Annotated in this window: 35 protein-coding genes (2 of these 35 running past the window's edge); 15 read left to right on the top strand and 20 right to left on the bottom strand. The window is 40.7% G+C overall.

Annotated elements, in window-relative coordinates:
• The 3 genes from ACRD64_RS08980 to ACRD64_RS08970 form a co-directional block, all read left to right on the top strand.
• Positions 1 to 2,057: the 3' portion of an inorganic phosphate transporter gene (locus tag ACRD64_RS08980; RefSeq protein ID WP_430932978.1), read on the top strand. It extends 220 nt beyond the left edge of the window; 2,057 of the gene's 2,277 nt are visible here — the last part of the coding sequence; its start codon lies beyond the left edge, outside the window; it ends in the stop codon at positions 2,055 to 2,057.
• Positions 2,058 to 2,589: 532 nt separating this feature from the next.
• Entirely contained in the window at positions 2,590 to 3,777 is a 1,188-nt protein-coding gene (locus ACRD64_RS08975) for a hypothetical protein (RefSeq protein ID WP_430932977.1), read from the top strand.
• Between the two features lie 97 nt (positions 3,778 to 3,874).
• The gene (locus tag ACRD64_RS08970) at positions 3,875 to 6,769 is read left to right on the top strand and encodes a TonB-dependent receptor domain-containing protein (RefSeq protein WP_430932975.1); all 2,895 of its coding nucleotides are present in this window, start codon (positions 3,875 to 3,877) and stop codon (positions 6,767 to 6,769) included.
• 596 nt (positions 6,770 to 7,365) lie between these two features.
• Here ACRD64_RS08970 and ACRD64_RS08965 read toward each other — a convergent pair.
• The 3 genes from ACRD64_RS08965 to ACRD64_RS08955 form a co-directional block, all read right to left on the bottom strand.
• Positions 7,366 to 8,310, bottom strand: a complete 945-nt coding sequence (locus ACRD64_RS08965; RefSeq protein ID WP_430932974.1) for a pyridoxal-phosphate dependent enzyme — start codon at positions 8,308 to 8,310, stop codon at positions 7,366 to 7,368.
• A 194-nt stretch (positions 8,311 to 8,504) separates the two neighbouring features.
• Complete coding sequence (locus ACRD64_RS08960) at positions 8,505 to 10,184, bottom strand: hypothetical protein (protein WP_430932973.1); 1,680 nt, start codon at positions 10,182 to 10,184, stop codon at positions 8,505 to 8,507.
• Between the two features lie 220 nt (positions 10,185 to 10,404).
• Positions 10,405 to 12,690 (bottom strand): sodium-translocating pyrophosphatase, encoded by a 2,286-nt coding sequence (locus tag ACRD64_RS08955; protein WP_430932972.1) that lies wholly within the window; start codon positions 12,688 to 12,690, stop codon positions 10,405 to 10,407.
• A gap of 332 nt (positions 12,691 to 13,022) precedes the next feature.
• Here ACRD64_RS08955 and ACRD64_RS08950 point away from each other — a divergent pair, with 332 nt between their 5' ends.
• The 5 genes from ACRD64_RS08950 (at position 13,023) to ACRD64_RS08930 (ending at position 19,583) form a co-directional block, all read left to right on the top strand.
• On the top strand, positions 13,023 to 14,216 hold the full coding sequence (locus ACRD64_RS08950; RefSeq protein WP_430932971.1) for a sodium:calcium antiporter: 1,194 nt from the start codon (positions 13,023 to 13,025) through the stop codon (positions 14,214 to 14,216).
• Between the two features lie 310 nt (positions 14,217 to 14,526).
• Positions 14,527 to 16,485, top strand: a complete 1,959-nt coding sequence (dnaG, locus tag ACRD64_RS08945) for a DNA primase (RefSeq protein ID WP_430932970.1) — start codon at positions 14,527 to 14,529, stop codon at positions 16,483 to 16,485.
• An 85-nt stretch (positions 16,486 to 16,570) separates the two neighbouring features.
• Positions 16,571 to 17,074: a pyridoxamine 5'-phosphate oxidase family protein gene (locus ACRD64_RS08940; RefSeq protein WP_430932969.1), complete on the top strand. Its 504-nt coding sequence runs from the start codon at positions 16,571 to 16,573 to the stop codon at positions 17,072 to 17,074.
• 196 nt (positions 17,075 to 17,270) lie between these two features.
• The gene (locus ACRD64_RS08935) at positions 17,271 to 18,503 is read left to right on the top strand and encodes a nucleoside recognition domain-containing protein (RefSeq protein ID WP_430932968.1); all 1,233 of its coding nucleotides are present in this window, start codon (positions 17,271 to 17,273) and stop codon (positions 18,501 to 18,503) included.
• 69 nt (positions 18,504 to 18,572) lie between these two features.
• Positions 18,573 to 19,583, top strand: coding sequence for a hypothetical protein (locus tag ACRD64_RS08930; RefSeq protein WP_430932967.1), 1,011 nt, complete (start codon positions 18,573 to 18,575; stop codon positions 19,581 to 19,583).
• Positions 19,584 to 19,914: 331 nt separating this feature from the next.
• Here the strand turns inward: ACRD64_RS08930 and cls are convergent, their stop codons facing one another.
• A complete protein-coding gene (cls, locus tag ACRD64_RS08925; RefSeq protein WP_430932966.1) occupies positions 19,915 to 21,378 on the bottom strand; it encodes a cardiolipin synthase in 1,464 nt (487 codons plus the stop codon).
• A 65-nt stretch (positions 21,379 to 21,443) separates the two neighbouring features.
• Positions 21,444 to 22,496, bottom strand: a complete 1,053-nt coding sequence (gene ribD / locus ACRD64_RS08920) for a bifunctional diaminohydroxyphosphoribosylaminopyrimidine deaminase/5-amino-6-(5-phosphoribosylamino)uracil reductase RibD (RefSeq protein WP_430932965.1) — start codon at positions 22,494 to 22,496, stop codon at positions 21,444 to 21,446.
• Positions 22,497 to 22,589: 93 nt separating this feature from the next.
• Here ribD and prmC point away from each other — a divergent pair, with 93 nt between their 5' ends.
• Entirely contained in the window at positions 22,590 to 23,444 is an 855-nt protein-coding gene (prmC, locus tag ACRD64_RS08915) for a peptide chain release factor N(5)-glutamine methyltransferase (protein WP_430932964.1), read from the top strand.
• On the opposite strand, the gene ACRD64_RS08910 is transcribed toward prmC, so the two are convergent.
• Positions 23,441 to 24,022, bottom strand: coding sequence for an ACP phosphodiesterase (locus ACRD64_RS08910; protein ID WP_430932963.1), 582 nt, complete (start codon positions 24,020 to 24,022; stop codon positions 23,441 to 23,443). The genes prmC and ACRD64_RS08910 overlap by 4 nt on opposite strands.
• Before the next feature lie 263 nt (positions 24,023 to 24,285).
• Between ACRD64_RS08910 and ACRD64_RS08905 the strand changes: the two genes are divergently transcribed.
• Positions 24,286 to 25,611 (top strand): cyclic 2,3-diphosphoglycerate synthase, encoded by a 1,326-nt coding sequence (locus ACRD64_RS08905; protein ID WP_430932962.1) that lies wholly within the window; start codon positions 24,286 to 24,288, stop codon positions 25,609 to 25,611.
• 1,689 nt (positions 25,612 to 27,300) lie between these two features.
• On the opposite strand, the gene ACRD64_RS08900 is transcribed toward ACRD64_RS08905, so the two are convergent.
• The 3 genes from ACRD64_RS08900 to lpcA all read right to left on the bottom strand — a co-directional run bounded on the left by ACRD64_RS08900 (position 27,301) and on the right by lpcA (position 30,041).
• On the bottom strand, positions 27,301 to 28,740 hold the full coding sequence (locus ACRD64_RS08900; protein WP_430932961.1) for a DUF5723 family protein: 1,440 nt from the start codon (positions 28,738 to 28,740) through the stop codon (positions 27,301 to 27,303).
• 4 nt (positions 28,741 to 28,744) lie between these two features.
• Entirely contained in the window at positions 28,745 to 29,353 is a 609-nt protein-coding gene (locus ACRD64_RS08895; protein ID WP_430932960.1) for a hypothetical protein, read from the bottom strand.
• Between the two features lie 109 nt (positions 29,354 to 29,462).
• Positions 29,463 to 30,041 carry a D-sedoheptulose 7-phosphate isomerase gene (gene lpcA, locus ACRD64_RS08890; protein ID WP_430932959.1) on the bottom strand — a complete coding sequence of 193 codons (579 nt, stop codon included), beginning with the start codon at positions 30,039 to 30,041 and terminating at the stop codon, positions 29,463 to 29,465.
• Positions 30,042 to 30,129: 88 nt separating this feature from the next.
• Here lpcA and ACRD64_RS08885 point away from each other — a divergent pair, with 88 nt between their 5' ends.
• Positions 30,130 to 30,924: an ion transporter gene (locus ACRD64_RS08885; protein ID WP_430932958.1), complete on the top strand. Its 795-nt coding sequence runs from the start codon at positions 30,130 to 30,132 to the stop codon at positions 30,922 to 30,924.
• Between the two features lie 183 nt (positions 30,925 to 31,107).
• Here the strand turns inward: ACRD64_RS08885 and ACRD64_RS08880 are convergent, their stop codons facing one another.
• The 3 genes from ACRD64_RS08880 to dnaE form a co-directional block, all read right to left on the bottom strand.
• Positions 31,108 to 31,602: a dihydrofolate reductase gene (locus tag ACRD64_RS08880; protein ID WP_430932956.1), complete on the bottom strand. Its 495-nt coding sequence runs from the start codon at positions 31,600 to 31,602 to the stop codon at positions 31,108 to 31,110.
• A 16-nt stretch (positions 31,603 to 31,618) separates the two neighbouring features.
• The gene (locus ACRD64_RS08875) at positions 31,619 to 32,413 is read right to left on the bottom strand and encodes a thymidylate synthase (RefSeq protein WP_430932955.1); all 795 of its coding nucleotides are present in this window, start codon (positions 32,411 to 32,413) and stop codon (positions 31,619 to 31,621) included.
• 201 nt (positions 32,414 to 32,614) lie between these two features.
• Positions 32,615 to 37,009 (bottom strand): DNA polymerase III subunit alpha, encoded by a 4,395-nt coding sequence (gene dnaE / locus ACRD64_RS08870; protein WP_430932954.1) that lies wholly within the window; start codon positions 37,007 to 37,009, stop codon positions 32,615 to 32,617.
• 397 nt (positions 37,010 to 37,406) lie between these two features.
• On the opposite strand from dnaE, the gene ACRD64_RS08865 reads away from it, so the two are divergent.
• Positions 37,407 to 40,400 carry a basic secretory protein-like protein gene (locus ACRD64_RS08865; protein WP_430932953.1) on the top strand — a complete coding sequence of 998 codons (2,994 nt, stop codon included), beginning with the start codon at positions 37,407 to 37,409 and terminating at the stop codon, positions 40,398 to 40,400.
• Between the two features lie 220 nt (positions 40,401 to 40,620).
• Positions 40,621 to 42,663 (top strand): transketolase family protein, encoded by a 2,043-nt coding sequence (locus tag ACRD64_RS08860; protein ID WP_430932952.1) that lies wholly within the window; start codon positions 40,621 to 40,623, stop codon positions 42,661 to 42,663.
• Between the two features lie 379 nt (positions 42,664 to 43,042).
• Here ACRD64_RS08860 and larB read toward each other — a convergent pair whose 3' ends face one another.
• On the bottom strand, positions 43,043 to 43,783 hold the full coding sequence (gene larB, locus ACRD64_RS08855) for a nickel pincer cofactor biosynthesis protein LarB (RefSeq protein WP_430932951.1): 741 nt from the start codon (positions 43,781 to 43,783) through the stop codon (positions 43,043 to 43,045).
• 401 nt (positions 43,784 to 44,184) lie between these two features.
• Positions 44,185 to 44,985: an exoenzyme S synthesis protein B gene (locus ACRD64_RS08850; protein WP_430932950.1), complete on the bottom strand. Its 801-nt coding sequence runs from the start codon at positions 44,983 to 44,985 to the stop codon at positions 44,185 to 44,187.
• A 356-nt stretch (positions 44,986 to 45,341) separates the two neighbouring features.
• On the opposite strand from ACRD64_RS08850, the gene ACRD64_RS08845 reads away from it, so the two are divergent.
• Complete coding sequence (locus tag ACRD64_RS08845; protein WP_430932949.1) at positions 45,342 to 46,979, top strand: AMP-binding protein; 1,638 nt, start codon at positions 45,342 to 45,344, stop codon at positions 46,977 to 46,979.
• A 189-nt stretch (positions 46,980 to 47,168) separates the two neighbouring features.
• Entirely contained in the window at positions 47,169 to 47,417 is a 249-nt protein-coding gene (locus tag ACRD64_RS08840; RefSeq protein WP_430932948.1) for a putative signal transducing protein, read from the top strand.
• Between the two features lie 136 nt (positions 47,418 to 47,553).
• On the opposite strand, the gene ACRD64_RS08835 is transcribed toward ACRD64_RS08840, so the two are convergent.
• From ACRD64_RS08835 to ACRD64_RS08810, 6 genes are all read right to left on the bottom strand, one after another.
• Positions 47,554 to 49,008, bottom strand: a complete 1,455-nt coding sequence (locus ACRD64_RS08835; protein ID WP_430932947.1) for a DUF6029 family protein — start codon at positions 49,006 to 49,008, stop codon at positions 47,554 to 47,556.
• Positions 49,005 to 49,490 carry a TlpA family protein disulfide reductase gene (locus ACRD64_RS08830; RefSeq protein ID WP_430932946.1) on the bottom strand — a complete coding sequence of 162 codons (486 nt, stop codon included), beginning with the start codon at positions 49,488 to 49,490 and terminating at the stop codon, positions 49,005 to 49,007. The genes ACRD64_RS08835 and ACRD64_RS08830 overlap by 4 nt, the downstream gene beginning before the upstream one ends.
• 3 nt (positions 49,491 to 49,493) lie before the next feature.
• Positions 49,494 to 50,075, bottom strand: coding sequence for a peroxiredoxin family protein (locus ACRD64_RS08825; RefSeq protein WP_430932945.1), 582 nt, complete (start codon positions 50,073 to 50,075; stop codon positions 49,494 to 49,496).
• Between the two features lie 367 nt (positions 50,076 to 50,442).
• The gene (locus ACRD64_RS08820; protein ID WP_430932944.1) at positions 50,443 to 52,389 is read right to left on the bottom strand and encodes a DUF3857 domain-containing protein; all 1,947 of its coding nucleotides are present in this window, start codon (positions 52,387 to 52,389) and stop codon (positions 50,443 to 50,445) included.
• A 156-nt stretch (positions 52,390 to 52,545) separates the two neighbouring features.
• Positions 52,546 to 54,504 carry a DUF3857 domain-containing protein gene (locus ACRD64_RS08815; protein ID WP_430932943.1) on the bottom strand — a complete coding sequence of 653 codons (1,959 nt, stop codon included), beginning with the start codon at positions 54,502 to 54,504 and terminating at the stop codon, positions 52,546 to 52,548.
• Between the two features lie 45 nt (positions 54,505 to 54,549).
• Positions 54,550 to 57,671, bottom strand: the 3' portion of a protein-coding gene (locus ACRD64_RS08810; RefSeq protein ID WP_430932942.1) for a tetratricopeptide repeat protein. Its footprint extends 139 nt past the window's final position; the window shows 3,122 of its 3,261 coding nt (coding positions 140-3,261); the start codon falls outside the window, past its right edge — the gene reads right to left on this strand; the stop codon is at positions 54,550 to 54,552.

Genomic DNA, 57,671 nt, shown 5'->3' with positions numbered 1-57,671 from the left:
CGGAGAATTTTTATTTAAATCAGTTGCTCATCGTATTTGTGGCTGTAATGATAACCGATATTTTGTTGGTGGATTTGTTTAATACCTTTGGTTTTCCTACTTCTACCACAATAGCCATAGTATTTGAAATGCTTGGTGCCGCCTTAGCTATGGGGCTTATTATTATAGGAGGGGATAATCCGGATCATCTTATTGTAGACGATCTTATCAATACCCAAAGAGTCTTTATTATTCTGGCCGGGATAGTTATATCCATATTCTTTGCATTTGTCATTGGAGCGATTGTCCAGTTTATTGTCCGTGTAATTTTTACCTTTAATTATAAAAAACGCTTTAAATTCTTGTTTTCTATTGGGGGTGCTGTCTCGTTAACGGCCATTGCATTTTTGTTGATTAAAAACGACATAGCCTTAACAAATATACGCACAGGAATTATTGTTGATCTCGCTCATCGAAATTTGGCAATAGTGTTGGGCGGTTTTTTCATGCTATCCCTATCTGTGTTTGTTTTTCTTACTTTCGTTTTTCATGTGGAGATTCCCAGGTTTGTTGTTTTTTGCGGGACCTTTGCCCTGGCTTTTTCTTTTGCAACTAACGACCTGGTTAATTTTATAGGTGTTCCGTTGTCGGCCCTTCAGGGATTTAATGTTTTTTCCGGTTCGCAAGAAACAGATTCCAGCCGGTTTTTAATGGATATATGGGGCGATGGTATGCAGGCAAACACTGTGTGGGAAAGCGGTACGTATCGGTTAATATATGTAGTCTCGGGACTCATCATGGCCATAACACTTTTTTATTCAAAGAAAGCCCGAACCGTAACAAATACCGAGTTATATCTGGGTAAACAAGAGTCGGGACAAGAATCTTTTGAACCATCTCAGCTTTCAAAACATTTAGTAAGAAACTTTTTAAGGGTATACAATTATCTGCGGAATATGATGCCCGGAAAAATTACAAATTTCTTCTCGGAAAGATATAAGCGGGAAGAAACATCCAAGGCTACAGATAATTTAGAAACACCCGTTTTTTTCGATACGGTGAGGGCATGTGTGAATTTAGTGGTGGCGAGTGTTCTGATTATTATGGGTACTTATTTTAGGTTTCCTTTGTCCACAACCTTTGTTGTTTTTATGGTTGCCATGGGAACATCATTGGCCGATCAGGCGTGGGGAAGAGAAAGTGCGGTATACCGGATATCCGGGGTGCTATCGGTCTTGGGCGGTTGGTTTATTACGGCCAGCGTAGGCTTTGTTGGAGCATTTATCATAACTCTGTTTGTTTGGTGGGGCAACATATATGCCATCGGTTTACTTTTGCTCGCAGTACCTTACGTAATTTATATAACCAATACTTACCACAAAAAAACGAGATTGCAGCAAAAAGAATTAAAACATGAAAGGAACCAGCAAATTGAGAATGACAAAGAAAACATGGTGGGGTTGGGAAGTGAACGGATCAGGAAACATATTCTCGAGACTTCCAAGATTTATATCCTCATTATACAAGGATTTGTAGATGAAAATGTTAAACAGCTCCGCGAAACCTGTGAAAAAACAAAATACCTGCAGAAAGTTTCGAAATCCATTAAGGAAGATTTGTTCGAAAATTTTTCGAATTTGGATGCGGATGATTTTGATTCAGGCCATTATTTTGTTCAGGCTATCGACTACTTGGGGGAGCTTTCCAGCACTTTAAAACAGATTGCAGTGCCCATCTACAACCATATCGACAACCAGCACAAAGGACTTTCTAATAGTCAAAAGGAGGATGCCTTACTTTTGTTAGAAGAGGTAACCGGTTTTTTCAATTACCTGGCGCATATCGAAAAGGAACAAAAGTTTGATTCGGTGCCGGAAATGGTCGAAAAACAAAAGTATATTGTTGATTTGATTGAGGAACTGCGTATAAAGCAGATCAAACGAATTATGGAAGGTGTGGGCAAAACCAGGTCAAGTATGCTGTTGCTGGAGTGTTATGCCGAATCAAAAAATTTGATTTTATATACCATAAACTTATTAAAGTCGCACCGCGACTTCCATGCAAATTATTCCAAGTAAGCGTAGTCATTCTACTAAATTAAAACGCGATAGCAGCAATCCCTGCCTTCTTTTTTACACTTAAGTTTTATTGAAGTTTCTGAATACGGATTATGGGAAAGTGGTTATGTTCTGGTAGCATGAAAAATCCCAAGATGGTATTCATTTGGCGCAGTATGTAAGCTTGTTATGCGCATTGGGATATTATGCTAAGTATAGGTATACCCTGCTTTTAATTCTTATTGAACGTGTAAAAAATGCCTTGAAATTACCTGTTTAGTCACCCATGGGCAAACAACATTATCGCAAGGTTAACAAAATGTTATGTGGTAAAATCGTGAATAATAAAAAACAAAATAAAAACCTACCTAAGTCTCACATATATTGTTGTTTAATGCTGTCTTAACATTAACCTATACTTCATATACCCTTAATATTTACTTATCGGATTGCCCAACATAGCAACATATTTTTGCTGTCGAAATTAAAACTCACACAGACTAGAGCGCGTGATGGGTAAATATGAAAAACTAATATTTAAATATCTTTTAAAATGAAAAAGACGGTTTTATTATTCGGATTGGCAGTTGCGGCTTTGTTAACTGCTTGTAGTGATGATGATGACAGCAATATGATTGAAGTACAAACTGATAATATCGTAATTGTTGACAATATTACAGAAAATACGACTTGGTCAGCTGATAAAGTTTATCAGTTAGGTGGTAGGATTGCTGTTGAAGCCGGCGCTACGTTAACCATTGAGCCCGGCACAGTGATTAAAGGTGAAGCAGGAACCGGTTCTAATGCAACAGCGTTGGTAGTTGCTCGCGGAGGTATGATTGATGCGGTTGGTACTGCGGTTTTGCCAATTATTTTTACTTCAGTTGCCGATGAAATTTCGCCTGAACAAGTTGCCACGGGAAATTTTGTATCGCCTAACCTGGAACCAACAGTTAACGGTCTATGGGGTGGTGTTATCATTTTGGGTAATGCTCCTATCTCTGCTTCTAACGATAGTGACGCAGATATCTCTGAAGTTCAGATTGAAGGAATTCCAACTTCAGATACAAACGGTTTATATGGTGGTTCTGACGCGGCTGACAACTCAGGTAAGTTCCAATATGTGTCTATCCGTCACGGAGGTACTAACATTGGTTCGGGGAACGAAATCAACGGGCTTTCTTTAGGCGGTGTTGGCACTGGAACAACGATCTCAAACATCGAAATCGTTTCTAACCAGGACGATGGTATCGAGTGGTTCGGTGGATCTGTAAACGTGTCTAACGTGGTGGTATGGAATGTGGGTGACGACGGTATCGATACAGATCAGGCTTGGACTGGCACTTTGGACAACTTCGTGGTTATTACTCCTGCCGGACATGCTTTCGAATTAGACGGGCCAGAAGGAACTGCCGAAGGAACACACAATATCACTAACGGTACTATCATTGCTTCAGTAGATGCCGATACAAAATGTAAAGATTTAATCAACACCGACGCTAACTCAATGGTTAACTTAAGCAACCTGTTCTTTACAGAAGTCATTGATCAGAAGATTAACAGTAACTCTGTTAGTGCTGCTGCAGTAACTTTGGCCAACATCTATATTGATGTTGATGCTGCTAACCTGGCCGATCACGTTGATGGAACTGTACCTGCGTCGGTAATGGCTGGTACTACTGAAACAACGAATGAAGCGGTTCTTTCATGGACCTGGGCTTCTCAAGCTGGTAAATTTTAATATGGGTTCTTTTATGAAGAACATCAAATACTAATCATTAAACAGGCCCGTAATTTCAGGTTCGGGTCTGTTATTATTTAATTTTTAGGAGGTCAAAGTGAAGAATTTATGGATTGTTTTTTTCGTATTTGTATCCATGTTATCCCAGGCTCAAAACGGAAAGATAAGAGGTACGGTTATTGAGGATGCTACCGGGGAAACGTTGGTAGGTGTTACCGTTTTTATTAAGGGAACAACTACAGGAAACATTACAGATCTTGATGGGAGGTTCTCGATAGATATTCCGGAAGGGACATATGATGTTCAGGTATCATATATTTCATATGAAACCACAGTAATAGAGGAGGTTCAGGTAAAAGAAAATGATGTTACCGTAATCGGAGATGTGCGATTAGGCCAAAACATACAGGATATTGAAGAGGTTGTTGTTAAAGCGAAGGTGATTCGGACAACAGAAACGGCATTGCAGACTATGAAAAAGAAATCAACCGTTATGCTGGACGGGATTTCTGCTGGTAAAATTCAATTGATTGGCGACGCAACCGCTGTTGAAGCAGCAAAACGTATTACGGGTGTATCCATTCAGGACGGGAAGTATGTTTACGTTAGGGGTTTGGGAGACCGTTATTCAAAAACTACATTAAATGGGATGGAAATTCCCGGGTTGGATCCGGATCGGAATTCAATACAAATGGATATCTTTCCTACCCACTTGATCAACAATATGGTGGTCAGCAAAAACTTTACGGCGGACCTGCCTGCGGACTTTACCGGGGGTATTATGAACGTGGAAACCAAGGATTTTCCTGAAAGAAAGATCTTTAGTGTCTCCGTTGGTTCTTCTTATAATCCCGATATGCATTTCAATTCGAATAACCTGAGTTATGAGGGTGGTGATCTGGACTTTTTAGGATTGGATGATGGAACGAGGTCCATGCCAACAGGAGCCAGGGTTGAAAATATACCTTCACCAATTTCAGGACACGGTTCGCAAGAGGTAACACGTTTTATCAACAGTTTCGATCCGGAACTAGGTGCGACAAAGGAAACGAGCTTAATGGATTTTAGTTTAGGGCTGACCCTTGGTAATCAAGTTGATCTTGCGCCAAGTAATGAAAAGCGTCAAGAAAAATCACCCAAACTGGGTTATGTGTTCTCTGCTTCCTATAAAAGTAAAAATAGGTTTTACGAGGATAGAGAATATGGAGAATATCAACTTAATAAAGAGCCAAATGTGAACGAACTTGTATACTCAACAGTTCGAACCGGCGATTTGGGGGAGCAAGAGGTATTAATTGGATTGCTTGGTGGTGTAGCCTATAAAACTAATGTATCAAAATTTCGATTTACGGCCATGCATCTTCAAAGTGGAGAAAGCAAAGCAGGTTTTTTTCACGTAGATAATAATCCAGAAGCAATTGGTCAATCAGGTTATTTGGCTAAAACGCATAACCTTGAGTATAATCAACGCTCTTTATCCAATGCCATATTAAACGGCACACATGTATTGAATGAAAAAGGTTGGGAATTGGATTGGAGAGTATCCCCCACGTTATCTAGATCTGAAGATCCGGACATCCGTAAAACGCCATTCTCGATAGTTGGGGATGGATTTGAGTTTAGTGCAGGTGAAGGCGGTAACCCATCCAGAATTTGGAGGGCACTTAACGAAATTAACCTCAGTAATAAAGTTGATGTTACTAAAAAGTATACGTTTAAAGGCTTAGACGCAAAAGTTAAGTTTGGTGCCAGTTATACCTATAAAAACAGGAGCTACGAGATAGTCAAGTTTGATATAGTTACTTTTGGAGGAAATACGAGTTGGCCAACCTCAGATGCAAATCAGGTGTTGTTGCCGGAAAACATGTATCCTAATGGGCACTTGTTATATTATCAAACGGATTATAGCAACCCCAATGCCAATGAGTACGAGTCCAATGCAAGCAATATGGCGTTTTATGCGTCTAACGAGTTTAAAGTGTTACCAAAGCTTACAACAACCATAGGCTTGCGTGTTGAGAGCTTTACGTTACATCATACTGGTCGGGATCAGGCAGGAGCAAGGGGATCTTCCAATGGTAACGTATTGGCTAATGAAAAGGTATTGGATTCGTTTGATTTATTTCCTTCGTTAAACTTTATTTATTCGATAACTGATGAGCAGAACTTGAGAATGGCTTATTCCAGGACAACTGCTCGACCATCTTTTAAGGAACTTTCATATGCACAAATCATTGATCCTATCTCTAATAGTATATTTAATGGTGGTTTGCATGCGTATGGCGATTGGGACGGAAACCTGGTTTCAACGTATATCAATAATGCTGATCTTAGATGGGAGTTGTTTATGCGTAAAGGTCAGATGGTCTCTCTTAGTGGATTTTATAAGTCTTTTACAGACCCAATTGAACTGGTACGTATACCTGAACAACAAACAAGTACAGAATATCAGCCCAGAAATGTTGGAGACGGTCAGCTATTCGGTATTGAATTCGAATTCAGGAAAAATTTAGATTTTCTGACATTGAATAATATAAACGTAAATGGTAACGTTACCATGGTTGATTCAAAAATTGAAATGACCGATACGGAACTCGATTCAAGAAAAGGACAGGCAAGGGATGGTCAATCAATAGATAATAACCGTGTTATGGCAGGGCAGGCATCCTATGTGGTTAATGCAGGTATTGTTTACGGTAAGCAAGAATCAGGACTGGATGTTGGGTTGTTCTACAATGTTAAGGGAGAAACGCTTACACTTGTAGGTGGTGGCGTATTTCCGGACGTTTATACGAAACCTTTCCATAGTCTGAATTTCAGTTTAAATAAAAAAATTGGCGCACAAAAAAGAATGCTGGTAGAGTTTAAAGCTTCCAATATTCTTGGAAATGAGGTGGAAGAAATATTTAAATCTTATAAGGCAAAAGATCAGACGTTTAAGCGGTATAACCCAGGAAGATCATTTAGTATTGGTTTTAAATATAAAATATAAATGATCACTATTGTCCGGTGAAACAATTCATTTTAATTTAGCGCTCTAGCCGCACAGGCTCTTACTTTATGGCTACAGCCCCAAAAAGTAAGAAAAAAAGACCGCCGCTGCAGATAATTTACTAAAAATCAGACTAGTTGGCTAAAATCCGGAAACTCGCTGCGCTCAAACAACCCAGATTTTTTAACGCCAGCTAACCTGATTTTATTCACAGAAATTCTTTGAAGCGGATGTAAGCCCTACACTAATTAAAAATCTCTCAACACCCTGTAAACATTGGGTTAGAGAGTTAATCAAAAAAGGTTTACCAGACACCTATGATAAATGATTTATTTTTATTTAACATTGAGAAATAGCCCATAACTGAAGGTTATTTCGTTCTATACGTCTTTTAAAGTATTTTGTAGCAAACCCGGATAGGCACAATCATTTATGATTTTTATACGAAAAGGGATTTGTATAAAGCACTTAAAAGCAACCCATGACTTTTTCGCGCAGAGTTCGGCAAATAAGATCGCGGAGTCTCGCAGAAAAAAAATCAGTGGAACTCAGCGTTCAACCATGCGTTCATCTGTGGGAAACCATTTACGGGAAACCTAAAATGGCAATTTTGCCAGATCCACATTCCCGCCCGTTAAGATAACGCCCACTTTTTTCCCTTTAAAAGCCTCTTTGTTGTCCATGATAACGGCCAAGGCTACTGCGCTGGAAGGTTCAACAATTATTTTCATGCGTTCCCATATTAATCGCATCGCCTTAATCGTAGAACTATCGGGAGTGGTGATGATATCATCGACATTTTTAATAATGATTTCAAAGGTAAGCTCACCGAGTGCTGTTAACAGCCCGTCGGCAATGGTGTTGGGCTTGATAGACGGCATGCGTTGCTTGTTCAGAAAGGACTGGGAAGCATCGTCGGCGCCTTCGGGTTCTGCCCCGATAACCTCAATATCAGGATTAATATATTTGGCCGCAATAGAAGTGCCACTTAAGAGACCTCCACCGCCCACTGGCGCAACGATGGCGTCTAAATCGTTTTGTTGTTGCATGAATTCCAAGGCACATGTACCTTGTCCTGCAATTATTTCTTTCTGGTTGTAGGGATGAACCATTATGGCACCTGACTCTTCCAATATTTTTTCCAATGTTTGCTCGCGCGATTGTAGTGTAGGTTCGCAAAACGTGATTACCCCGCCATAGCTGCCTACCGCCTTCTTTTTTATTTCGGGAGAGTTTTTGGGCATCACAATATAGGCATGTGCCTCGCGAAGTTTGGAGGCCAATGCCAAAGCCGCAGCATGATTGCCTGAGGAATGCGTTCCAACTCCGTTGGCAATCTGTTCTTTGCTTAAGGAAAAAACAGCATTGCAAGCTCCCCTAAACTTAAAAGCACCGGCTTTCTGAAAATTCTCGCATTTAAAAAAAATCTCTGCTCCTGTTATTTTGTTAATAGAGGCACTCGTTAAAACAGGGGTGAAATGGATATAAGGCTGGATACGGACATAGGCGTCCTCAATGTCTGTAAAAGTAGGTTTTTTCATATTATTTATATTATGGGCATTTAATAAGGCAACAGGTGTTATTGATCCAATTGGACATTACAAGATACAATTCTTATCCTCTTTTTACGTGATAATCTCCATCATTATTGCTTTAAGCTACCTGAAGAATAGCAGGCAGTATATCTATTGCATCATCCAGTCCCTGGCTGCGCCTGGCCATCGGCCGTTTGGGCTTATTCTGATTCTTCGATGATCTCCTGAAAAGCCAACATACAATTTTTAGCCATTTCAATATCATCAAAGTAAATTTTTATTTTACTGGTGTAATTGCTCACTACACCATTTTTGTAGGTTTTTATCACTTTTGAATTATAGTTAGCGTTAACTTCAACCGACAATGATTTTCCTGTGATGTTATAATTTATGTTTTTACTGTCGATATCATTCATGTTAAACTCGTAAAGCATTTCAGTGGCATTGGAACCAGCGGAAATTAATTGTTTGAACTCAATTTTTTTAGGATCGTTTTCCGATTTTATCAATACTTGCACATACGTTTTTTTGTCTACGTTTACCTCAACTATATGATCCATTAGCCATTTAAGTTTTTCCTTTGCGTTTGTTTGAGGGATCAAACGGTTTGGACGTTCTTTACAAACTTCAACCAATTTTTTCAGTAAATGTCTAATTATTTTTGCGTCATAACTGCTGCTGCAAATCAGCACTAACTTATTGCTGTATCCTTCAATTTCTCCATCTTTTTCTTTTCGGATAAGCTTTTGATTCGCTAGGGTTGAAAACCCTATTTGCATTTTTGTTCCGCTGATAATGTAGTCAATAGATTGTTCGCGAATATCGGAGAAATTGAATTGATAACTTGATGTAGTTGTCCCCTTAGGCGTATTTTCTGTTACTTCAAAATTGGATAAGCAACTGTTGGTAAAGGCTTGCAGATATGTATTCTCATCTATCGATAACTCTGCTATACGGGAGTTGATCATATCTAGTATCTGCCCTGGTTCACTTACACTTGGTAAGCTCTCGTGTACTTTCGTGCGCGCCTGCGGTATACATCTTTTTAGTACGATGCTAAGATCGCGTGCTGCATCAACTTGGTTGGCCAGCATACTGACTTTGGCAACAAATGGCACCTGATTTCCATTTTTTACCTTGTGAACCAGTTTCTTCCTGTACTTCATTTCAAACACCAGTTGCACCTTGTTTCCCTTAACGTCAATCATCACCGAATTTTCTTCGATGTCGGCCAGATTAAAAACATATTGCTCATCATCTGTTTTCTTGCCTGTGGTGGTCGTTACATCCAGCGACATATTTCCGGCAACACCTTCCAGTGTTCGTAGTTTTTGATCGAAACTGGCACCCGGGAGGTTAACTTCGGTGACACCTTCCTGCAAAAATGAAACTTTATCCTCATAACTTGGAATGTCGATTTTAGTGGATAGAATTTCTTTGCCGAGAGGAATCATTTTTTTTATAATGGCGCTGATCTCGCGTGCATTATCTTTGTCCTTAGCCATAATTTTTGCCGTGCTGACATAAGGCAGTAACTCTCCGTCTGAAGTTACCCGGATAAACTTTTGCCCGTCATTAACTTTAAGTTGAACATGGATGGCATCCTTCACAGTAATTTCTTTGACCATATAAATATCAATGTCGGCCAAATTAATGGTGAACTCGGTCGTTTTGCTTTCTCCTTTGTTATTGATAAAATTGCTTTTGACCTGAATGATACCGGGAATGGTTTCTTGAATTCCCTGGTCAAACTCCCCCGATTTAACCTGTACTGTTTGAACCTTGGTTTTGAGTTCATTCACGAGCTCCGTAAAACCAGAGTTTGCAGAAACAAAAACAGTTACCAATCCTAAAATGATGGTTAAAATAACTTTAGCCATGATGATTTTGTTTTTTTAATAGATTATCTAATGTATTTTGGGGGTTTAGCTCATATAATATAGTGAATTAGAAGTTTGAAATCCAGTATATTTTGTGTAATCCCCTTTAAATTATATAGGGATTCAAAAAGAAAAAACCCCAAACGAGTCTGTTTTTAAAGACTTATTTGGGGTTCGATAAATATTTTTTAATAGCAGAAAAGCTATTGTATCTTAAGGTTTAGAAGATGGCATACGCTACGGTCAATCCGCTCATCACTACACTTACCATGGTCATTAATTTGATCAGGATATTTAATGAAGGGCCCGATGTATCTTTAAAGGGGTCACCCACGGTATCGCCAACCACACCGGCTTTGTGGGCTTCGCTACCTTTACCGCCATAGTTTCCTTTTTCGATGTATTTTTTAGCGTTATCCCATGCTCCACCAGCGTTATTCAGGAAGATAGCCAAAGTAAACCCCGTGGTTAATCCACCCATTAATAAACCAATAACACCAGCTACTCCAAATACGATTCCTACAACGATCGGAACAATAATGGCCAATAGCGATGGCAACAACATTTCGCGCTGGGCACCTTTAGTAGAGATAGCCACACATTTGGCATATTCGGGAGTTCCTGTTCCTTCCAGAATTCCTGGTATTTCCTTAAACTGGCGACGCACTTCGTCTACCATAGAGCCGGCTGCACGACCAACAGCTTTCATGGTCATGGCACAGAATACAAAGGCCATCATGGCACCAAGAAACAAACCGGCCAGTAACATTGGGTTGAATAATGATAAATCGTAGAATGTAGAAAAGTCTTTTAGGGTAGCTTCCGAGATAACAACGGCTTTAACGCCTTCCGCTACTTGAGTTGAAGCGTTCTCTACAAACTGAATCGAATTCTGAATCACTACTTCGCCTTCCTTTAAATCACGCTTCAGCCAAATTTTAATTTCTTCCATATAAGCGGCCATCAAGGCCATAGCTGTTAAGGCAGCAGAACCGATTGCAAATCCTTTACCAGTGGCAGCCGTTGTGTTTCCCAACATATCCAGGGCATCTGTTCTTTCGCGTACTTCTTTAGGAAGATTTGACATTTCAGCGTTGCCACCTGCATTATCGGCAATAGGACCAAAAGCATCCGTGGCCAGGGTAATTCCTAAAGTTGAAAGCATACCTACAGCAGCAAACCCGATTCCGTATACACCTTCGGCAAAATTACTGAAGCCACCCGCAAAACCGAAGGAAGCAATAATACCACCCACAATAGTTACCACGGGAATCCACGTTGAATACATACCTACAGCAACACCATCAATAATAGTGGTAGCAGGTCCCTGCTGTGCCTGCTTGGCTATACCTTGTGTTGGTTTGTACCCGTCGGATGTATAATATTCTGTAGCTTGTCCAATAATAACACCGGCAACAAGACCAGAAACAACTGAACCAAATATTCCCCACGAAATCCAATCCAGGGCAGCCATTCCCGCAATGGCGACCAGAATTAATACCGAACTACCTCCGGTACCTATCAATAATGAGTTCAAAAGACTTTTTGCAGTTGCATCTTCCTTGGTTTGAACCATAAAGATACCAATGATAGAAAGCACAATGCCAATAGCGGCCACTAACATTGGAGCAATTACTTTTCCTGACATATCCGCACCGGTATTGTTAACCGTTAAGGCGGCTCCCAATGCGGCGGTTGCTAAAATAGAACCACAATACGATTCGTAAAGGTCGGCACCCATACCGGCTACGTCACCAACGTTATCACCAACATTATCGGCTATGGTGGCCGGGTTGCGCGGATCATCCTCAGGGATTCCCGCTTCCACCTTACCCACAAGGTCGGCACCTACATCGGCAGCCTTGGTGTAAATGCCACCACCTACACGTGCAAACAGCGCCTGCGTGGAAGCACCCATTCCAAAGGTTAACATGGTAGCAGTAACCTCCATTAATTTTTGCGACTCTTCCATTCCTGCATGCACTAAGTCGAGGCCCATGAAGTGTAAACCGGCAGACATATGCTCGGCCGTATAAACTACCTTAGTTAACAGTACATACCAAAGCGAAATATCCAATAGCCCAAAACCTACCACAACCAGTCCCATTACGGCACCGCTTCGGAAAGCCACCTTAAGTCCTTTGTTCAAAGACTCGGAAGCACCTTGTGCCGTGCGTGCCGAAGCAAAAGTGGCGGTTTTCATTCCCAGGAAACCACAAAGCCCCGAGAAGAAACCCCCTGTTAAGAAAGCGATGGGGACAAACGGGTTTTGAACACCCATATAGGCAAGAATGGTAAGGATTACCAATAAAACAAGAAAAACAATTCCTACAACTTTATATTGTCGGGATAAATAAGCCATTGCACCATCTCTTACGTGTTGGGCGATTTCTTTCATCTTATCTGTCCCTTCGGAACTTTTCATCATGCTCTTAAAGAAGAGCCATGCAAACACCAATGCCACAACGGATGCGACTGGTATGATCCAAAATAATTGTGTAATCATAATAACAATAGATTTAATTTGTTTTTGATTTATATGAGTAAATTATTTTAATTACTTGCTAGTCAATTGAAATATGTAATCAGATAAAAATAAAAACTACAGCTCACGTTAGAGCCTTAAAGCTAATTTTTGGGTTAAACACCTATGGCTATAAGGGATTTTCAGGTGTTTGTATTTCGAATGCTCAATATAATAAAAATTAAACCGCTTTAGTCTAACAATCGGCATTTTAATGTAGATTGAATAAAGATTGGATATGAAATGCGGTTGTAAAAAAATAGTAAGAATTATAAAAGAGTATATTTGCCTTGGAAATTATTATTCTTTAGCTGATGGGGATTTACGAATTGTTTTTTCATACTTGGTATGGGGGTCTGGTGTTGATGATCATTTCATCTATTGTTATGGCTAAAGCTTGTGATGTATTTGAAGCTTCAACCGAATACTTGGGCAGAAATTTAAGCGAAGGTGTTAAGGGGGCAACTTTAAATGCGATTGGTTCTTCCATGCCGGAACTGCTTACTACTGTGTTTTTCTTAACCTTGGCCAGCCGTGCCAATTTAGGACGGGATTTGGCGGCAAGTGTGGGTGGCAATACCGGATCAGCCATTTTTAACAGTATTGTAATTCCCATGCTCGTCATTTGGATAGTTGTCGCTACGGTCGCTGGCGTAAAAGGGGTAAAGATTGCTAAAAAAGTGATTTTAAGGGATGGGCTATTTCTGATTGGAGCAGAGTTGGTTCTGTTGGTTCTTTTATCGAGTGACTATATAACCCAATGGCATGGTTGGGCATTTACGTTGTTTTATGTATTCTATTTGGCGTATACATTATTGTCGATGAAAAGAGACCAGCAAGGAAAGCCTGACCATCACTTTGAACCTGAAAACTGGTACACACGTTATCAATTAAAATATAAAAAAGGGAGAAGTATTCGCAGTTGGGTTCTATTGCTGGGCTCTACAGCTGTAATAGCCCTGGCTTGTGCCGGTTTGGTGGAGAGTTGTATCGGAATGGCCGATTCTATACATATAAACCCGCTGTTTATTGCTTTGGTGCTGGTGGCGGCTGCAAGCAGTGTCCCGGATACCATTATTTCAATCAAAGATGGTAAAAAGGGAAACTATGATGACGCACTCTCAAATGTGTTGGGGTCCAATATTTTTGATATTACAATTAGCATGGGTTTGCCTTTGGCCGTTTACCTCTTGGTTACTGGGTACAAAATCGATTTTCGGGAAGCTGGGCCAACCTTAATCGATATCCGTATTATGTTGGTTGTTGTGACGATTGTAACCATGGCCGTGTTTTATTTTTCCAAAGAACTGAAACGAATACATGTTTTTTACCTATTTGTTTTATACATAATCTTTATCCTATATGCCATAGGAGCGGCATCCTATGGAGCAGGGGGGGATGATATTTTAGCCCAATGGGCCGGACAATTTATCGACTTTTTGAATAAAGAAGGCGGAATCAACGAATCCCTTCAAAAAGTAGCGAATGGGATTACCTCAGGGTGGTAGAAGCTGTGCATTTTTAAAGGAAAAACACCACTGGATGTATCGACCGTAAACGAAGGACTACCCATCAATATCCGGGTGTAATCGAAACATTATTTGTAATGCGTTCAATAAGTTGAATTTGATTAATTGAAACAGAAATAATGACGTAAGCCTATGGAAACAATTAAAAACACTGCGTCACTTGATAACTTTGTAAACGCATTACTAATATTTATGATGCCTTGTTTATAACTCGGATACTATACCTCAGATATTTATCCAATCAATTCTTATCTTTGTGTTTCTCATTTTTTAGAAGGATAGGATTTTAATGATTGATCAAAGTACAGTTGATAGGGTAGTAGAAACTTCGCAAGCAAACATCGTAGATGTGGTGTCGGAGTTTGTGACGCTGCGAAGAAGAGGGGTTAATTATCTGGGCAACTGTCCGTTCCATAACGAGAAAACCCCGTCGTTTACGGTTTCCCCGCACAAAGGTATTTATAAATGCTTTGGTTGTGGAAAAGGTGGCAATGCGGTAAATTTTCTGATGGATGTGGAGCAAATTTCTTTTATCGATGCCATCAAACAGCTGGGCAAGAAATTTCATATCCATATCGAAGAGGTGGAGCTAAGCCCCGAGCAACAGCAGGTAAAAAATGACCGGGAGAGTATGATGGCCGTTTCAGTATTTGCCCAAAAATATTTTACCGACCAGTTGCTTAAATCCGACGAAGGACGTTCCGTAGGACTGTCTTACCTTCGCAGTCGCGGTTTCCGTGACGATATCATCCAGAAGTTCCAGCTGGGATATTCGCCCGAGGCCAAAAGCGCCTTGACAGATGAGGCACTGAAGAATAGTTATAAGCTGGAGTTTCTGGAAAAGACAGGTTTGACAATCGTCCGTGACAATTATAAAGCCGACCGGTTCAGGGGAAGGGTCATATTCCCTATCCACAGCATCTCAGGAAAACCGACCGCTTTTGGGGGACGGATTCTAAAAACGGATAAAAAAACAGCCAAATATCTGAACTCACCCGAGTCGGAGATTTACCACAAAAGTAAGATCCTGTATGGTATCTACCATGCCAAAACCGAGATTACAAAAAAAGACCGGTGTTTTTTGGTAGAAGGGTATACCGATGTGATTTCGTTTCATCAGGCAGGAATCCCCAATGTGGTGGCCTCATCTGGAACTGCGTTGACAGTTGACCAGATTAGGCTGATAGCGAGGTTTACACCAAATATCACTATTATTTACGATGGCGACCCTGCCGGTATCAAAGCCTCGTTGCGAGGGATCGATCTGGTATTGGAACAGGGCATGAACGTGAAGGTTCTGTTGCTCCCTGAGGGAGAAGATCCCGATTCGTTCTCCAAAAATCGAAGCGCCTCGGAATTACAGGCATACATAGCCGAAAACGAGGGTGACTTTATCAAGTTTAAAACGGGGTTGTTGTTAAAGGATGCAGAAAACGATCCGGTTAAACGAGCGGGTTTATTGCAGGATATCGTTAGAACCATTTCAATGATTCCTGAAGCCATTGTCAGGGGTGAGTATGTGAAGGAATGCAGTGCCCTAATGAATGTGACAGAGCAAGTGCTTTATAATGAAATTGGCAAGCTGACCAGAAAAAACAGGGAAGAGAAATATAAAAGTAATAACCGAAGTATTCAAGTTCCTGCGGCTGCGCCAATTGCAACAATAGGGAATCCTGCCTTTGCATCGCAAAACCCGTTTGAGGAGGAGGAAAAAGAACTGGTACGATTTATCATAAAATATGGCAATGCCAATATGATGGAGGCCGAGGAAGGACAAGAGGAAGAAGAAGAGATTACGGTTGGGGACTATATCTTGGCTCAATTGAAAGAGGATGAGTTAGAATGTGAAAACCCGTTGTACCACAAAATATTAAAATTGTACGAAGAAAATAAAGATAACGAGGGCTTTCAGGCCATTAAATTCTTTGTGAGTAACATGGAGCAGGATGTAAGTCGGTTAGCTACGGATTTGCTGAGCAAGGAATATACCTTAAGCAAGATTCACCAAAGGTTTGGGTCGGGTGATTTGGACGAGGGAACAATGTTGGATAAATTAGTTCCCAAAGTGATGAACGAACTAAAGCTGAAGAAAGTGAAATCGCTGATCGACAAGTACAGAAAGGAATTAAAATTAGCGGAGCAAAATAAGGATAGTGCGAAATTGATGGAAATAATGCAAACCATGGTTCGCTTGCAACAATTGCAATCCCTTTTGTCAAAAGAGCTTGGAAATAGGGCAATAGTTTAAGTAAATAATAAATATATAATCATTTTAAGATGGGGGATGCCAGATAATAAGGTCTCTTATCTCAAAGTCACTTATTAAGATAACAATGAAAACTGTAGAACATTTAAACAACGAAAGAATAGAAACCATCATCAGAAAATGCGATGTTTGTTTTATTGGTGTGGTGGATGGCGATAAGCCTTATGTGTTGCCCATGAACTTTGGCTTTAAGGACAACGTCATTTATTTGCACTCGGCTCCTGAAGGACGAATAATTGATATCTTGAATAAGAACAAAAATATTTGCGTTACATTTAGTACGGATCACGAACTGGCTTTTCAACATCCTGAGGTGGCCTGCAGTTATCGTATGAAATGCAAAAGTGTGATTGCTTGGGGAAAAGTTAAGTTCCAGGACGATTTCGAAAGGAAGGAAGAAGCCTTAAACATCATCATGGAACAATATTCAGAGAAGAAGTTTAAGTACTCAGGCCCCGCCATCCGTAACGTAAAAATATGGGAGGTACCTATCGACAATGTTACTTGTAAGGAGTTTGGCGCTCCGCACGAAAAGTACCGTGGCGATGATACCGTAAAAAGATCTCACTAACTTAAATTTATTGCATCCCTTAAAAAGAAGATGATGCATTAAGTATAGGTTTCGATCTGCAGCACAAAAAGTAATATATAGGCGTATCTTACGGCAATGGTTTTTTGTTTAGCTACCTGGTGATTTTATCATCGAATGGGTAAATAACTAAAACCCGTATTTGATCTCTAATGAATTATCTAATTGTCTAATTAATATGGTTTTAAATTACATTTGGATAGGTTTCTTTTTCATTGCATTTATTGTTGCATTGGCCAGGTTAATCTTCTTTGGTGATATGGAAGTATTCCCAAATTTGGTAAATGCTATTAATGAGGCTGCCAAATCAGGGTTCGAGATTTCATTGGGATTAACAGGAGTGCTCTCCTTATGGTTGGGATTGATGAAGGTTGGAGAAAAAGGGGGCATGGTCAACGTTATTTCCAGGTTAATCGCCCCGTTCTTTAACCGCCTGTTTCCATCCTTGCCCAAAAACCACCCGGCGTTTGGAACCATGATTATGAATCTATCTGCCAATATGCTCGGATTGGATAATGCCGCCACTCCAATGGGTTTAAAAGCCATGGAACAGTTGCAAAGGGAAAACAAAAACAAAGAATCTGCCAGCAACGCACAAATCATGTTTCTGGTGCTCAATACCTCCGGCCTGACTTTGATTCCCATTAGCATTATGGTGTATCGGGCACAATACAATGCTTTAAATCCGGCCGATATCTTTCTACCCATACTTTTGGCCACATTTTTTTCTACGCTGGCAGGTTTATTGGCCGTGTCCTATGTGCAGAAAATTCGCCTGGCCGATTCAATTATATTGACTTATCTGGGAGGGATGACCTTATTGGTGATAGGAACCATCTATGGTGTTTCGCTGATGGATAAGGAACAGGTTAAGCTGATATCCAACGTGGGAAGTAATTTTATACTTTTCTCCATTATGATTCTGTTTGTTGGGATGGCCACTTATAAAAAGGTAAATGTGTACGATGCTTTTGTGGAAGGGGCCAAGGAAGGATTTCAGATAGCCGTCAGAATTATTCCATTTTTGATAGCCATTTTGGTAGCTGTCAGCGTTTTCAGAGAAGTGGGAGCGATGGACTATGTCACCGATTTAATTAAAGTTTTGTGCCAATGGCTGGGCTTGGATACCCGTTTTGTGGATGCCTTGCCAACTGCTTTTATGAAACCCTTAAGCGGAAGTGGTGCCCGTGGGATGATGGTTGAAACATTTAATACATTTGGTGTGGATTCCTTTGCCGCCAAAATTGCTTCTACCGTGCAAGGAGCTACCGATACCACCTTTTACATTATTGCGGTTTATTTTGGTTCGGTGGGCATTAAAAACACACGCCATGCAATAGGTTGTGGTCTGATCGCAGATTTTGCGGGAATAATTGCTTCAATTGTGATTGGGTATATATTTTTTGCGTGATATGTGCTTGTTTAGATAACATGATAAACTTATTATCGTAACACATATGTTTATTTTACATTTGTTGCTATGCCTGTTATAGGAGATATATTAAAAAAAATATGGTGTTTTGTCGCTTTACTGGGCTGTATTGAAGCATTCGGACAACCGGTTAGCGCTGCTGATGATAAATTTTCATCGGCTAGTTTTAGTCTGGATTTTATGACCGATCACGATATTAACGGGCGTCTGAGTGTCTATAAAAATCAACCGACCCTCGCAGGTATGGTTGGCTACTACCATAAATCAGGTTTCGACATTTCTACATCTTATTCTAATATATGGAATTCAGATGAAAGAAACGAAAGTTCTACTCAATCGTTGGGTCTATCCCTGGGTTATAATATCGATTTTACGGAATGGTTAAGCGGTTCGGCCATGTACGGGCATTACTTTTACAGTCACGATTCCCATTCCTTACGTTCGGTCTATAAAAATTTAGTATCGGCAGGGCTTTACAGCGAAGTAGGTTGGTGGGTGACAGATGTCATGGCTGGGTATTACACAGGAAAGGTAGAGGAACTTTTTGTGGCATTTGAAACAGGAGCTACCATTCACTTCGATCATGTTTTTAAAAAAGGCAATTCCCTGTCATTCCAACCAATGGTTTCAGCGTATATGGGAGATATCAGCTATTATAATGTAGAGGCCTACACCTCGTATCTCTTTGCTTATCAATATGCCGAATTGTTCCCGGAAGCAACTACAGCTGAATTATCGGAGAGAATCGTTAAGCGATTGGTAAGATTGAATCAGGACAATACAAGCAGCCAACTCACCAATCAACAGAAAACCTTAATTACAAGATTAAGAAAGCTGAAGGCATTACCCGACGATTTGGTTCTGTGGGATTTATTCAAAGAACAAAAAAGTTTTAATTTCAACAATATTGGATTTACAATCCCTGCCTACTATTATTGGGGTGATTTTGTGATTAGTTTGGGATTCTCGGCATTTCGCCCGGTTAACCAACCCTCCTACATCGAAGTAAACTGGAGTGGCTATACCAACGTTGGGCTTACTTATTTTATAAGTTGGTAAAGGTATTGATAATTCGCTTTTAAAATCTGGCTAAATCCTGCTATTAGCGTATTGTTGCAAATAATAGAGGTTGCTGCGCAGTTCAATATTTTCTTTTATCCCATATTTTTTAAATTCCTATTGGTAGATCCCGGTACATGTAATTCGAGGTCGAAGTACCATTACGGATTTTGGGTATCAAGTTCTGGTGAAATCAAGGAATTCGTAATAATATTCTGGTGTTTTACTTCCGACTGCTGTGGCATCTTTCGCGCAGATGAACGCTGAGTTCCGCTGACTTTTTCTTCGAGACTCTGCGATTTTTTTCGGAACCCTGCGAGAAAGTAATAATTTACATCAAAGGGCTCAACAACCTGGCCAGCGATTCCTTTGCTTTTTGCTTGATGGGCCGTTTGCGCCACTCACTTAAAATTACCTCGTTACTTTCGGCAAAGTCCTCCATGAAAGATTCTTTTACCTCAAGCGCAAATTCCTTATCGTATACAAAAGCGGTGACTTCAAAATTCTGCTCAAAGCTTCTAAAATCCATGTTTGCCGAACCAACCGAGGCAATCATATCATCCGACACCATCGTTTTGCTATGGATAAACCCTTTCTGATAAAAATAAAATCTGACACCCGCCAGCATCATCTCTTTTAGGTACGACATGGAGGACAGTTTGGAAATATAGGCATCCGACTTTTCGGGAATAATGATCCGTACATCCACGCCGCCCATGGCAGCCGTTTTTAAGGCCATCAATACGCTTTCGTTAGGCATAAAGTACGGTGAAGTGATATACACATACCTTTTTGCCGTGGTGATAATCTTGAAAAAACCCATCATAATTGATGGCCAATCGGCATCTGGTCCGCTAGGACTAATCTGAACCAGTTTGTTGCCCATGGGTTCTTTGGCAGGAAAGTACTTTTGGTCCGAAAGTTCTACCTGGCTTACGAAATACCAATCGATGGAAAAAATAGTCTGCAAACTGTTGACTGCATCCCCTTCTACTTTAAGGTGGGTATCGCGCCAAATACCGTATTTAGGATTACCATGAATGTATCGGTCGGCCACGTTGATACCCCCCAAAAAACCGATCAAACCATCAATGATGACTATTTTTCTGTGGTTACGATAATTCAGTTTGCTGGTAAACGTAGGAAAGCGGACGGTCAAAAAAGAGAATATCTCCAAACCAGCTTCCCTTAGTTGCTGAAAATCCTTTCTTTTAAATTCCCACGAGCCCACGTCATCTATAATTACGCGCACCTCAACACCTTCCTGCGCTTTTCGCACCAGCAGGTCTATAATTTTTTTCCCGATCTCATCCTTTTCCAGGATGTAGTATTGCAGATGAATAAAATGTTTGGCCTTTTCAAGATCTTCAATCAGTGCTTTAAATTTGTCATCCCCATTGTTCAGCAGTTTCACTTTATTACCCGCCGTCATCACCGAATGGCTGTTGTTCAGTTGAAGTTGAATAATTTGCTTTTTCTCATCTAAGATTTCGTCGTTCAGTCCGTAGAATTGAGAAAGATCCTTGGTTTGAATACTGGCAGTCTGCAGAAGAAAATCGTGATTTTTAAGCCCTTTGCGGCTAATAATTTTTTGCTTACGCAGGTTTTGCCCAAAAAATACATACAGCACCACACCCAACAAGGGCAACAACAACAACACCAATATCCACGAAAGCGATTTTAACGGGCTACGATTTTCGAGCACCATTACCCCAATCACCAAAAGAATTGAAACGGCATAAGATGTTACAATCAAAGAATATAGCAAAGAATCCCAATTTTCGGTCCACCACATAATAAACAGGTACGGTATATAAAATGAATAATCTTAAAAATAAGTTTATTTGTGATTATTACCGATTATTTTGCGGAGAAATTTCTCATATATTGCAATCTGCTATTCCCAACCTCTTCTTCCGAAATGGGTAATGCCTTTAACTTCGGCGCTTCAACACCCGCTTTAAAGATCTTATTTCCGATAAAAACACGGGCCTCATCCCACAGGTTAGCATCTATAAAACTTTCCAATATCTGTTTGCCCCCTTCTATAATCACGGATTGAAGGTGCTTGCTGTGAAGCTCGGTTAAAATTTGAGGTACGATGTTTTGGTCAAAATCGATGTTTACAAATCTTATTTTCGCCGATTCTTCTTTATGAACCGAAGTAAATACGATGGTTTCCACTTCTCCATTTAAAATATGATGGGTTTGTGGAACCCTACCCATCCTGTCCACCAATATTCTAACCGGGCTATTTCCCGACCATTCGCGTGTTGTCAGCGATGGATTATCTTTGATCGCCGTATTTGTTCCCACCAGGATGGCCTGCTCCTCGCTTCTCCATTTGTGCACCAGCTTTTTGGCTATCTCATTGGTGATCCATGTGGGCTGGCCATAATTTTCCTTGTCTCTATCGATATCAATAAAGCCGTCGAGTGTTTGTGCCCATTTTAAAATTACATAAGGGCGTTGTTTCTCGTGAAAAGTAAAAAAACGTTTGTTCAGTTCCCTGCTTTCATCTTTCAATACACCAACCTTCACATCCGCACCCGCTTCGCGCAACATTTCAATTCCTTTTCCTGCCACTTCCGAAAAAGTATCGGTACATCCAACCACTACTTTAGGGATACCACTTTCCTTTATCAGCAACGAACAAGGTGGTGTTTTGCCATAATGAGCGCAGGGTTCCAGGTTAACGTAAAGTGTGGATGCTCTTAGCAGGCTTTTATCTTTCACCGAGTTTATGGCATTAACCTCGGCATGTGGCTCGCCGGCCCGATGATGAAACCCTTCTCCAACAATACGTCCGTTATGCACAATGACAGATCCAACCATGGGATTGGAATAGGTATTGCCAAGTCCGATTTTAGCCAACTGGAGGCAACGTTGCATATATTTATTATCGGTATCCATTTGTAAATGCTTGATTAGAAATAAGAGGCTTATGCTTAATCTTCTGCAAAAATGGTTAATTTTGCGCCACTACAAAAATTATACTTGCAATTCATGGAGTTTACCAACATCAAACAGGTATCTGCACATTTTAAAAATAGCTTAGAGGGTATTTATCCTCAAGAGGAAATCAGGAATTTTATATGGATAATTTTTGAGCACCTCCTGGGTTTTTCAAAAGTAGATATCATGATGAAGGAAGAGCATGTGTTGGACGCTAACCAACAGCAATTCTGCAAAAATGTATTGGACAAGCTACAACAACATGTGCCCATCCAGCACCTCATAGGTGCCACTGAGTTCTATGGCCTGCCGTTTCATGTGAACAAACATGTGTTAATTCCACGTCCCGAAACCGAAGAGCTGGTGAAATGGATACTTGACGATAATCACCTTTCCATGCCCAAAATACTGGATATTGGCACTGGTACGGGATGTATCCCCATCTCCTTGAAAAAGAATTTACCCAATGCGGAAGTGGACGCCTGGGATATCTCGCCCGAAGCGTTGATGGTTGCACAAGGCAATGCAAACCTAAATCAGGTTGAAATCAGTTTTCAGTTAATCGACGCTCTTAACCCTACTATTGACAAAAAACACCATTACGATATTATCGTCAGCAACCCACCTTATATCCGGGCATTGGAAAAAGAATTGATGCAGGACAATGTTTTAAAACACGAACCGCATCTAGCGCTGTTTGTAGAAGATAAGGATCCGTTGCTGTTTTATCGTTCCATTGGCAAACTGGCAAAGAACATGCTTAAGTCTAACGGTTTGTTATATTTCGAGATCAATGAAGCATTGGGCAAAGAAACCTGTGCGCTGCTCCAGCAATTAGGGTTTAAATGGGTTGAATTACGTAAAGATCTGTTTGGGAAAGACCGAATGATAAAAGCCGGGATTTAGGCCTGAAGTTCAACCTTTACCATCTTTTGCACATCATCAAAAAAATGGGTGAACTCATCGAGCAACGCATCATACTGTTCGGTCATCACTTTCACGGCACATTCCGATTTTGCCGGCAATGAGCTATAGTTGGCCATAATAGCCAGCGATGTTTCAATTCCCCATATATACTTGTAGTTCTCTAACCTTCTGCTTTTTATTAGAAACGGTAAAAATCCCTTTACCCTGTTAGGAAGCGAAAAGTAATGACGAAAAAAATAGGCATGCACTTGATTGACATACTGGTGGAGAGGGACCGACGAGTATTTTTCCCAATTATGCGCCAGGTAATGATCGTATATCACATCAATCACCACGGAGGCATAACGTTGATAACAGGGTTTAAACCGTGCAGTGCTTTGTTTTACAATTTCATGGCTATCGGTAAAAGCATCAATGGTACGATGCAACCTGATCCCTTTCTGAATTTCAGGAGAGAACCGTTCCAGTTGATTTCCCTTTACATAATCGCCTATAAAATTGCCGATCATCAAAGGTCCTGGTTCGCCCGATAAATATATGTGTGCCAAAAAATTCATTGCGTAAAGTTAGGAATATAGCCGGGGAAATAACATACACCTCAAAATTTGACAAACAAAACTTTCGTCAACCTATCGGGCAAATTTGTCTATTATAATGACAAATTTGGGATAAATTCATTTACTTTATACATTAAATAAAACCAACTAATGAAACCGACATGGCCGCCTGTCAGCAGCAGGCAGGAAGCAAATAATATCATCATACCAAGGATTGAATTAATATGCCCTGGGTTATCGCGGTTTTTCCAAATGTTAGACCAATGAAAAATGTTATCATTTTAGGAGCCGCGGGACGCGATTTCCATAACTTCAACGTATATTTTAAAAACAACCATAGTTACAAGGTGGTAGCTTTTACCGCTACACAAATCCCTGATATTTCCAATAGAAACTATCCTATCGAACTCACAGGTAAGCACTATCCGTACGGGATACCCATTAAGGAAGAGGCCGATTTGCCTTATCTTATTAAAAAGTTTAATGTAGATGTTTGTGTGTTCTCCTACAGCGATATCTCCTATCAGCGTATAATGAGCCTGGCCTCTGTGGTTCAGGCTGCCGGTGCAGATTTCAGGGTACTTGGCCCTAACAACACCATGCTAAAAAGTTTAAAACCCGTTATTGCGGTTTGTGCCACACGAACCGGGTGCGGTAAGAGCCAGACTTCGCGCAAGGTAATTGATTATTTAATGAGCCGCGGTAAAAAGGTAGTGGCTATACGTCACCCCATGCCATACGGCAACCTGAAAGAACAGATAGTACAACGATACGCAACGCTTACGGATCTGCGAAAACACAAATGCACCATTGAGGAAATGGAAGAATACGAGCCGCACATCATGAACGGTAATGTAATTTATTCCGGTGTGGATTACCACGATATTTTAAAGGAAGCGGAAGATGACGACAAGGGGTGCGATGTGATTGTTTGGGATGGCGGGAATAATGATATGCCTTTCTATAAGCCTGATTTAATGATTACCGTGACTGATCCCCACCGGGTAGGACATGAAAAAAGCTATTATCCCAGCGAGGTGAATGTTCGCCTGTCGGACGTGGTTATCATCAACAAGATAGATAGTGCTGACGCTGCTGATGTACTTCAGCTTCGCAGAAACATCAAGGAAATTAATCCCAACGCCATCATAATTGATGCTGCATCGCCTATTGAAGTAGAAAATCCGAATATAATTGAAGGCAAAAAAGTTTTGGTGATTGAAGATGGCCCAACCCTTACACATGGCGAAATGAAATTAGGGGCAGGAGTTATAGCGTGTGAAAAATGTGGAGCCGCCGAAATAATGGACCCCAAGGAGTATGCCGTAGGCAAGATAAAAGAAACTTATGAAAGTTATCCGGGAATAGGCAAAGTTCTGCCTGCAATGGGTTATAGTAACGAACAAATAAGTGATCTGCAGGAAACGATTAAAAACACCCCTTGCGACTCGGTGGTAATTGCGACTCCGATAGACTTAACGAGGGTGCTTAAAATAGAAAAGCCGCATACGCGTGTTCATTATTCGCTGCAGGAGATTGGTAGGCCAACTTTAGGCGATGTTTTAGATGACTTTATAAATATAGTATAGGGATAACTTACGACTCACCGGCATTTTAATATACCCTGTATTAGTATTTTACACAGGGTAAACTGCAGAACATACGGACTAGAGCCCTGTAGCACAGAGATTCCTGTCCCCACACCTCCATCCGGCGGCCGCAGCCTTGTGTCCCCAGTAAAAGCTTTGGTGACTCGTGGTTGGTGAAGGGCTCAGTAGAGTACTCCCCTTCGGAAAAGGGGAGAGTCAAGTACTAATGACAGATCTCGGATTATATGAGAACGAAACGTATAAAACCACCTCCCGGTTCGTACCTCACCGTACTCCTCCTTTTTAAGGAGGAGAGCTGATTCACCAGACTCATAACGATTTACGGGCATTCACCCTTGGCTTGACGGCTATGCTCTGCAACAGGCAGGCATCGAATGCCACATGAATAAATAATTAGTGGCTATAAGAAAAGGCAACAATTCTCTTTTAAAAACCCTCTAACTCTCCCGAATACGAGTTCGGGACAGGCTCTAAAGGGAGAACCAGAAATCCCCATAGACAGCTAATTCCCCTTTAGGGGTTAGAGGTAATCACTAAGGAGAATTTAGAATTGAGAGTTTTCTTAGATGCACTAAATTATAATGAGATCATCACAATTTACCCGCAATTTATTTTTTAATCAATCCGCAACCCTGTCTTCCGACAGCAGGCGTTATGCGGTATTGTTCCAACGCATGAACACCGTGGGTGTTTCGGCATTTTAGAATACGTGGCACGGTTGCGAAGTTTACCGCGTAGCGGTTACGGCATGTTCTGTCCCGCCTTAGCAGGAGAGGTGTCATTATGGGTGAGTTCTGTCTGCAACCATAACTCCTCCAGCCGGAGGGGCTCCCTATTCAAATTCGGGGTTCCCCGGTCTTACTGAGACCCTGCTTTGTATCTAATGAGATTTTTCCGGAGACCGTTCCTCTCAAATGAAAAATTTTTTTTGAAAAAATATCGTTAACATGTTATCAATAGTTGTCCAGTAAGCGCCTAATGACAGATCTCGGATTATATGAGAACGAATCGTATAAAACCACCTCCCGGTTCGTACCTCACCGTACTCCTCCTTCTTAAGGAGGAGAGCTGATTCACTAGACTCATAACGATTTACGGGCATTCACCCTTGGCTTGACGGCTATGCTCTGCAACAGGCAGGCATCGAATGCCACATGAATAAATAATTAGTGGCTATAAGAAAAGGCAACAATTCTCTTTTAAAAACCCTCTAACTCTCCCGAATACGAGTTCGGGACAGGCTCTAAAGGGAGAACCAGAAATCCCCATAGAGAACTAATTCCCCTTTAGGGGTTAGAGGTAATCACTAAGGAGAATTTAGAATTGAGAGTTTTCTTAGATGCACTAAATTATAATGAGATCATCACAATTTACCCACAATTTATTTTTTAATCAATCCGCAACCCTGTCTTTCGACAGCAGGCGTTATGCGGTATTGTTCCAACGCATGAACACCGTGCGTGTTCCGGCATTTTAGAATACGTGGCACGGTTGCGAAGTTTACCGCGTAGCGGTTACGGCATGTTCTGTCCCGCCTTAGCAGGAGAGGTGTCATTATGGGCGAGGTCTGTCTGCAACCATAACTTCTCCAGCCGGAGGGTCTAATGAGATTTTTCAGCAGGTAGATATGCACAAATGAAAAGTAATTATGGACAGATCTACTGCGAACTACCTTCTCTTTCTTTTTTTCCTGCTTTTAATGGCACTGTATGGATCACCAACACAAGGCAAAGCTCTTATGCCATTATCCTTGCCAAAATTTTTCCTCTCTCTTCCACAACCCAACAGCATGCTAATCCCAAAACGCAGGTTAACATTTTTCGCATTCATCAAATTAAAGAAAGCAGGAACGTTATCACTCACCGCATGAATATGAAAAATTCCAAACTGTGCACCTATCCCTGCTCCAATATTATTAAATTGTCTGTTTTGCAGGGTATATGACAAGCTGCCGTAAATATTCTTTGCGATCATCGTATTCCCGGAAAAAGTGAGCGATGGGTGAAATCTGTTCCTGTAGAGTTCTGTGTGGAAAACAGCACCCACATTTAGCCAGGGGTTTATATAACGGCTTATTCCCAAATACAAGGCCGGCAGGATGGGTGAAGAATAGGCTTCCGCAGCCACTTCAGGATTAAAAACTTCCAACAAGGAATCTGTGACGGCATCCAGGTTACCCAGTCCATCCTCTATCGCTTCGAACGTAATATCCATGGAGCCTGAACTTTCCAACGCGTAAGCATCCGATTTCCAGTTTATATATCCCATATCCAATAAACTTCCCGACAAGGTGGTGTTTTCATTAAGTTCGTAGATAAAGCCCAAATCAACACCATATCCTCCGTTTTCCCTGTTCATTAAATAATCTCCTGTTTTTACATTATCTCTCTCAACCATTTCATCCAGTTTTCCATCGGTATGCGTTGTAACATCCACCGGTAAGGACATGTTTCCTTCCATGGAACTGGCAACGTAGGTTTCAAAAGATATAGCATCGGTATATAAACTCATCCGGGCAGGTTTAGTATATATATTGGCTTTTCCGAACAAAAATTTTAACCGGATACCCAAACTGAGGCGTTTGCTAATTTCCCTGGCCCATCCCAGTGCATATTCCCTGTAATGTATCGCGTTTACACGTGTTCCGTTCAGGTTGGTCAGTTGCCCTTCGAATTGCGTATTCCCACCATGAATCAACCGAAGCGCATTTTTATTCAAAGTGCTATATGTGTTCACTTTTTCGTTTACGCCTATCGTGAAATAGTTCTGCTTGTATTTATATCCTGCAGACAGCAGCGAGAGATGCGTTTCTGTGGCAATCATTTCTTTGTTACTCATGTTTGAAATAGCATCATCCAGTTCAAACCTTAACGAGTCGCCACTTGAGGAAACGAGGATGTCGCTTAATGCAAACCCGGTTGAATAAGCATTGACATGGGTGGACCCAATGCCCGGAAAACCCACAAAGAGCTTACAGTCGATTGGCACGGCCGGATTAACGATATTAGCTTGCGGAAGCTCGTGCATCAAGAACAAAGTGTTGTTCTGCTGCCCATTTAAATGACAAGAAATCCAGGATAAAAGTATAGCGAAGTAAACGTTCCTCATCAGCTTAAAGTTCTTCTACCGGCACAGTCTCAACCGACCTCAATGCAATATTAACATCTATACTATATTCATCCATTCTTTCCCGCACAACCTCTCTAAGATCAATTTCTTTAATCAAAACCCGTACATATACGAACTTAGTATCTATTAATGATGGAATATCCTCTTTTGAAAACCATTGATCAATTAATAAGTATGACTTGCTAGTTATGTCGCCTGCTTCGTTAAGGGTAGGAGCTTCCATTTCTAAAGGTAAATCACTAAGTGCAGGTATCGTGCTGCTCTCTGACTCATCTAAAAACAACATGGTCATTTTTTCTAACTTACCCGGAAAATTATTAGTGATCTCAAACCTGAGCATGATGCTGTCAATATATTCAGGATGCGGATATCTATCTGAAAAGTTGAAATCGGCAGTTGTTGTATGCACTACTCCCCAGCCACCTGAATTAATATAGTCATCCACCAGGCCTAATATCCCAACATAGTTGTCAGCAGTAATCTTTTTCGAACTTAACGGTAATGATATTTTACCATTCCATTCATAGTCCGAAGATATTTTACTCAGGTCTTCCTTTATACATCCTTGCAATAACAAACAAAGGGTAGCCATGAACAAAGAATTAATTAAACTTTTGAAAATCATACCTGGTGCAATTTATAAATGCCACTTAACTAATAACAAACATTTTGTAGTTCTAGTATGTTCGTAAGTCTAAAAATCATTTAAAATATTCCATCTCAATATATTGAATAAAGGAGTGGATTATTTGAATATGTAACTCTTGAATACGGTCGGAATAGCCAGAATGGGGAATGCGTAACTCTACATCGCAATTATCTTTTAGTTTGCCTCCACTCTTGCCTGTTAGCGCAATTACTTTCATCCCATTTTTTTGGGCTTCCTTTGCCGCCTTTAAAACATTGGCCGAATTGCCGCTTGTGCTGATACCGAGCAACACATCTCCCGGCTTGCCTACCGCCTCCACATATCTCGAAAAAATAGAGTCAAAGCCATAGTCGTTTCCAACACAGGTAATATGTGTAGGATCCGATATTGAAACCGCGGCCAAACCTTTCCTATCCTCTCTAAATCGTCCGCTTAGCTCCTCGGCAAAATGCATGGCATCACTCATGGACCCGCCGTTACCACACGAGATTATTTTTCCTCCATTCTTCAGGCAATCCACCATTATATCGCCTGCAGATTTCATGTTCTCCCAGTTGTTGTCATCACCAATAAAATCGTCTAATAAACCCCTGGCTTCCTTAAAATTGCTTTTTATGCTTTCAATACTCATTAATGTTGCTATTTTTGGTAAATATACGATGTGATTTTGTTATGGGAAATAATTACAGTCAAAGAATATAGATTTTTAATATGCATAGATGAAACAAAAGTTATACGACATCATATTTGAGGCAGATACCAAAGCGGGTAAATTATTCGATATCACTTTAATTGTTCTGATTCTTTTAAGTGTTGCAAGTGTAATGTTGGAAAGCCTTGAGGATCAATCGGAAGCGTTTTACCATCGCTTGGCTGTACTGGAATGGATAGTGACATTTGTTTTTTTGGCTGAATACGTGATACGATTGTGGGTTGTTCGAAAAACCCTTAAATATGCGCTCAGTTTTTATGGGATTATTGACTTTCTGTCTATCATACCTACTTTTTTAGGTTTGATATTTAGTGGAACACACATGCTCGTGGTTTTACGAGCTTTACGATTACTAAGGATTTTTAGGGTACTTAAGCTAACAAGATATATAAACGAAGCCTCCCAGCTTTGGAAAGCACTGATGGCCAGCCGAAATAAGATTGGCGTTTTCTTATTTACCATTCTTATCCTGGTGGTTATTTTAGGAACACTCATGTATATCATCGAATCAAACGAGGGCAGTGGTTTTACCAGTATTCCCATCAGTATCTATTGGGCCATCGTTACCCTAACCACGGTTGGATACGGCGATATAGCTCCTATAACCGCCCTGGGCCAAACGCTGGCTAGCATAGTTATGATTATGGGTTATGCCATAATAGCCGTACCTACAGGTATAGTTACTGCCGAGCTTACCCGTAAACGGGACATTGACACCACCACGCAGGTATGCCCATCGTGCTTGCAGGAAGGACATGATAAAGATGCCAGATACTGCAAGTTTTGCGGGGAAAAGTTATAAAAACAAAAAAGCACCAAAACATGACTTCTTGTATCATATTTTAATGCTGCATTTAATGGTTACTCAACAGTAAATTAGTTTTTGGTCATTAGCTTCATTGTAAGTCCCTCCGGTAGTAATTTGCTTTTAGGTGTTTGGATGTCACCTCGCTTCAAATGATAACTAGGGTGAATGCAATCTAATTTATTTCTTTTCTAATTCTAAAAAGGTGTAGTTAAAGTCGTTTTGGTTATCATCCGTCACTTCTTCCCTGTACGTTTCTTTCCATTCAGACTCATTAAAATCCGGAAAAAAAGTGTCCGCATCGTTAAAATACTGATCGATGAGCGTAAGGTAAAGCTTGCTTGCTTTAGGTAAAAAGGTTTCATATATGGTAGCTCCACCAATTACAAACACCTCTTTTTCCTCCTTGCAAAGTTCAAGGGCTGCATCCGGTGAGTGAACCACTTCAGCCCCTTCAAGCTTTAAGGCTTCGTTTCTTGAAATCACGATATTTCTGCGATTTGGCAATGCACCATTAGGCAAAGAGTCGAATGTTTTTCGGCCCATAATAATAGTGTGACTTGTTGTAAGTGCCTTAAACCTTTTTAAATCGCTAGGAATATATGCTAACAAATCGTTGTTTTGGCCTATAGAGTTTAATTTGGCTATGGCCACAATCATTGAAATTTTTGTCATTGGCTAAATATTTATTTTACACGGAGATAGCTCCTTTAATATGTGGATGGGGGTCGTAATTACTTAAGGTGAAATCTTCGTACTTAAATTCATCAATATGTTTTATATCAGGGTTCAGTGTCATAGTCGGTAAATGCCTTGTATCACGAGAAACCTGCAATTTTACCTGTTCCAAATGGTTGTTGTAGATATGCACGTCTCCTAACGTGTGCACAAAATCACCCAATTCCAAACCAGTTACTTGTGCTACCATCATGGTTAACAACGCATAGGATGCAATGTTGAACGGAACCCCTAAAAATAAATCTGCACTGCGCTGGTACAATTGACATGATAGCTTACCATCAGCTACGTAAAACTGAAACAGAATATGACATGGGGGTAATTGCATCTCGTCCAACTGACCCACATTCCATGCACTCACAATATGACGACGGGAATCAGGGTTGCTTTTGATAGACTCTAGTACCTGCTTAATCTGATCGACATATTTACCGTTCGCCATGGGCCACGATCGCCATTGATAACCATAAATAGGTCCCAGTTCACCATCCTGCTTCGCCCATTCGTTCCAGATACGAACCCCATTATCCTGCAAGTATTTAACATTGGTACTTCCTTTTAAGAACCAGATAAGTTCGTGGATAATTGATTTCAGGTGAAGTTTTTTGGTCGTCACCAAAGGAAAGCCTTCTTGTAAATTAAACCTCATTTGATGCCCAAAGACACTGGTGGTTCCTGTTCCTGTTCTGTCTCCTTTTAATACGCCTTCATCCAACACTCGTTGGCACAAATCAAGATATTGTCGCATAGTCTTTTACCAAATTTTGCAAGCACGCAAAGTACTGTTTTTTTTATGAGTGACAAAATTAAAAAATTATTTTAGTCTTAATTATTTCACGCTGAAAGTTTCTTTCAGAGTTCTGCAGATGAAAACGCAAAGTCTCGCGGAATATCAGTTAAGAAATCAGCGTAACTCCGCGCATACGTCAGTGCCAATCTCCTAGAAATCCTATGTCAACGTAAACGAAATATCCGGATGGGCATCCAAATATTCCACTATTTCATCGGTTAGGTTAATTTTGGTCGACCTGGAGAAAAACTGCGCTTGATGCGTTAGTTCCTCTTTATCGTAAATGGAAAACTTGAGGGTCACATACCCTTCTGCCTCCTTTGATAGCTCTGCTAAATCCGTCACCATAGCTTCATCGAGCGATTGCAACGGAATTTGAATATTGATGCCCGAAACCCTGGATTCCCTGACACCATCCAACATCTCAATTTTATTCACTTTCACTTCCAGCTCACCATCCTTGGTCCATTGCTTCTCCTGAACTTTGCCCCTAATCATAATGTAATATCCCTCTACCATAAATTTGGCAAACTCGGGATAATCCTTTCCAAAAAAAGCGAATTCATAGGATCCCGTATAATCATCCACCGTCATTATTCCATAAGGATTCCCTTTTTTTGTGGTACCGGAGCGCGCAGCAGTTACGATTCCACCCATGGTAATATCACGACCTTTCATTTTTTCGAGATCTTCGAGGTCTTTGAATTTGGTGGTGCAGAAGTGATTAATCTCCAGCTTATAAACATCAAGCGGGTGGGCAGAAAGGTAAATTCCTATCAAATCCTTTTCTCTGGCTAACTTTTCAAGTATGGAAAACTCCTCGCACACAGGCGCCACCGGCTTGGTGATTGCGGCATTTGCTCCTACCGCTCCAAAAAGTGAGCTGGCGGCCGTGGCCTGATCGTTTTGATACAGATTGCCATAACGGGCCAGATTCTCCACAAAAGTGGTTTGTTCGCCCGGTAATGTGGTAAAGTATTGTGCCCTGTGTAAATCTGTAAAACCATCAAAACCTCCCGCGGCCGCCAATGCTTCCAGGTTCTTTTTGTTTACCGTTTGCAGATTCACTCGTTCCACAAAGTCGAATATATCTTTAAATGGCCCGCCTTCTTCACGAACTCTGATAATTTCTTCTACAGCTCCCGCACCAACACCTTTTACACCTGCCATACCAAAACGGATAGCTCCACTTTTATTTACGGTAAACTTACGGTAACTTTCATTTACATCCGGTCCTAACACTTCCATTCCCATTCGCTTACACTCCTCCATAAAGGTTGTAATCTTAGAGATGTCGGAAAGGTTGCGGCTAAGTACCCCGGCCATGAACTCCGCCGGATAGTGGGCCTTAAGGTAACCTGATTGATAGGCAACGTATGCATAACAAACTGAGTGCGACTTGTTAAAAGCGTAACTGGCAAAAGCCTCCCAGTCTTTCCAGATTTTTTCGATGAGGTCCTCGGGTTTTTGAATGGTGGTTTCACCGTTTTTACAAGCCTTCATAAACTCTTCGCTTGCCAAACAACCATCAATAAATTTAAGCTTCAGCTTATCCATCATGGAGATGATCTTTTTACCCATTGCCTTACGAAGGGAATCGGAATCACCTCTGGTAAACCCACCCAGTGCCCTTGACTGAAGCATCACCTGTTCCTGATATACGGTGATACCGTAGGTATCTTTCAGGTAGGGTTCCATCATGGGGTGGTCATATTTGATTTCTTCGCGACCGTGCTTACGCTCGATAAAAGAAGGAATGTATTCCATCGGACCGGGACGGTACAGGGCGTTCATGGCTACCAAATCTTCAAAGCGGTTTGGTTGCAGACCTCGCAAGTGTTTCTTCATCCCGGGGGACTCAAACTGGAAAACCGCTGTTGTTTCACCATTACCGAACAGTTCAAATGTTTTTTCATCCTCCAAGGATATATTGGCCAGATCGATATCAATGCCTTTGGAAAGTTTAATATTATCCAGAACTTCTTTAAATATGGATAGGGTTTTCAGGCCCAGAAAGTCCATTTTAAGCAGACCGATATCTTCCACAAATCTTCCGTCGTACTGTGTGGTCAGCAGTTCCTCACCTTTGGTTGGCATAACCGGCAAATGTTCGACCAGCGGATTTTTACCGATTAAAACACCACAGGCATGAACGCCGGTTTGGCGAACTGCACCTTCCAGCTGTTCGGCAAACTTCATGGTTTGGGCAACCAGGGGATCTGAAGAATCTTTTTCCAACTCAAGTTCGGGGACTTCTTTAAAGGCCTTTTTAAAATTCATTTTTGGTGCTTCAGGCACCATTTTGGCCAAGCGGTTGGCTTCGGATAAATCCAAATTAAGAACCCTGGCCACATCTTTTATCGAACTCTTGGTGGCCATCGTACCAAAGGTACAGATGTGGGCCACCTTATCCTGCCCATATTTATCGGTAACATAGTCGAGTACCCTTTGTCTTCCATCGTCATCGAAATCAATATCCACATCGGGCATGGATATACGATCGGGGTTTAGAAATCGTTCAAACAGCAAATCGTATTTGATGGGGTCAACATCCGTAATTTTTATGCAATAGGCTACCGCAGCGCCGGCGGCAGATCCCCTTCCGGGTCCTACGAGTACTCCATTATCTTTTGCCCAGTTAATAAAATCCTGTGTAATCAGGAAGTAACCGGGGAACCCCATGGTTTTAATCGTATTGAGCTCAAAATCGATTCTTTCTTTCTTATCATCGGTAAAATTATCGGGATAACGTAATTTGACACCTTCGTAAGTTAAGTGCTCCAGATAATCTGCCTCCAGCTTGATCTGCACAACCTTTTCATATCCTCCCAATCGTTTATACGAATCCTCGCCAAACTCTTCGATCAGTGCCGCTTCATCATATTTTTCGCGGTAACTTTCAAAGGTTCCGAAGTCCTCCGGGATATCGAAAGGAGGCATAATAGGATCACTGTTCAGTTCAAAGAACTCTACCTTTTCGGCAATTTCAATGGTATTATGGATGGCCTCCGGAATATCGGCAAAGAGCTTGCTCATTTCCTCGCTGGTTTTAAACCACTCCTGCTTGGAATAACGCATACGGGTTGGATCGGTATAATCCCGGCCTGTACTTAAACATACCAACATATCGTGTGCTTCGGCATCTTCTTCGTTGGTAAAGTGCGAATCGTTTGTGGCTACTACTTTTACGCCCAACTCTTTCCCTAATTTAATGAGCACCCGGTTTACCTTAGCCTGGTTTTGCCAGGTATCGCGTCTTAAGATAGGATCGTTATTGATATGGCGCATCAACTCCAGATAATAATCGTCGCCAAACACATCCTTAAACCAACGTATTGTTTCCTTGGCTTTATCCAGGTTTCCCTGCATAATGTGCTGGGCAACCTCACCTCCCAAACATGCACTGGTTACAATAACGCCTTCGCTGTATTTTTCAAGTAACTCTTTATCAATACGCGGTTTGTAATAAAAACCATCCGTATGTGCAACAGAAGTTAATTTTAGAAGGTTTTGATATCCCTTGTAGTTTTTGGCCAGTAATATAATGTGATATCCTGATGAATCCGTTTTGTCATCCTTACGCAAATGACCACGTTGCGCAACATAGGCTTCAATGCCAATGATGGGCTTAACATCGTTCTTTTTACAAGCCACATGAAATTCCTTGACACCAAACATTCCACCGTGATCGGTGATAGCAACCGCGGGCTGACCATCTTCTTTTGCTTTGGCGGCAATAGCAGCAGTTTTATTGGCTCCGTCCAGAATAGAATATTGGGTATGGACATGTAAATGCACAAACGGAAAGGTTTCGGCAGTTTTAGCTGCTTCGGCAATAATTCGTTCCTCTTCTTCGAGCGGGATATCTTCAAAAACATCTACTTTAAAAGATTCGTATTCTATGCCGACCAGCTGTATTTCGTCAGGATTGTTTTTTCTAAATACCTCTAATTCAGCTTCTGTCATTTGCAGCAGCTGCAAGGATAGTCCACCCACACGAACCAGCTCCAGGAAACAACGTGATGTTGCTTCCACATCTGCTGCAGCATTATGTGCTTCTTCAAAAGCAACTTTAAAGAGTTTTATATGCAACTCGGTAAGAGTGGGGTTTTTAAGCTTCCCCCCTCGTGTTAAAGCGCAAAATTCTTTACTACCCGTCATGGTATCGAGCATCGGCGCCTTCACCAGGGCTTGCTCATTCATTTCGCAACGTACCAACTCACAACCGACAATATTGATGTCAAATGTTACATTGTGACCGATGATGAACTTGCTTTTGGCCACGTCGGCCATAAAATCATCCAAGGCCTCCTTTAAAGGAACACCTTTTTCGTGCGCTGTTTCTGTTGTGATACCGTGCACCGCCACCACATCTTCAGGAATGGAATATCCATCTGGTGTTATCACATGGTTTTTGGCGAAAAGGAAGTTCCCCTCAATGTCGTGACATTGCCAAGCCAACTGAACCATCCTGGGCCAGTTGTCGGTATCCGTAATGGGTGCTTTCCAATTCTTTGGTAATCCTGTGGTTTCGGTATCAAATATTAAAAACATTGTAAATCAGCTCTTTAAAATCAAACGTTTTGCTACAGTTGCGACTTACAAAGTTAATTTTTTGGATGAAACTTTAGGGGTGATTTATAAAAGAAGAATGGAATAATTTATAGGTAGTTGATATGGTTTGGAAATTATTGCGCTTCAGATCAAGAAAATCGTATCGTAACCTTCAGAATTTTTTATTTGAATGTTCATCCATCGCGATCCCAAAGGGGGTTTCTGAAGGTTTCCCGATATTTAAAGGTTGCTTATTTACAAAAACGCTGTAAAATATGCCATCCGGAATAAACAAACCATTCGTATTTTCTTGCGTATAAACCATTCCGTTTGTAACTTACACATAGTTACATGAGGGGCAGAAATGTACAGGGGTCGGTTAAAATATGGATTCTGGTTGTTATTATTTTTATTCGTGTCGGCAACCATGTTTGCGCAATATTTTGGGCAGAACAAGCCTCAATACAAGCAATTTAAATTTGAACTGTACAAAACACCTCACTTCGAGATTTACCATTATTTTAAATCTGACAGCCTGGTGAGAGCCCTGGCCAACCAGTGCGAGAAGTGGTATAATTACCATCAGCAAATATTATTAGATACCTTCGTTATTCGTAACCCATTGCTGATTTACAGCAACCATGCCGATTTTCAGCAGACTACAGCAATCAGTGGCAACATCAGTGTTGGTACTGGAGGGGTTACGGAAGGTATTAAACGCAGGGTCGTAATGCCCGTCAACTTTTCCGGCCATCAAACAGATCATGTACTGGGTCATGAGATGGTGCATGCCTTTCAGTATCATATTATCCAGGAAAAAGCTGACCTGGGATTATCGGCCATCCAAAATATTCCCCTGTGGATGATAGAAGGCATGGCCGAATACCTATCTATCGGTAATACAGACAGCCATACGGTACTGTGGATGCGTGATGCACTGATTCATGACAAGTTTCCTACACTCAAACAGATGACCGTAAACTACAGTTATTCGCCCTACCGCTACGGACAGGCATTTTGGAGTTATATCGCACATACCTATGGAGAACAGTATATCAAGCACTTAATGCTCGAAACAGCCAATAAAGGCGTGGAAGAGGCTATTTCGGATGTGCTAATGATGTCCATGGATTCCCTTTCTACCTTGTGGAAAAACAAACTCGAAGATCACCTGCTCAATAATATTAACGACTCGACTTTCTCGGTTCATGGCGAACGTATTATTTCTCATAAAAACAGTGGCAATTACAACTTGGCTCCTTCTGTAAGTCCGGACGGAGAAAAAATTATATTCTTATCAGAAAGGGATTTGTTTAGCCTTGACTTGTTTATGGCTGATGCAAAAAACGGTCAGGTATTAAAAAAGATTTATTCTTCCACTTTTAGTGACGATATTGATGCTATCAGTTTTTTGGAGACAGCTGGTACATGGTCCAATGACAGTCGGCATTTTGCCTATGTGGCTTATGTGAAAGGAAAAAGTTCCCTAATTATTTTTGATACCGAAACAGGTGATATCTCCGATGCCATTACTTTTGACCAAGTCGATGGTATAGGCTATCCGGCTTGGTCGCCTAATGGGGAGGAGCTGGTTTTTACGGGGTTAAGGAATGGAATATCGGATTTATATCTGTATAGCTTCAGCACAAAAGAACTCAGCAACCTTACAAACGATAATGAGTGCAATTTGCAAGCTGCCTGGAACAACGAAGGTAATTGTTTATATTACGTTACCGACGCCCCATCTCCAACACAGGTTAAATATTTAAACCATCATTACAATCTGGCCTCCATATATCTAAAGACAGGTAAAAAAAAGGTTTACTCAGTTTTTGATGGTGCACAAAATGTAAATCCGATAGTAGATCCTGATGGCACAAAAATCTATTTTCTGTCGGACAGGGATGGCACCCGAAATTTATATGTTCTCAACGAAAGAACAGGCTCTGTAAAACAGCTGACACAATACCCAACAGGCATTACCGGGATGACCAACCTATCTCCTGCCTTAACAATATCGGGCAGGTATCTTTATTACAACATGTTATGGGAAGGTCGCTTTTCGATTTTAAAAGCAAACATCCCCCGGATAGAAAAAACGGCCGTTGAGGTAACAGATTTACAGCATAAACGTTATGCTTCAAGACTGATGCCTTATTCAAAATTTCCTTCGGAAGTAGATGCTAACCTGTTGGTAAACAAGCTAAAAACCCCTGCAGAACCGGATAGTTTTTATACCGAACCTATCAAAGCCAAATTTAAACTGGATTATGTTGGCAACACGGGGGTAGGGGTAATGACCGGAAGATTCGGCTCAGGAATGGCAGGAAGCATTGAGGCCCGTTTTAGTGATATCTTAAGCGAACATGTGCTATATACCGGATTAAATGTAAACGGAGAGATTTATGATTTTGGTGCCCAGGTGGCCTATGTCAATCAAAAACGCCCCATTAAATTAGGCACCAGCCTATCGCATATTCCATACCGAACCGGATATTACCGCAGTGAGACTAATGAAAGTTCGGGTGAAGATGAGCTATCCTATATATTTCAACGAACCTTTGTAGATCAACTAAGTTTATTTGGTTACTATCCAATTAACAAAGCGCACCGGATTGAAGCAGGGATCTCGGCAGCCTACTACAGTTACAGAACCGAACGAATAAATAACCCCAACTCATTTTATTCCACCACTACCCAAAAAAAACAGTTGGTAGATTCTCCTTCTTCTTTTGGTGTTGGCATTCTGGATTTGGCATATGTAATTGATAATTCAAAATACGGGTTGGCCTCACCTATTGAAGGTAAAAGAATAAGATTTGGTTACGAACGGTACTTGCACGGGGTAAATATGAATACTTTTTTACTCGATTTCCGAAAATATTTTAGAGCTAAACCTTATACTTTTGCTTTCAGATTTTATCACTACGGCAGATACGGAAAGGAAAGTGAAAGTGATAAATTACTCGGCATTTATATTGGTTATCCCTGGTATGTAAGAGGGTACGAAACCGGCAACTTTTATGGCAGCGAAGAAGACGGAAAAATATCAACCAACCAACTCCTGGGCTCGAAGGTGATGGTTTCTAACTTTGAAATGAGAATACCATTTAGCGGACCTAGAAAATACGGTTGGATAAGGTCTAACTTTTTGTTCTCGGAACTGGCTTTTTTTTATGATGCCGGATTGGCCTGGAACAGTGATTCGGAACCGGTATGGAGCCTTACCACGTTAAATGAGAACTCCAGAATTCCGGTAATGAGTACAGGAGCTGCCTTACGCATCAATCTTTTAGGTGCTTTGATTGTTGAACCGTATTATGCTATCCCAATTCATCAGGGCAAAATACACGAAGGTAACTTTGGCATCAATATTTTGTCGGGATGGTAATTCCACGGTCGTATTCAAACAATTCTTAGAAACCAATCAAGGGCGCTAATTTCAAGGTTTCGATGTGAAATATTGATTATCATATATTCTTAACCTTAAGATAGAGCAGTTTATTATTCCTCAATTACAAAAAAGAATTACCTTTGTCACAATTTCATTTTAAGGATCATAGGGGTAAAAACTGTAAATGGAAAGTTAAACACGTAATTTTTATTTAAAAATGAGTAATGTAACTGTGAACAGAGCTGCTGACAACATTAGAGTCCTTTCAGCTGCCATGGTAGAAAAAGCAAAATCAGGTCACCCGGGAGGAGCAATGGGGGGTGCCGACTTTATTAACATTCTTTATTCTGAATACCTTAACTATGATCCTAACGATAGGAAATGGGTAAACAGAGACCGTTTCTTTTTGGATCCGGGCCACATGTCGCCGATGCTATACGCACAGTTGGCTTTGACTGGCGCATACACCATGGACGAGTTGGCCAACTTCCGTCAGTGGGGAAGTCCGACACCCGGTCACCCGGAGGTTGATTTTGAAAGAGGTGTGGAGAACACTTCCGGCCCACTAGGGCAAGGACACACCATGGCTGTAGGAGCGGCCATCACCGAAAAATTCCTGACCGAACGTTTCGGAAAATGGATGAGCCACAATATCTATACGTTTATTTCGGACGGTGGTATCCAGGAAGAGATTTCTCAAGGAGCAGGTCGTATCGCGGGGTATCTGGGTTTGAACAACCTGGTAATGTTCTATGATTCAAACGACATCCAATTATCTACAAAAACGGAAGCTGTAACCACAGAGGACACAGCTAAAAAATACGAGGCCTGGGGATGGTCGGTAATGACTATAGATGGCAACGATTCGGATGAAATTCGTAAGGCATTGGAAGCGGCTCAAGCCGAAACCGAGAAGCCTTTCCTTATCATCGGTAAAACCATTATGGGCAAAGGTGCTGTTAAAGAGGATGGTTCGTCATTCGAAAAAATGGTTTCCACTCATGGCCAGCCTCTTTCCGCTGCCGGAGCGTGTTTTGATAGCACTATAAAGAATTTAGGAGGCAACCCTGAAAATCCTTTTGTGGTTTTTGACGAAGTTGCCGAGTATTATGCTGCAGTTACCGCCAAAAAAGCAGCTTATGTGGCTGCTAAAAAAGCAGAACAAGCTGAGTGGGAGAAAGCAAATCCGGAGTTGGCGGCTAAGTTTGCCAGGTTCTTTTCAGGTAAGGCCCCTGAAGTTGACTTCAGTTCCATTGAGCAAAAGCCGGGAGCTGCGACACGTGCCGCATCAGCAACTGTTTTAGGTGTATTTGCCGACCAGGTGGAGAACATGATTGTTTCTTCTGCCGATCTTGCAAACTCGGACAAAACGGATGGTTTCTTAAAGAAAACCAAAGCTTTTGAAAAGGGTGATTTCTCTGGTCAGTTCCTGCAATCCGGAGTTACCGAGTTAACAATGGCAGCTGTTGCAAACGGTATGGCCTTGCACGGGGGTGTAATCCCTGTTGTGGGTACATTCTTTGTTTTCTCTGATTACATGAAACCGGCTGTTCGTATTGCCGCGCTGCAACAATTACCGGTTAAATATGTTTGGACCCACGATGCTTTCCGCGTTGGGGAGGATGGTCCTACGCACCAGCCTGTTGAGCAGGAAGCACAAATACGATTAATGGAGAAATTGAAAAACCACCACGGCGATAACTCGATGATGGTTCTTCGTCCTGCGGATGCTGAAGAAGGCACCGTGGCTTGGGAAATGGCCTTGAACAACACCAAAACGCCAACAGCCCTTATCCTATCGCGTCAGAACATTAAAAATTTACCCGGAAGCAGCTACGAGCAAGCTTTACAAGCAAAAAGAGGTGCTTACATTGTTGAAAAAGATGCCGGTACGCCGGATGTCGTTCTGTTGGCAAGTGGTTCCGAAGTTTCAACTCTCGTGGAGGGGGCAGCTAAATTAAGAGAAGAAAAAGGATTTAAAATCCAGATTGTTTCCGTTATCTCAGAAGGTGTTTTCCGTAACCAGGATGAAGCTTACCAAGCAGAAGTGCTTCCCGTGAATGTTCCTCGTTTTGGTTTGACCGCCGGTTTGCCTGTAACGCTTGAAGGTTTGGTTGGTGCGAAAGGTTCTGTTTGGGGATTGGATCACTTTGGATACTCGAGCCCTTATACTGTATTGGACGAGGAATTCGGTTTTACCGGGGAAAATGTGTTCAATAAAGTAGTGGAAATGATGAGTAAATTAGTTGAAAGTTTATAGGTGTAGATTCTATTATATTATCATATTAAAAAAAGCAAGCTAGTAAAAGGCTTGCTTTTTTTTGCTATTCTTTTTAATACTAGGGGTGCGCAACAGGATTTCTAATACATATTACGGGTTTAATCCCAAAATTGTCATTAGATTTCATCTAAATGCCAATTCGATGATCAAAATATAATCACTACTTAAACACAGGAATGTAAGATTTTTGTAATCGCGATTACCTCGATACGGCGGATGCATACTGACATGAAGTAATTTATCAAACCTTTAATGACAGATCCCGGTTAATCGTGGTTCATCGCATCCATCACATGGTGGGAAAACCGCACATCAATACATATTGTCATCGCATGGTTTATGTGTTGCCGGAGCAACGTTACGAAGAACTATTTTTAGCGATAAGGGCAGCGACCACGGCAGCCCTTAAACCGCCATCAATATTAACTACGGTAAGATTTGGAGCACATGATGCCAGCATTGACGTTAGAGCCGCCTCTTTGGCCCTAAAGCCATAACCCACTGAGGTAGGGACTCCAATAACCGGAAGCGCCACCAAAGATGCCACAAAGGGAGCCAAAGCACCTTCCATTCCGGCCACCACGATAACGGCTTTGGCATTTTTATCCACACCCTGTTTAATCGCTTCCAGCACCCGGGTTGGATGGGCAATCCCCCGGTCTTCAAACACAATAGGATTTACGCCAACCGCCTTTAAAATAATTTCACATTCTTCAGAAACGGGATGATCGGCGGCTCCGGCACTTACCACCAAAATATGTCCCTTAGGGTCTGGCAATTCCCCGATGAACAGTACATTTTCGCTTTTGATAACCGGATAGCTGCCTTCGAATTGTTCTGCCACCTCATCGTTAAATTTACTGCGGGAGATTACCACACGGGGATGTTCTTTTAAGATGTCCCCTATAAGCTCCACGGTTTGTTCGAGCGATTTGTACTCACCATATATGATTTCCGGAATATTCGTGCGCATTCCTCGGTTCACGTCCAAAATATAACGACTGGCTGTTTCCATCCAATCCAATGAGAAGTGTTTTTGCGCTTCTTCCTTAGTTATTTCCCCTGCTTGTATCTTGTTAAAAATTTCGTCGAAAGTCATTTTTAAATAGTCATTAGAAAATTAGTCATTTGTCAATAGTGATAGGCCAAAAGTCTTTAATATTTGGTACCGGAACATTTTTAAGACCTCTCTATAATAGAACCGAAACCAATGGGAAGAATCTAATACCCAAACCAATTTTCGCCTTGTTTTTCTTAGTCCGTTGTTAAACTTTTTCCGCCATAGCCATGGCCATGTCTGTAAAGCTTGTCTGGAATGAAAAAATATCTTCAAAAAATAATAGTCTGTTTAATGAACACTCTTTGTTTTTGTTTTCCCCCTTTTTCAAGAAAAAAGGAAATACTCCATCAAAGATGGAGGGATGGGTCTCAACTTTTAATATACTGGTCTCAGGATCCCGTTTTCCAGCTTACCATCTACTAACTTTCAGTCTCCAGTTTTTATTTTCCCGTATCCAAATTGCAGATTCTACTATCGTACGCATTAGGCCTTGATGGTTTAAGATCGATGGTAGTAAACATCGCAAACTGTTCACCTAAAGTAATCAAATTATTCCTAAACTCACGATTGGCGATGGCCTTAAAACTTTCTTCATTGGAGAGTTCAATCCTTATATGGTCGGCATCATCAACCCGGCACCTCACATTATAATCCTGGGTTTCCGCAATAACGGCCTGCTCTATATTTCTAACTACATCCAGCGTTTTTTCCAATAAGGCAACGTTGTAATTGATTCGTGTAGCCAAACAACTTTCCAGATCGGCTATATCTTGGTCGGCGCCCATTTTTATTGCTATTTCTTTGGCTTCAGCTGATGTAATGCCAAGTTCTGCCAAGGGAGAAATAACTCCGTGCTCACTCAAAGCTTTTCGCCCGGGACGATAACCTGTATCGCTTCCTGTTGTTCCGTCTATGATCAGCACATCCGAGCCTAGGTCTTGTATAGCTTTAATTATTTGGCCTTTACAATGATAACATCTATCTGTCGGGTTTTCTATAGCTTTTGGAATAGGATTTACCGGGATTATCCTTAATTCTTCATGGCTAATTAGGCCAACTTGTTTCCTGATTAAATACTCACTGGCTCTTCCAAATCCATTGTCAATCCATACGGGTGTTACCGTAACATGGGCCATCTTCGCGGCACCCAATATGGCACAACTATCCATTCCACCGGAAAACATGAGATAGCATTCTCCTATCTCTCTTATCCGTTCTATAAGTTTATTTATTTTTTGCATAGTATTTAAAACCGGTTCCAAAGATCAATAATTAAATATATAATACAAACATGGTTAAAATTAGCTTAATTCGTGGTTTAACCCGCAATATGCATTAGAAATTCTATTACACATTGAAATATTACTTTAAAACAAGACACTTCGTTGCATCATTTCAACTCACCAGAACGATGCTCCCGAAAGTAATCGGGACAAGTGATGCCTCGTTTCGGTAATGCCTTGTTTTATTGTACTTGCAATGCTCATGACGAACCTCCAATACATAATCCGGGTTTAAATAAAAGTATTAACTTGCAAAGTTAAAATCGTTTTACAATTTTTGACCCATCCCATCCCAATTAGCTTAATCGAAATTTATGGAGAATAATGGATTTATCGGCATGATAGAACATGCCTTAAAAAGTTATGAAAATCAATCTGCCTTTAGCAACTATCAGGGAGAATCATATACCTATCGTCAAGCAAGCGAAAGAATTTACTGGATACACGAATTGTTTAAGAAGTGTGATATCCAACAGGGTGACAAAGTAGCACTTATCGGCAGAAACCTAAGCAATTATGCCATCACCTACTTGGCAACCGTGTCGTATGGAGCTGTTGTTGTCCCTATTCTGCCTGACTTTGGCAGTGGCGAGATTCATCATATTGTCAGCCATTCAGAATCGAAGTTGTTGTTTTCGACCGATTTGATTTTTAACAAGGTGGATGAAAGCATGATGCAAAATATAAAGGGTATCGTAAGCATCGAAAGTTTTAAACCCTTGGTTAGTTGTACACTTGAGCTAAAAAACATTGTTGACTCAATAAAAATTCCTGAGGAGTTTACTGTTGAGATGATAGAGTTTGCCAAAATTGATAAGGATGAACTAATGGTGTTGTCATACACATCGGGTACCTCCGGATTTTCAAAAGGGGTGATGTTACCTCACCGAAGTATCTGGTCAAATGTTCTTTATGCACAGGAAAATCTGGAACTAAAACCTGGTAACAGGATTGTTTCATTCCTGCCTTTAGCGCATGCATACGGTTGCCTGTTCGAATTTCTGTGGCCATTTACCGTGGGATGTCATATTACCTTTTTGAGCAGGACGCCTTCTCCCCAGATTATCACCGAGGCTTTTCAAAACGTAAAACCGCATTTGGTTTTAGCAGTGCCATTAATCCTGGAGAAAATATTCAAGAAACGGATTTTGCCGGCTTTGGAAAAGAATCCCGTGAAAACCTTGAGCAAGATTCCAATCCTAAATCAGGTGGTTTACCAAAAAGTAAAAAATCAATTGACCGAGGTGTTTGGTGGCGAATTTCAGCAGATTGTGATTGGCGGTGCTGCACTCAATAAAGATGTTGAAGATTTTTTGCGTAAAATTGGCTTCCCGTTTACCATTGGCTATGGCATGACGGAATGCGGTCCGCTGATCAGTTACGAGCCCTGGGACACAACCCAACCGAGATCTGCGGGCAGGCTAGTAGACCGTATGGAGGTAATGATTGATTCCAACGACCCCTATAACGAAGTGGGGGAGATTATGGTAAAAGGCACCAAAACAATGTTGGGGTATTACAAAAATAAAGAGGCTACAGAAAAGGCTTTCGACAAAAATGGCTGGTTGCACACAGGTGATCTGGGTGTTATAGATGATAACAACTTCATTTATATTAAAGGACGAAGTAAAAACATGATACTGAGTGGTTCCGGACAGAACATTTACCCCGAAGAGATCGAGGCCAAACTGAATAACATGGAATACGTTCAGGAGTGCCTGGTACGCGATATAGGGGAAGGAAAACTGGAGGCACTGGTATATCCCGATTACGAAAAGGCTGATGCAGAAAATTTATCAGAGAAAGAAATTACCGACACAATTGAAGGCCTCAAGAAATTGGTAAACGAAGAGTTACCTGCTTATATGAACCTTTCACAGGTGACTTTGTTTCCCGAGGAATTTGAAAAAACGCCCAAAAAGAGCATCAAACGATATAAGTACACCAAGTAGCATCTGGCTGCAGGCCTTTAGTTATCGGTTGCAGGATATTAGCCTTTGCAAAGGTGTTTCAGGTTGAAGGTTCTTAACCGGTACCAAATGGGCTTTACCGTAAACAGACTGCTTCGTATACTTGCGAAGGATTTTTTTAGTAGGAAAAACCGGGTATCTTATACACTTATTAATCAAAACTATTTAATTATGGCGGATACGGAAATAAAAGCACTACTTCAGGTAAGCGATAAAATTATAGCTGAGGAAATTAAACGAATTCTGGAGGGCTCTGGAATTTATTCCCTTCTTCATTCCGATAACCCGGCATCATCCTTAATGAATACCTATTTCGGGTCGGCAACACAAGATGATATTACACTAAAAGTTAATGCAGCCGATTATGAGAATGCCGTCAAAATCATCGAAGAACATGGATACCAGGATTTATTGGTGTAAGAAATTGGTTGGGACTATAACTCTGACCAGAGTGTAATACCTTTATTTGAAATTTAACTGGTGAAGGAGCAAAGTCCTTGCCTATATACCTGGATTTTTTCCGCTTCCATTAACCATTTGTGTTTTTCATTCTCCATCATAGTCTTGCCGACCACCTGATTTCCATTCCTTTAAAATCCAACACTTCGTAGCATACACCCGCGCTGCAGGCAGGCCCTCCTCTGCGTTCGCCAACAAACAGTTGAACGCTGTTTTTTGAGTTGAGCTTGTATCGGGCACTACACCCAACCCACCATTTATCGGATTCGGATACAAACCGATCGTTACTCCACTCTGTATTTAAGCCCAGATAAAATTTAGATTTATTACGAATGGTAAGCCCCAAAAGATAATTCTGGACATGGGTATCAAGTCTTTCAAATTTTTGTCCTTCACCTTCAACGATCAATCCCCATTTTTTGCAAAGCGGACTATCCATATAGAAACCAGCAGATATTCTTTTGTCCTCATTTTTAAGCGGATCCAGCGCATAATCGGCAAACAGTTTTAAATCTCCATCATAAATTCCAACACCCGAAAATTCAAAAAACCACTCGTTATAATTAAACTCCCTGACAAACCTGTTTCTGGCATAGGTGTAATTAAACGTCAACAAGGAAAAAAGACCTGGCTGATAAAACGCCTCCAACTGGATGCCACTTTCATTGGTTGGCTGCAGAACATGTGTGCTTCTGTTCAATAACTTATAACTATGCTCACGAACCAAAGCAGGTGGTTCGTTAATTCCTGTACCAATTAAAAAGTGCTCGTAATGCTTATATTCCAGGCTTAAACCGAAGTTTGCTAACGAAAACGCTAAACTGCCATATATTGCAAAAGCTTCTTGTTCGTTGGAGCTTTTACCTTCTCCACCTAAATAGTCGGCATATCCCAAATAATATGTCAATGTTGGGAGAATGGTGCCGGAGAATCCTGTCATAGCATAGTAGCTTTCTTCCTCATCGTTCTTTAACCGTAATCCGGAAAATTCTATTTTTTGCTTTCCAACCGTATATCCCGCTTCAGCACCCAGCACCTCATCCGACCTTCTTCTCTCCCATATTTGCGTGGGTGGGTACAGGTTATTTAAGGCATACCCCCAAAGTACCTTTCCCGACCATTTATCGGTTTTATAGGAAGCCGTAGCTCCAAGCATGTCGGTATAGAAATACTGCTTGGAACGGAAACCGCGATCTTCGATAACCGCACCAGGTATTTCGTAATTTCTTAGTAGGATACCTTTGCCCAGAATCTCATTGTAGTTGCCTAATTGCACCGACACGGATTTTGTTTGATAGCTTACTTTAGCTTGCGATAAGTTTATGTAATTCCTTTCTCCAAAGGGCGATTGATATAGCTGCAGGCCAGCACCAAACTTAAACTGACTTAGAGTATAGTTTAAATTCAACTTGCTGTACACCGAATTGAACATATCGTCCTGTTCGTTGGGGAGCTTTCCGTATTGGTACTCCGTTAAAGCGGTGCCCGAAAATTGGGCAGTAACAACCGTGAATCCAATCATCAATAAGGTAAATATCGAATAGCTTCTCATTCTGCAAGTAGTTTTTCTATTACCTTTCGCCACTCTTCCTCGTCGCCGGAAGCAAATCCCTCGTGACGAAAAACCACTATGTCTTCTTTGTTTATAATGAGAAATGTAGGCATTGAACTCACTTCCAGTTCATCTTTTATCTTACCTTCAATATCCCTTATGTTGGGGTAGGTAATATTTAACGAGTTTACCAGTGGCAAGACCTTCGAGAAGCTTCGTGGGCCATCGGTATTTACGCCAATAAAAGCAACTCCTTTATGATTGTATTCCTGGTAAATATTTTGAAGTTTGGGCATGGCTTTCAAACAGGGCCGGCACCACGATGCCCAAAAATCGAGTACAGTTAAATATTCCCCTTTTATATCAGAATAGCTTACCGGTTTGTTATCTATCGTAGAGGTTGAGAAATTCCGAATCGTCTGTGCACTTATGTTGAGCGAAATAAACAAAACAAAAAGGACAAGTAAATGATTTCTTGCCATAGTCTATTTGTTTAGGTATGTTTCCACGGTACTTTTGGCAGAATCTGCATCGCTTCCAGCTCCACGGCTCCCTTTAAATCGGATATAACCTTCCTTATCCACAACAATAAGCCTGTCGTAGGTAGTTTCGAACTTACTGGCTACCGATGAACCTTTCAGCAGTAGAGGGAAATCTACACCTGTACTGTTTTTAAACCCTTCTACCGAAGCCTTTGTGCCATCCCACTGATCAATACCTACAATAATAACATTGCCGTTAGCACTATATGCATTTGCCAACTTGCTTTGCACTGACGGCGCTGATGCTATGCAGGATGGGCAAGTGTTGCCAAAAAAGAAAAGTACCACCACTTTTCCTTTGTAGGCAGATAGCGTTACGGTTTCGTCATTTAGATTTTGAAGACTGAAATCCGGTGCCAGTGTTGCACCGTTATTGTTACTCCCATCATCATTCATATCCCCATCGTTATTATTGTTCGTGGGGTTTGTGTTGGAATCTGACATGGGATTATTGCCATCATCACATGCATAAAAGGCCAATGACGAAATAACGAAAACGGATATAAGAAGTCGACTTACTTTCATTACAGTATAATTTTAAATTCCAAATGTATTCGAAGGAACTCCCTATAATGCTTCTCTTCCCAATGAATAGGGACAAATAGTGCGAGAAACTTTTCTTTAGGGTCGTTTCTTTTGCGTACATTTATAAGATTAATACCGTATCAGTCGAATGGCATAGCATTTCCTTACAAATAGGATTGTATTTTTTGGTGACATTTTTTATTAAAAGGCGATTTTCCTTCGCAGAAAATAAATCCGCGAGAAACAACAAGCATACTACAGCATATCTTCTTCGTTTATGAGTCTTCGGTAACCCAGGCATATAGATATATAGATAAGGGAACCGACAGTTATCGGGTAGATGAATATTTTACATCTTAACTCAATATTACTTTTCCTCCAAAACCAGTACAATTTTATTAAAATCGGCGGCGGCGTTTACCACGTTTTTAAAACCTTCAAAGGATTCTTGATCGACAAAAATTTCCTTGTAATATTCTTCAACCACTATTTTATAGATATCACCGTTGTAGGTATAATTCGATTCAAATCCGAAAATCTTCTCACCCCCTTTGCTTGCAATAACGTTCAATTCTCCCGCTTCGGGATTGACAATTTTATAACCTTGGGGCACTTGTAGGCTGATTTCGCGATAATACATGCGGTTAAAGTCGTTCTCAGCCATCGACTGGCGGTCATCTTCAAAATACATTTCAACCTGTTGGCCGATAGCTTCCCCAATACTCAATAATAGTTTGGGTCCTGCTTGTTCCAGAAATGCGGCCGTGGTAAAATCGGAATGCACCAGAAACTCCCCATCTTTTAAATGTTCCAGATCGCTCGAATCCCTTAAAAACAATTTGTTAACAGTTGGGTTTGGTGCTTTGGTCGCGGTCATTTCCTTTAAAGTATTCTGTTGTTGCTCTTCATCCATCATTTTAAAAAAATGAATGAAGAAACCGCCGCTCAAACCTTTGAGTCCTCGTTCGGTAACAATACGAACATTATCGCTATCCACATCTAATGTCATATTGATAATCATATTGTCGTAGTTGTGGTTGTATGGAGCGGGTGGAATATACCTTATTTTGCCAATGGCCGATTCAAAATCCCCAATCCTGACGGGCTCAATAAAAAGTCCGTCGGTAGCGGTGAGTTTGCCATTGACCACACCTAGTCTATATCCGGCATTGGATGGGTCGATGTACTTATCGAGGTTCGGGAAATAAATTAAATATTGGTCGAGGTAGTTCCATGACTGGAAGCTACCATCGAACCTAACGTTATCGCGCTCCGAGGTCAATACCATTTGATGCTCAATGCCCAGTTGTTTTAAGATATTTCCGTATAATTTAACTATTCCCCGGCTGCCGGTCACTTTGTGTTCCAGCACAAAATCAAGGTCGGAGAACTCGTCGGCATTGAACTGTTCCACATAAATATTGCTTTTGAGGAACGCCTCTACATATGTTACTTTTTCTTCTTCGGTATTGCCCTGAACCTGTATCAATTCCATCCATTTTTCGATGGTTTTAGGGTTAACCGTCAAGTACATGGATTCATACACTCGTTGCGCCGCATCGTCCCAGGTCAGTTTTTGTGCATTGTCATGGGAGTAATTATAGTCTAAACGATATTCAATGCGTTGTTTTCTCGGGTCAACATAGGAAAATTTCTCGCCTTTAATGGCCGGAATCATGCCACTCTCGCACCAGAACCGGCTTCGTTCATCGCCAAGCTTTTCAAAAATTCCGTTGGGAAACCCGTTGTATCCGCGAATATCATATACCAGGTTGTTTGGGCATATTATCTCGAACGAAGCATGCTGTAAAGGAAAATTAAACTGGAAATAGTTGCGACCGAAATTGCTGGCATGCATTTTTCGAACCACGTAATATTCTACCTCATCGCCTATCTCGATTCCGTCGATGGCGAATATTTTATAGCTTTTGCCGCTTTCATCGTCTTTTATTTCCTTGATATTATTTTTATCGAATTCGATGGATTTCCCATTAGGCTTGATGGTTCTGGCTTTAATATCAGTGACCTCGATCACATTTCCCAATGCCACTGATATTTTATTAAAACGATTGATTGCATCATCGTTATTCAGGCGGAATTTTTTATGAATGGTATGGTTCATCAGCAATCCTTCTTCCTCGGAATAGAAATATTCGTACTTTTCTTTTAAAAGGATGCCGATTATGTTTTCGCCTTCGTTCTGTTCTTCAACTTCGGAATAGTAGGGTTTTGCCGACCATACTTCGTTGGTCGCGTTTTGCGCCGAGAGACCAAAGGCAAAAGTTAGTAATATTAGTAAAATTGAATTTCTCATATTAGTTCTTTAATATCATCCTTATCTAGTTGCGGTGTAAAAACGACTTGAATCTTTCACATTTGTGATTCCACCGTTTATAATATACACAATTTACCCAGAGCGTTGCCCTAAGCTATGTTCTTTATGGCTTTCAGCCTATTTACTGTACCTGTATCATTTGAAATCAAAGTTAGGGTTAGTTTTTAAACCTTTTTTTAGTACCAGTGTGTTTCTATAACTCTTGTTTAGTGTTTTTATCATTTTGTTCCACTCTCCAATTTTATCCTCCAATAGAATCAGAAATTTAAACTTAAGTTCCTTCTCCAGAATCACCGTATTATCAGTTTTCTTGTACTGGATGCTAAACTCAAATTCTGGATTTGAAAAACTGTTGTCTTTAGGCATATACGTAACTTCATATCCTTCCGGAATCTCTAATTCTGTTATATATCGTTCGGTACAATAAAAATCATTTTCAAGGGGTGTGAATGTATTACCGGTGGTATCTATAATCATCTGACCGTAGGATTTATCGAGATGCAGGTTCAGGTATATTTCATCACCCATGGATTTATAATAATCACTGACCTCAAATTTCAATTCGAGCCGGGCTGGATTGTCATACTCAAATAAATTAATTATTTTATTATTCGTGACCACGAATTTGTTGTTACCCATCTCAAAATGATGGGATAGGTATTGATTGTATTTTTCGGGTTTTACACCATCCAGGGCATGGGCCAATTCCAGCTTGTTAAAACCCGTGTATTGGACTTTATCATGGCCTTTCACTTTGCCATCCACTAACTTAATTTTAATCGAATCGCTTGTAACACTATAGTCAGCCGGTGTAATTGGCACTTTATAAATTTTATACTTATCCTCGCTTATCCCAATCATCACTTCTTTCCCTTGGATATGGTATGGACTTACTCCATAATCGAGATACTCGAAGGTGCCATCCAGCAACACGACTGAATCATTTACAATTTGAGCAGCTATCATATGATTGTCTACCACAGGTAAGGGTAATTCCTCGTACCTGTATGGTTTATGACGGGTTCCCACCCAGGTAAAGTAAGTAGGGAGGCCTGCCATGTCCATCATGGTTTTTATCAGACACGACATGCCCTTGCAATCACCAAAACGTTTGGTCAACACTTCCTTGGCCGGCATAGGAACAAAACCTGAATAACCCTCTTCGTAAGCAATGTATTTGATGTTTTTGTGTACCCAATAATAAATGGCCTTGGCTTTTTCTTGGTCATCGGTTAGCCCATGTGTAACTTCATCCACGAGAGCTTTCAACTCTTCGGTTCCGGATTTATCTACCTGGTTTATAAAGTCGTTATAGAATGCATAAAGTTGATCGAGTGTTCCGAAGTAAGGTTCATTGTTAATACTTTTGATAAAAAAAGCGATATGCGGACTAAAGAAACTGGTGGAATAAAAGCCTCCCGCATAATACTGATACGGCATAACATCTTCTACCGTCCACTCATAAAAAGTGTACTTGCCTTTTTTATACGTTTTATAGCTGGGCTGAATATGATCGAAATTAAACTCTTTGAAACCTAGCTCGATATGCTTATGGACTTTCACAATTATTTTTGCCTTGGCAATAGGGATGAAGGATTGCAGGAAGGATTGCCCTAAAAATTTAGGATTGCTATAATTGATCGTATAATTCAAACGTGTAATAGCGCCTTTTTGAATCGCAGGATAAGCAAATTGCATTATTTTGGAATCATCGTAAAAAATGCCGCCATCAATACTGTGCGTTTCTTGAAACTGTTTCACCTTCACTTTATCGAAATCATCACCAGCAGGAACTAAAGTGTACGCTTCTTTTTCTGAGATTGTTGTAAAGCCACCAAAAAAGATAAAATCTTTTGTAAGACCTTTAGAGAAATCGTTTAATATCACCACTTCCTTTGAGTTTTGCTGAGTGACAATTACCGAATCATCTGCCCAATCCATCACATACAAGGATTCCATATTGGAAACTACCGCATTATATTTTTGATATTTAGCAGTTAGTTCATCAACGTTTGGATAATTGGCCGGGAAGCTTTTTTTTGCTACAATGCTCAGAAAGCAAAGAAAGATGTATTTTAGTATTGTAGTCCTCATGGTATCAAAAATAAAACACAAAAAGATAGTGTGAATGAAATTCTTCTACTGCTCATATCCAATAAACTTGCCACTCCACCATTTTTCAATGGAAATAATCTTACCCGATTGGTTGTAATTCTTTACAACACCGTGTAATTCATCACGCTTATATTGACTCACTTTTTTTGGTTTCCCGCTCTCAAAGAATTCGGTATTTTTTCCGTTTTTCATTCCCGCAATGTTGAAATACTCCAATTTCTTTTTGCCGTTAGGATAATAGGCTAAAAATTGTCCATTCAGCATTCCGTTTTTAAAGGAGTTTTTTTGACGGATTTTCCCATTACTATAATATTTTATTCTGTCTCCATGGGGAAGAAAGTTTTTAAAGGATTGCTCGTAACTTTTCTTACCGTTGTTAAAATAGGCTTCAATTTTATAATCGCCATTCGTAATTGGAATGGTATCTGTGTACAAGCCGTTTTTTAAATACTGGTATGCCATCAGTTCGTTTTCTTCAAAAATGAGTTTAATGATGACATCGCCACTTATATCATATTGGATGACATCGCCATGTAATTCTCCATTTCTATAATTTTCGGTGAGTTCTAAAGTTTTGTCTTCGTCATAATATTTGGCTTCAGCATCTTTTTCTCCATTAAAATAATTGACTTCTTCTTTCAGATTTCCATTTTCGTAATACTTCACGCCTTTGCCCACTTTTTTCCCGTTCAAATAGGACTCTCTCGATTTTACACTTCCGTTTGCGTAGTAATGAAAATATTCACCGTGTCTTTTATGGTTTAAATAGCTCCGTTTACTCAGGGTTCTTCCATTGGGGTGATCCCATATTAAATCTCCTTCGTAGTATCCCCCTTTGATATGACCTACTGCGTTGATGTAATTTGAATCACGCATGATCATAAATCTGTCCTGCTCTAGCAGGGAAGTTGAGTTTATTCTATTTGCATGAATATCATAGTTTTCGTGAATCAACATTTTTCCATCCAGATATTTACGTCTATTTTCAATGATACCTTCAACATCATAGTTGGTTAACCATCCATGAATATCCCCTTTTAAAAAGTAATAGGTTGATTCCAGGCTGCCATCGCTAAGCCTGTAAGTCCAAGTATTGTCCTGGTAGCCATCCTTGTAAAAACCTTGGTTTACCAGCGTTCCATCAGGAGAATACTGCTTATATGCTCCATTCAGTATTCCGTTTTTGTAAATATAGATTTCTTTTATGTTAGCGTTGGCATGATAAATCGTTACTTCGCCATCCAATTCACCGTTTTTATAATAAGATGTTTGCTTAGGCCATCCATTCTTAAAGTAGCTGGTCCATTTACCTTCAAACTTTCCAGCTTTAAACGAACCGCTTGTTGTTTTTCGGCCGCTGGAATCGTGTGCTAAGAAACTAAAGGTTCCCTCTGGGTTTTCACTCACCAAATATCTTTCTCCCGATTCACTGATAGATGAAACCTTGATAATAATTCCATTGTCGTATACCTCTTCCATGTATAATTTGCCATCTTCATCGAAGGAGTTGTATAATCCATGCAGGTTACCTTGCTCATTGTAAAAGGTTTCAATTTTTAAATTTCCATTTCGGTAGAACGCCTTAAATGCCCCAACCAACTCTCCATCTTTTAAGTTTCGAATGTCTTTCAGATTTCCATCAGAATAATAGTTTCTCCATTCTCCCTGTTCTTTATCGTCCTTAAACTGTCCATCAGAAGCAAGTATGCCATTTGGATGGTACTCCTTAAACTTCCCGTTTGTTTTACCTTCTGAATATGATTTTTGATGATGTATTTTTCCGTTTGCAAAGTACGATTCGTAGTTTCCTTCGAATTTTCCATCTTTATAAGTAAAGCTCTCGCTAATAATTCCATTGGCAAAGTAATTATAGGCCTGGCCATTTTGCAGGCTGTTGGTATAACTTGTCAAGCCGGTTCTGTTGCCAAATTCATCAAACCATTCCACTTTCCCATTCACTTCTCCATTCGAATATGGAGCCCTTACGCTCTCTTTTCCTGTTGTATGATATTTTGTCCAAATCCCGTTTAGCTTACCATCCGTTAAATACTCTACAGTTTCTAATTGAGCCTTTGAATTGTAATAACGCCATTCGCCCTGTTTTTTTCCGTCCTTATATACGCCTATGGCATTTAACTCCCCGTTGCTGTGGTAATATCTCCAATCGCCTTCTTCCTTTCCTTCCGTATTTGAATTGCCGATGGAATAGAGCTTTCCATCATCGAAGTAGGCAAAATCCAAGGTATCTAATATACCCGTGACATGGGTTAACCTGCGTTGTTTAATCTTGCTTAATTGGCTTCCTGTTTGATAGAACTTCTTCAATATATCCTCATTCTTCGATACATACTTAGTGATGCTTTCATGTTCGGTAGAACGCAGTAGGGTATATAAAAAGGGTTTTAAATGCCCTTCTTCTTTGATGGCCTTGATAAATGGGAAATACATCTTTATCCAGAAATCGTCTGCGCTATCCGATAGAGGCAGAACCTTAAATAGCATGTCTGTTTGTTTTACCAACGAGGCATTGAAACCTATCGGTAGGGAGTATCTGTCGGTTAGTACAATCCTGGATTTAATATAGTGGTCAACTTCTCCAAATATCTTGTTGTCTTCAATTGGTTCGATAAAATGACCTTGGGTAGTGTCTATATAACCGTTGGATAGGTTTTCTACAAATACCAGTACTTGGTTGCTTCTACTGCTGTTGGGTTCCAATGCCAGGAATGTTTCTAACGAAAGCATGGCCCTTGTGTATTGTTTTTGTCGTGCGACTAACTTGCCCAACTGCATATGACTGGAAGCATGATAAGGATTACAGCGCAAAGCTTCCTGAAAACAGGATTGTGCTTTGTCATAATATTCTGCGCCTAAATAAGTAACACCTAAATTATAGTGCAACAAAGAACTGTGTGGATATCTCTCAATGGCCTGTTGGTAGGTTTCAATAGCTCTAGGGGTATCGCCCAGGTGGTCATAAGCGGTTCCTTTAGTTCTTAACAAGTGCTTATGATTTGATCCGGGAAGGCTTAAGCCATTGTTGGCCATAATGATAGCGCTGTCGTATTTATGCATGGCCAGATAGGTCAAGGCCATTTCTGCAAGCATTTTATTGTAGCTGGAATCGTTTTCGTTTACAAGCTTAA

The sequence above is a fragment of the Saccharicrinis sp. 156 genome, assembly GCF_050589685.1.
Lineage (GTDB): Bacteria > Bacteroidota > Bacteroidia > Bacteroidales > Marinilabiliaceae > Saccharicrinis.
This window is presented reverse-complemented; position numbering and strand designations above follow the sequence as displayed.

Bases quoted from the DNA above. Each gene is read 5' to 3' on its own strand.
- ACRD64_RS08845 (WP_430932949.1), top strand. From the start codon at position 45,342: ATGGAGAATAATGGATTTATCGGCATGATAGAACATGCCTTAAAAAGT.
- dnaG (WP_430932970.1), top strand. From the start codon at position 14,527: ATGATTGATCAAAGTACAGTTGATAGGGTAGTAGAAACTTCGCAAGCA.
- ribD (WP_430932965.1), bottom strand. From the start codon at position 22,496: ATGGATACCGATAATAAATATATGCAACGTTGCCTCCAGTTGGCTAAA.
- ACRD64_RS08940 (WP_430932969.1), top strand. From the start codon at position 16,571: ATGAAAACTGTAGAACATTTAAACAACGAAAGAATAGAAACCATCATC.
- ACRD64_RS08930 (WP_430932967.1), top strand. From the start codon at position 18,573: ATGCCTGTTATAGGAGATATATTAAAAAAAATATGGTGTTTTGTCGCT.
- lpcA (WP_430932959.1), bottom strand. From the start codon at position 30,041: ATGAGTATTGAAAGCATAAAAAGCAATTTTAAGGAAGCCAGGGGTTTA.
- ACRD64_RS08960 (WP_430932973.1), bottom strand. From the start codon at position 10,184: ATGGCTAAAGTTATTTTAACCATCATTTTAGGATTGGTAACTGTTTTT.
- ACRD64_RS08825 (WP_430932945.1), bottom strand. From the start codon at position 50,075: ATGAAAGTAAGTCGACTTCTTATATCCGTTTTCGTTATTTCGTCATTG.
- ACRD64_RS08935 (WP_430932968.1), top strand. From the start codon at position 17,271: ATGGTTTTAAATTACATTTGGATAGGTTTCTTTTTCATTGCATTTATT.
- ACRD64_RS08835 (WP_430932947.1), bottom strand. From the start codon at position 49,008: ATGAGAAGCTATTCGATATTTACCTTATTGATGATTGGATTCACGGTT.
- dnaE (WP_430932954.1), bottom strand. From the start codon at position 37,009: ATGTTTTTAATATTTGATACCGAAACCACAGGATTACCAAAGAATTGG.
- ACRD64_RS08850 (WP_430932950.1), bottom strand. From the start codon at position 44,985: ATGCAAAAAATAAATAAACTTATAGAACGGATAAGAGAGATAGGAGAA.
- ACRD64_RS08815 (WP_430932943.1), bottom strand. From the start codon at position 54,504: ATGAGGACTACAATACTAAAATACATCTTTCTTTGCTTTCTGAGCATT.
- ACRD64_RS08895 (WP_430932960.1), bottom strand. From the start codon at position 29,353: ATGGCTACCCTTTGTTTGTTATTGCAAGGATGTATAAAGGAAGACCTG.
- ACRD64_RS08900 (WP_430932961.1), bottom strand. From the start codon at position 28,740: ATGAGGAACGTTTACTTCGCTATACTTTTATCCTGGATTTCTTGTCAT.
- ACRD64_RS08820 (WP_430932944.1), bottom strand. From the start codon at position 52,389: ATGAGAAATTCAATTTTACTAATATTACTAACTTTTGCCTTTGGTCTC.
- ACRD64_RS08950 (WP_430932971.1), top strand. From the start codon at position 13,023: ATGGGGATTTACGAATTGTTTTTTCATACTTGGTATGGGGGTCTGGTG.
- ACRD64_RS08910 (WP_430932963.1), bottom strand. From the start codon at position 24,022: ATGAATTTTTTGGCACACATATATTTATCGGGCGAACCAGGACCTTTG.
- ACRD64_RS08965 (WP_430932974.1), bottom strand. From the start codon at position 8,310: ATGAAAAAACCTACTTTTACAGACATTGAGGACGCCTATGTCCGTATC.
- ACRD64_RS08955 (WP_430932972.1), bottom strand. From the start codon at position 12,690: ATGATTACACAATTATTTTGGATCATACCAGTCGCATCCGTTGTGGCA.
- prmC (WP_430932964.1), top strand. From the start codon at position 22,590: ATGGAGTTTACCAACATCAAACAGGTATCTGCACATTTTAAAAATAGC.
- cls (WP_430932966.1), bottom strand. From the start codon at position 21,378: ATGTGGTGGACCGAAAATTGGGATTCTTTGCTATATTCTTTGATTGTA.
- larB (WP_430932951.1), bottom strand. From the start codon at position 43,783: ATGACTTTCGACGAAATTTTTAACAAGATACAAGCAGGGGAAATAACT.
- ACRD64_RS08875 (WP_430932955.1), bottom strand. From the start codon at position 32,413: ATGCGACAATATCTTGATTTGTGCCAACGAGTGTTGGATGAAGGCGTA.
- ACRD64_RS08840 (WP_430932948.1), top strand. From the start codon at position 47,169: ATGGCGGATACGGAAATAAAAGCACTACTTCAGGTAAGCGATAAAATT.
- ACRD64_RS08905 (WP_430932962.1), top strand. From the start codon at position 24,286: ATGAAAAATGTTATCATTTTAGGAGCCGCGGGACGCGATTTCCATAAC.
- ACRD64_RS08860 (WP_430932952.1), top strand. From the start codon at position 40,621: ATGAGTAATGTAACTGTGAACAGAGCTGCTGACAACATTAGAGTCCTT.
- ACRD64_RS08880 (WP_430932956.1), bottom strand. From the start codon at position 31,602: ATGACAAAAATTTCAATGATTGTGGCCATAGCCAAATTAAACTCTATA.
- ACRD64_RS08885 (WP_430932958.1), top strand. From the start codon at position 30,130: ATGAAACAAAAGTTATACGACATCATATTTGAGGCAGATACCAAAGCG.
- ACRD64_RS08975 (WP_430932977.1), top strand. From the start codon at position 2,590: ATGAAAAAGACGGTTTTATTATTCGGATTGGCAGTTGCGGCTTTGTTA.
- ACRD64_RS08830 (WP_430932946.1), bottom strand. From the start codon at position 49,490: ATGGCAAGAAATCATTTACTTGTCCTTTTTGTTTTGTTTATTTCGCTC.